The 48,108-nt window shown below is 65.8% G+C and carries 43 protein-coding genes and 1 pseudogene; 25 read left to right on the top strand and 19 right to left on the bottom strand.

The window, feature by feature from the left end; translation table 11 throughout:
- Positions 1–466 (bottom strand): annotated as a pseudogene (locus BFD71_RS36635) (hopanoid biosynthesis associated radical SAM protein HpnJ); the annotation flags it as partial.
- A gap of 689 nt (positions 467–1,155) precedes the next feature.
- Here BFD71_RS36635 and BFD71_RS36630 point away from each other — a divergent pair.
- Positions 1,156–2,346, top strand: a complete 1,191-nt coding sequence (locus BFD71_RS36630; RefSeq protein ID WP_069269081.1) for a glycosyltransferase family 4 protein — start codon at positions 1,156–1,158, stop codon at positions 2,344–2,346.
- 36 nt (positions 2,347–2,382) lie between these two features.
- Here BFD71_RS36630 and BFD71_RS36625 read toward each other — a convergent pair whose 3' ends face one another.
- Positions 2,383–3,384 carry a GNAT family N-acetyltransferase gene (locus BFD71_RS36625; protein WP_083245690.1) on the bottom strand — a complete coding sequence of 334 codons (1,002 nt, stop codon included), beginning with the start codon at positions 3,382–3,384 and terminating at the stop codon, positions 2,383–2,385.
- A 498-nt stretch (positions 3,385–3,882) separates the two neighbouring features.
- The gene (locus tag BFD71_RS36620) at positions 3,883–4,746 is read right to left on the bottom strand and encodes an IclR family transcriptional regulator (RefSeq protein ID WP_069269080.1); all 864 of its coding nucleotides are present in this window, start codon (positions 4,744–4,746) and stop codon (positions 3,883–3,885) included.
- A gap of 321 nt (positions 4,747–5,067) precedes the next feature.
- On the opposite strand from BFD71_RS36620, the gene BFD71_RS36615 reads away from it, so the two are divergent.
- From BFD71_RS36615 to BFD71_RS36575, 10 genes are all read left to right on the top strand, one after another.
- Positions 5,068–6,159, top strand: coding sequence for an ABC transporter ATP-binding protein (locus tag BFD71_RS36615; RefSeq protein WP_069269079.1), 1,092 nt, complete (start codon positions 5,068–5,070; stop codon positions 6,157–6,159).
- Positions 6,152–7,057, top strand: a complete 906-nt coding sequence (locus BFD71_RS36610; protein WP_069269078.1) for an ABC transporter permease — start codon at positions 6,152–6,154, stop codon at positions 7,055–7,057. The genes BFD71_RS36615 and BFD71_RS36610 overlap by 8 nt, the downstream gene beginning before the upstream one ends.
- 19 nt (positions 7,058–7,076) lie before the next feature.
- Positions 7,077–7,871, top strand: a complete 795-nt coding sequence (locus tag BFD71_RS36605) for an ABC transporter permease (protein WP_069269077.1) — start codon at positions 7,077–7,079, stop codon at positions 7,869–7,871.
- 47 nt (positions 7,872–7,918) lie between these two features.
- Complete coding sequence (locus tag BFD71_RS36600) at positions 7,919–8,257, top strand: (2Fe-2S)-binding protein (protein ID WP_069269076.1); 339 nt, start codon at positions 7,919–7,921, stop codon at positions 8,255–8,257.
- Positions 8,254–9,690, top strand: coding sequence for an NAD(P)/FAD-dependent oxidoreductase (locus tag BFD71_RS36595; protein WP_069269075.1), 1,437 nt, complete (start codon positions 8,254–8,256; stop codon positions 9,688–9,690). The genes BFD71_RS36600 and BFD71_RS36595 overlap by 4 nt, the downstream gene beginning before the upstream one ends.
- Positions 9,683–10,819, top strand: a complete 1,137-nt coding sequence (locus tag BFD71_RS36590) for an NAD(P)/FAD-dependent oxidoreductase (RefSeq protein ID WP_069269074.1) — start codon at positions 9,683–9,685, stop codon at positions 10,817–10,819. Before BFD71_RS36595 ends, BFD71_RS36590 begins: the two co-directional genes overlap by 8 nt.
- 12 nt (positions 10,820–10,831) lie before the next feature.
- Complete coding sequence (locus BFD71_RS36585; protein ID WP_069269073.1) at positions 10,832–11,878, top strand: ABC transporter substrate-binding protein; 1,047 nt, start codon at positions 10,832–10,834, stop codon at positions 11,876–11,878.
- Positions 11,879–11,962: 84 nt separating this feature from the next.
- On the top strand, positions 11,963–13,522 hold the full coding sequence (locus BFD71_RS36580; RefSeq protein ID WP_069269072.1) for an SH3 domain-containing C40 family peptidase: 1,560 nt from the start codon (positions 11,963–11,965) through the stop codon (positions 13,520–13,522).
- Positions 13,523–13,688: 166 nt separating this feature from the next.
- Positions 13,689–13,826, top strand: coding sequence for a hypothetical protein (locus BFD71_RS41730; protein ID WP_176733017.1), 138 nt, complete (start codon positions 13,689–13,691; stop codon positions 13,824–13,826).
- 166 nt (positions 13,827–13,992) lie between these two features.
- A complete protein-coding gene (locus BFD71_RS36575; RefSeq protein WP_370684346.1) occupies positions 13,993–15,090 on the top strand; it encodes a porin in 1,098 nt (365 codons plus the stop codon).
- 71 nt (positions 15,091–15,161) lie between these two features.
- Here the strand turns inward: BFD71_RS36575 and BFD71_RS36570 are convergent, their stop codons facing one another.
- From BFD71_RS36570 to BFD71_RS36550, 5 genes are all read right to left on the bottom strand, one after another.
- Positions 15,162–17,129 (bottom strand): beta-galactosidase, encoded by a 1,968-nt coding sequence (locus BFD71_RS36570; protein ID WP_069269071.1) that lies wholly within the window; start codon positions 17,127–17,129, stop codon positions 15,162–15,164.
- Between the two features lie 77 nt (positions 17,130–17,206).
- Positions 17,207–18,058 carry a carbohydrate ABC transporter permease gene (locus BFD71_RS36565; RefSeq protein ID WP_069269070.1) on the bottom strand — a complete coding sequence of 284 codons (852 nt, stop codon included), beginning with the start codon at positions 18,056–18,058 and terminating at the stop codon, positions 17,207–17,209.
- A gap of 43 nt (positions 18,059–18,101) precedes the next feature.
- On the bottom strand, positions 18,102–19,007 hold the full coding sequence (locus BFD71_RS36560; RefSeq protein WP_069269069.1) for a carbohydrate ABC transporter permease: 906 nt from the start codon (positions 19,005–19,007) through the stop codon (positions 18,102–18,104).
- A 67-nt stretch (positions 19,008–19,074) separates the two neighbouring features.
- Entirely contained in the window at positions 19,075–20,340 is a 1,266-nt protein-coding gene (locus BFD71_RS36555; RefSeq protein WP_069269068.1) for an ABC transporter substrate-binding protein, read from the bottom strand.
- Positions 20,341–20,452: 112 nt separating this feature from the next.
- Complete coding sequence (locus BFD71_RS36550; RefSeq protein ID WP_069269067.1) at positions 20,453–21,589, bottom strand: ABC transporter ATP-binding protein; 1,137 nt, start codon at positions 21,587–21,589, stop codon at positions 20,453–20,455.
- 206 nt (positions 21,590–21,795) lie between these two features.
- Between BFD71_RS36550 and BFD71_RS36545 the strand changes: the two genes are divergently transcribed.
- Positions 21,796–22,821, top strand: coding sequence for a LacI family DNA-binding transcriptional regulator (locus tag BFD71_RS36545; RefSeq protein ID WP_069269066.1), 1,026 nt, complete (start codon positions 21,796–21,798; stop codon positions 22,819–22,821).
- Positions 22,822–22,956: 135 nt separating this feature from the next.
- Complete coding sequence (gene solA, locus BFD71_RS36540) at positions 22,957–24,114, top strand: N-methyl-L-tryptophan oxidase (RefSeq protein ID WP_069269065.1); 1,158 nt, start codon at positions 22,957–22,959, stop codon at positions 24,112–24,114.
- Positions 24,115–24,129: 15 nt separating this feature from the next.
- Here solA and BFD71_RS36535 read toward each other — a convergent pair whose 3' ends face one another.
- The 6 genes from BFD71_RS36535 to BFD71_RS36510 all read right to left on the bottom strand — a co-directional run bounded on the left by BFD71_RS36535 (position 24,130) and on the right by BFD71_RS36510 (position 28,706).
- On the bottom strand, positions 24,130–25,200 hold the full coding sequence (locus BFD71_RS36535; RefSeq protein WP_069269064.1) for a hypothetical protein: 1,071 nt from the start codon (positions 25,198–25,200) through the stop codon (positions 24,130–24,132).
- A 112-nt stretch (positions 25,201–25,312) separates the two neighbouring features.
- A complete protein-coding gene (locus BFD71_RS36530; protein WP_069269063.1) occupies positions 25,313–26,617 on the bottom strand; it encodes an RNA polymerase sigma factor in 1,305 nt (434 codons plus the stop codon).
- Complete coding sequence (locus BFD71_RS36525; protein WP_069269062.1) at positions 26,614–27,036, bottom strand: VOC family protein; 423 nt, start codon at positions 27,034–27,036, stop codon at positions 26,614–26,616. Before BFD71_RS36525 ends, BFD71_RS36530 begins: the two co-directional genes overlap by 4 nt.
- Positions 27,037–27,067: 31 nt before the next feature.
- The gene (locus BFD71_RS36520) at positions 27,068–27,490 is read right to left on the bottom strand and encodes a YciI family protein (protein ID WP_069269061.1); all 423 of its coding nucleotides are present in this window, start codon (positions 27,488–27,490) and stop codon (positions 27,068–27,070) included.
- A 150-nt stretch (positions 27,491–27,640) separates the two neighbouring features.
- On the bottom strand, positions 27,641–27,994 hold the full coding sequence (locus tag BFD71_RS36515) for a YciI family protein (RefSeq protein WP_069269060.1): 354 nt from the start codon (positions 27,992–27,994) through the stop codon (positions 27,641–27,643).
- 94 nt (positions 27,995–28,088) lie between these two features.
- Positions 28,089–28,706, bottom strand: coding sequence for a TetR/AcrR family transcriptional regulator (locus BFD71_RS36510; protein ID WP_069269059.1), 618 nt, complete (start codon positions 28,704–28,706; stop codon positions 28,089–28,091).
- Positions 28,707–28,794: 88 nt separating this feature from the next.
- Here BFD71_RS36510 and BFD71_RS36505 point away from each other — a divergent pair, with 88 nt between their 5' ends.
- From BFD71_RS36505 to BFD71_RS36485, 5 genes are all read left to right on the top strand, one after another.
- Positions 28,795–29,922 (top strand): MBL fold metallo-hydrolase, encoded by a 1,128-nt coding sequence (locus BFD71_RS36505; protein WP_069269058.1) that lies wholly within the window; start codon positions 28,795–28,797, stop codon positions 29,920–29,922.
- A gap of 319 nt (positions 29,923–30,241) precedes the next feature.
- A complete protein-coding gene (locus BFD71_RS36500) occupies positions 30,242–31,501 on the top strand; it encodes an ROK family transcriptional regulator (RefSeq protein ID WP_069269057.1) in 1,260 nt (419 codons plus the stop codon).
- Positions 31,488–33,041, top strand: a complete 1,554-nt coding sequence (locus BFD71_RS36495; protein ID WP_069269056.1) for a sugar ABC transporter ATP-binding protein — start codon at positions 31,488–31,490, stop codon at positions 33,039–33,041. Before BFD71_RS36500 ends, BFD71_RS36495 begins: the two co-directional genes overlap by 14 nt.
- A gap of 41 nt (positions 33,042–33,082) precedes the next feature.
- A complete protein-coding gene (locus tag BFD71_RS36490; RefSeq protein ID WP_069269055.1) occupies positions 33,083–34,126 on the top strand; it encodes an ABC transporter permease subunit in 1,044 nt (347 codons plus the stop codon).
- A 104-nt stretch (positions 34,127–34,230) separates the two neighbouring features.
- On the top strand, positions 34,231–35,175 hold the full coding sequence (locus tag BFD71_RS36485; protein ID WP_069269054.1) for an ABC transporter substrate-binding protein: 945 nt from the start codon (positions 34,231–34,233) through the stop codon (positions 35,173–35,175).
- A 43-nt stretch (positions 35,176–35,218) separates the two neighbouring features.
- Here BFD71_RS36485 and BFD71_RS36480 read toward each other — a convergent pair whose 3' ends face one another.
- The 4 genes from BFD71_RS36480 to BFD71_RS36465 form a co-directional block, all read right to left on the bottom strand.
- Positions 35,219–36,190 carry a sulfonate ABC transporter substrate-binding protein gene (locus BFD71_RS36480; protein ID WP_069269083.1) on the bottom strand — a complete coding sequence of 324 codons (972 nt, stop codon included), beginning with the start codon at positions 36,188–36,190 and terminating at the stop codon, positions 35,219–35,221.
- A gap of 139 nt (positions 36,191–36,329) precedes the next feature.
- Positions 36,330–37,940, bottom strand: a complete 1,611-nt coding sequence (locus BFD71_RS36475; RefSeq protein WP_176733016.1) for an EAL domain-containing protein — start codon at positions 37,938–37,940, stop codon at positions 36,330–36,332.
- Positions 37,941–38,213: 273 nt separating this feature from the next.
- On the bottom strand, positions 38,214–39,257 hold the full coding sequence (locus tag BFD71_RS36470) for a transporter (RefSeq protein WP_069269082.1): 1,044 nt from the start codon (positions 39,255–39,257) through the stop codon (positions 38,214–38,216).
- A 102-nt stretch (positions 39,258–39,359) separates the two neighbouring features.
- On the bottom strand, positions 39,360–40,613 hold the full coding sequence (locus BFD71_RS36465) for a DUF1479 domain-containing protein (RefSeq protein ID WP_069269052.1): 1,254 nt from the start codon (positions 40,611–40,613) through the stop codon (positions 39,360–39,362).
- 188 nt (positions 40,614–40,801) lie between these two features.
- On the opposite strand from BFD71_RS36465, the gene BFD71_RS36460 reads away from it, so the two are divergent.
- Together BFD71_RS36460 and BFD71_RS36455 are read left to right on the top strand one after the other, a co-directional pair.
- Positions 40,802–41,230, top strand: coding sequence for a MarR family winged helix-turn-helix transcriptional regulator (locus BFD71_RS36460; protein ID WP_069269051.1), 429 nt, complete (start codon positions 40,802–40,804; stop codon positions 41,228–41,230).
- Positions 41,227–42,630 carry a DHA2 family efflux MFS transporter permease subunit gene (locus BFD71_RS36455; protein ID WP_069269050.1) on the top strand — a complete coding sequence of 468 codons (1,404 nt, stop codon included), beginning with the start codon at positions 41,227–41,229 and terminating at the stop codon, positions 42,628–42,630. The genes BFD71_RS36460 and BFD71_RS36455 overlap by 4 nt, the downstream gene beginning before the upstream one ends.
- Before the next feature lie 8 nt (positions 42,631–42,638).
- On the opposite strand, the gene BFD71_RS36450 is transcribed toward BFD71_RS36455, so the two are convergent.
- Positions 42,639–43,742, bottom strand: coding sequence for an extracellular catalytic domain type 1 short-chain-length polyhydroxyalkanoate depolymerase (locus tag BFD71_RS36450; RefSeq protein WP_069269049.1), 1,104 nt, complete (start codon positions 43,740–43,742; stop codon positions 42,639–42,641).
- A gap of 244 nt (positions 43,743–43,986) precedes the next feature.
- On the opposite strand from BFD71_RS36450, the gene BFD71_RS36445 reads away from it, so the two are divergent.
- The 5 genes from BFD71_RS36445 to BFD71_RS36425 all read left to right on the top strand — a co-directional run.
- The gene (locus BFD71_RS36445; RefSeq protein WP_069269048.1) at positions 43,987–44,559 is read left to right on the top strand and encodes a chromate transporter; all 573 of its coding nucleotides are present in this window, start codon (positions 43,987–43,989) and stop codon (positions 44,557–44,559) included.
- Entirely contained in the window at positions 44,556–45,125 is a 570-nt protein-coding gene (locus BFD71_RS36440; RefSeq protein ID WP_069269047.1) for a chromate transporter, read from the top strand. Before BFD71_RS36445 ends, BFD71_RS36440 begins: the two co-directional genes overlap by 4 nt.
- A gap of 130 nt (positions 45,126–45,255) precedes the next feature.
- Complete coding sequence (locus BFD71_RS36435) at positions 45,256–45,588, top strand: DUF4148 domain-containing protein (RefSeq protein WP_069269046.1); 333 nt, start codon at positions 45,256–45,258, stop codon at positions 45,586–45,588.
- Between the two features lie 316 nt (positions 45,589–45,904).
- The gene (locus BFD71_RS36430; protein WP_069269045.1) at positions 45,905–47,719 is read left to right on the top strand and encodes a trypsin-like peptidase domain-containing protein; all 1,815 of its coding nucleotides are present in this window, start codon (positions 45,905–45,907) and stop codon (positions 47,717–47,719) included.
- A 185-nt stretch (positions 47,720–47,904) separates the two neighbouring features.
- Positions 47,905–48,108 (top strand): helix-turn-helix domain-containing protein (locus BFD71_RS36425; RefSeq protein ID WP_141710898.1); only part of this gene is annotated, 204 nt, incomplete at its 3' end.

Below are 48,108 nucleotides of genomic sequence, written 5' to 3'. Positions count from 1 at the left end.
AGCCGTCCTTCGCGCGCCACGAAATGCCCTTGACCTCGGCCAGCGGCATGCCTTCGGCGATTTCCTTGCAGGTGAAGTCGAATTCCTCGCGGCAGACGAAATCGATCGCCTCGCTCGCCGTGAGCGAATTGTGCGGATCGACCTGCACCTTCGCGCCCACCAGACCGATGACGATCGACGGCTTGCGCTTCTTGAGGTCTTCGCAGAAGAGCGCGTCGGTCGGGAACGACGGCGTGCTCGTGTGGATGATGACGAGGTCGTATGCGGCTGCAATCTTCAGCGTTTCTTCCACGCCCAGGCCGTCGGCCGGCGCGTCGAGCACGCGGCTGTCCGGCACGAGGGCCGCGGGCTGCGCGAGCCAGGTGGGATACCAGAACGAGCGGATCTCGCGCTTTGCCTGGTAGCGCGAGCCCGCGCCACCGTCGAAGCCGTCATACGACGGGGCCTGCAGAAACAGCGTTTTCATATTCCTTGATTGTCCGCGCAGTATGGTGAAACCCGGTTGGCCATCTTCGATCCAGCGCCGCGCAATTCCCTCGAAATGCATTACGCAAAACCTTCGATTGCCATTCCGGTTCGCATGTTTGTTATCGAAATGAAGGACTAAGCGCCACGGGTCAACCCTAGGATATTAAGCCGAAAATCTGATGCTGACCTTAAGCGCTTTCCCTTCTTCCAACGTATTGAAACATGCCAAACCTCCAGTGTGACGCATTGATATGACAGTTTTCATCGCCCCGCACCGATTGATGTCGGTTGTGATGACAATCGGTTACAAGCCATGCGCAAACCCGCCCTCTGGCATCCGGAAATCGCTCCAATCGGCCCGACCTATGCAAGTCATGTGCCATTTCGTGCAAGCGCCTTGCGTATTCCTCGGAAGGATTGACCCGCAAGGTTTCATCTGCTTTGCATCGCCTCCGCCATATCGGACAAGTTTTCGCTGATCACCGACATCACGTAAAAACGCCTCACACAATCGGGTTACGATGCAGCAAACGGCGCGACTGCGGGTCCCCGCCGCGATTATGCGAGCGGTTTGGCGCAGCCAACGCTGCCCGGCAGGTCTGGACGACTGTCCGGGATTTCATGCAGACCAGGCACCCGTGGTGCGCTGCCTGCTCAACCAAGCGCCACCGCGAGCCGTCATTGTCCATGCGTATCCTCTTCGTCATCGGCAACCTGGGCGACTATCACGTCCCTCGCTACGAGGCACTCGTCAGCGCGGCCTCCAGTCGCGGCCACCAGGTGGCGCTGCTCGAGGTCTTTGCGCGCTCGGGCGTCTACGGCTTTCCTCAGGAACGCCGCGCGGCATTCTTCGCGAACCGCCCGCGCATGGCGGAAACGCTGGTCGAGAACGGCGCCGACAGCGACGGTCTCGGCGCGCGCGACACCGCGCGCCTGATTGCGAAGGTGCGCAACTTCGAGCCCGACGTGGTCATCACGCTCGGCTACAACACCGGCTATTCGGCGGTGCTCTGTTTCCTCAGACATCTCACGCGCCGCTTCAAGCTCATCTACATGTCGGATTCGAAGGCCGACGACGGACTGCGCCAGCGCACCAAGGAGCGGCTCAAGCGCTTTATCGTGAGCCGCTTCGACGGGGCGCTCGTCGCGGGCGAGAAGCATCGCCGTTACGCGCAATCGCTTGGCATACCGAAGGAGCGTTCCCGCATTGGTTTCGATGTGATCGACGTCGACTATTTTTCGGATCTCGCGCAGGCCGCGAGCGTCAACCCCGAGGCCGTGCGATCGCGCTTCGGCCTGCCGCAGCGCTATGTGCTGTGCGTAAGCCGCTTCGTCGCGCGCAAGAACGTCGACGTGCTGATCGACGCGTACCGCAAATCCGGGGTGTACAACGAAAATATCGGCCTCGTTCTGGTGGGTCAGGGTCCGCTCGAAGCGCAGCTGCGCGCGCGCATCGATTCGCTCGGCCTGACGTCTCATGTGACCATACTCAACTCACTCGCCAACCAGGAAATGCCGAATCTCTACGCGCTCGCGGAATTCGTCGTCCTCGCGAGCGAATTCGATCAATGGGGCCTGTGCGTGAACGAAGCGTTCGCGGCCGGGTGCCCTGCCATCGTCACGCGCACATGCGGCGTGGCTGGCGAAGTGGTGATCGACGGCGTGAACGGTTTCGTGGTCGAACCGCGCGACGTCTCGACACTAGCGCAGCGTATCGGCGAGCTGGGCGGCGAGCCCGCGCTGCGCGAACGTTTCGCTGCCGGCGCACAAAGCACGATCCGGCGCTGGACCCCGTTGCTCTTCGCCTCGAGCGCGCTGGAACTTGCCGAGGTCACGACCCGTCGCGCAAGCGATCCCGCTCGGCACGAACTCGTGTAGCGTGCGATATCGCTCGCCACACGACGCCCCCGCCGTCTATAGATTGGGGGCGAATACGCGCCCGGGCGCAATTTTCCGTTTAAGCGTACGCATCAGCAAATACACCGTGCCGTGGCGCTCGACGCCCAGCCGCTGCGTGAGCGTCGCGCCGAATCCGTTGAGGAAGTTGAATGTCGACGGGCTCGAAAAGCCGTCGAAGTCGAACGTGAGCCTGCGCTCCAGCGCGCGGCCAATGCCGCTCCACAGCAGCAGGCTGATCGAGCCGCTATGCGCGTCCTGCGCGCGCGATGACAACAGGTAATACATTGCCTGATGGTCCCAGACGAGGCCGACCGCCGCCACGAGCTTCCCGCCTTGCCCATAGGCGCCGAGCAGCATCCCGGCCTTGCGCTCGACGAACGCGTTGACGAGGTCGCGCATGACCGCATCCCCATAAGCGTTGGTACGCGAACGCGCCGCGAGATTCGCGTCGTAGAACGCGATGAACTCGGCGGGCTCGATATCCGGCACGACGGTCAATTCACGGGAGGCGCTGCGGATCACGTTGCGTGTCTTGCTGTTCAGACGCTTCCATGCTTCGTCGGCCGACGTGTTCCGGTCGATGCGAAACGTGTAGCGCGCCGTCACCGTAAAGCCATGCAGCGCGAACGCGAGGGCGTCGTCGATGCGCGGGTCGAGCACCTGAAAAAAGCTGTCGCAGTCGGGCAATTGCTCGATCAGCTGGCCGGTGACGTCGAGTTCATGATGCAGTTGGCGAGCCTCGCTGCCCGTCACGGACTTGATGACCGGCCCGAGCGTTCGCGTGAGCGGCGGCAGGTGCGAGACACGCCACAGTCGCGTGCGTTGCATCGCGTACGGCATCTCGCCAATGACCTCGTCGTCCTGCTTCACCACCGCAAGCTTCCAGTCGCCTTGCGTGGCGATGTCGAGCCACCAGCGCTCATGAAAGATCGAAGGCGCCGCGCGTACCGGCACCGGCGTAACAGTAGCAGCCGGTGCCTCGAAAACGGGCAACGTCCGGTCGTTTATGGTCGTCATCGATCACCGGTATATTCTGACTGCAAGCGCCGCGGGATCACACATGCGCTCCACCTCCCCCAGCACCCACGCTCCTCAATGACTTCTCGTCGACGTGGCAACGGCATGTACTCAATGTGACAGTTCACGTGGCGGGTGGTTTTGTCCCTTCCGGGTCCTGCAAGACATGCGAGACCACGCTTCGGGCGCTCCTGTTTTCGTTCCGGCGTCACCTGCTCGCGCCGCCATGGATTGCGACGCTCCATGGCGGCGAACCGCCATTTCGTACGTCGCCTTCAGTCTACGAATAGCCACCTGCCTATTTACGCCAAAACCAAGACGCATGCGGATAGGTTATCCCCCTGGTCAATTTTCGTCCGATCATACTGTTCGATTTCGCAATGCAGCAATGCACGAACCTGGTAAACGTTTGCACACCGATTGCTCAACGAGAACGATTCGCGATCAGGTAATTTAGTTAGGAATGCGTTCGACTAGATCAATACCCGCCGTCATCGCTCAAGCCAATGGTTGCGTCGACATCGCTCGCGTGAGCCCGTGCATGGGGCGGCGCACCGCCACATCGAACGGGTTCGTTTGCGGCCCGATGATTTCGGCCTGCCGCTTGAGCAGTTCTACGATCGTCGGCAACCGGTCTTCCGTGAGACGAGCAGCCAGCGTGCCCACGCTCAATGCGCCCACGGCACAGCCGTTCTGGTCCAGAATCGGCACAGCCACGCCCGCCATGCCCTCGAGCACGCCGGTGTTGCGCCCCGCGTAGCCGAGCTTGCGCACGCGCTCGATCTCCGTGCGCAAATACACCTCGTCCAGCACGCCGTAACTGCGCAAGCGCGGCACGTTGAACCGAATGATTTCTTCCCGCTCGGCCTCGGGCTGGAACGCGAGAATGGCGAGACTGCCCTGGCCCACGCCCAGCGCTACACGCCCGCCGATATCGCCCGTGAACGAGCGGATCGGAAACGGGCCTTCGCACATGTCGAGGCACACCGCGTCGAAGCTACTCTTCACGAGCAGGAAAATGGTGTCGCCAAGGCTTGCGCACAGGCGCAGCAATGCAGGCCGGCATAGCGTGCGCATTCCGCTGGGATTACCCGCCTGCGCCGCGAGCGCAAAAAAATCCACGCTCAGCCGATAGCGCCTCGTGCCTTCGTCCTGCTCGACCACGCCTTCGGCGATCAGCCCCTGCAGCAGTCGATGCACAGTAGCCTGGGTCAGGCCCACGGCCTTGGCGAGCGCGGTCACGCGACTGCCTTCCGCCTGACTTGCCCCCAGCGCGCGGATCACCGCAAATGCGCGCTGCAACACGCCCGCGCCACGTGCGTCGTCGGCCGGCGTTCCACTTTTCTCTTCCCCTGACGTCATAACGATCTCGGTTGATTCCATAGAGCGGAATATCCGCCAAAAGCTGACTGAATTGGCGCGCGGCCCAACAGATTGGACCACCAAACGTCATCGTGCTTGCATCCGGGCCTGTTCAGGGATTTCCCGAAGTTCACCGGACGAAACGATCGGCCAGCAAGCCGCATCCACATTCCATCAAACGGAATATAAGTCAGATTCCTATCGCTCGATGGAATTTTAAATTGACGACTAAAAATTTGGCTAGCTACAGTCGGTTCAACGCCCTGCACCTTGATTCGCCCAGCGGGTGCCGGCGCAACCCAAGCACTGGAAGGCCACACCATGTCGTTCCTCACCCTGACCGATGTATCGAAATCGTTCGGCGACCTGCAGGCGGTCGCGGGCGTCAATTTGTCGGTGGAAAAAGGCGAGTTCGTCTCACTGCTCGGCCCCTCGGGCTGCGGAAAGACCACGACGCTGCAGATGATCGCCGGCTTCGTGGAAACCACGCGCGGGCGCATCACGCTCGACGGGCGTGACATCACGCAGATGCCGCCGAACAAGCGCGGCCTCGGCATCGTATTCCAGAGCTATGCGCTCTTTCCGCACATGAGCGTGGAGCAGAACGTGAGCTTCGGCCTCGAAATGCGCGGTGTGGATAAAGCCGAGCGTCGGGACCGCACTCGCGAGGCGCTCGCGCTCGTGCGCCTCGACGCCTACGCGCAGCGTTTTCCGCGCGAGCTTTCGGGCGGCCAGCGCCAGCGCGTGGCAATTGCGCGCGCCATTGTGATCGCGCCGCCCGTGCTGCTGCTCGACGAGCCGATGTCCAATCTCGACGCCAAACTGCGCGAAGACATGCAGTTCGAACTGCGCGCCATTCAGCGCAAGATCGGCACGACCACGCTGATGGTCACGCACGATCAGTCGGAAGCACTGTCGATCAGCGACCGCGTGGTCGTGATGGAAAGCGGCCGCATCACCCAGGTCGACACGCCTTATCGCGCGTACGAGCGGCCCGAAAACGACTTCGTCTCGCAGTTCATCGGCAAGGCCAACATGCTCGCGGGCCGCATCGTCGCGCGCGAAGGCGATACGATCCGCGTGGATCTCGGCCACGATCTCGCCGAAACGGGCTCGACGGCGCAACTCCCCGAACGCGGCCGCGCGGTGGGTGTCGGCGACGCGATCACGCTGTGCATCCGCCCCGAAAAGCTCAAGCTCTGCGCGAGCGGTTCGGGCCGGCTCGCCGGGCGCGTGACGAGCCGCTTCTTCCTCGGCAGCCAGTGGCTCTACCGGCTCGACAGCCGCGCGGGCGAAATGCTCGTGTGCTGCCAGAACGAGGGCAACGAGCCGCTTGCCGAAGGCGACCAGGTGGGCATCGACTGGCATAGCGACGCGATCCGCTTCATCCATCGGGAGGGCGCCCGTGTCTAGCACGCTCCGCGCTTCGCAGCCAGCCCCGCGCGCCACGGTGCGCGCGGGCTGGCAGGCTTACGTGCCGCTCTGGCTCATGAGCGCGCCCGCGCTGCTGCTGTTCTCCGCGCTCGTGCTCGTGCCGCTCGCGATGACCTTCGCGCTCACGTTCTACCGCTTCGATCCGATGAGCGGCCCCATCGCCGCATTCGATCTGCACAACTACGTAGAAGTGCTGGGCTCGTCGTACTTTCACACGATCTTCCTGCGCACCTTCGGCATTGCCGCGCTCACCACGCTGCTGTGCGTCGTGATCGGCACGCCGGAGGCGTACATCCTCTCGCGCATGCGCGACCCATGGCGCTCGCTTTTCCTGCTCGTGATCCTCGCGCCGCTGCTGGTTTCCGTGGTGGTGCGCGCGTTCGGCTGGAGCATGCTGCTCAACATGAACGGTCTCGTGAACCAGTTCTTCGCTCTGTTCGGCGCGGGCCCCTTCAAGCTCGAATACACGACCTTCGCGATCGTCATTGCGCTCGTGCACGTGATGCTGCCGTTCATGGTGATTCCGGTGTGGACCGCGCTGCAAAGGCTCGATCCGCAAACCGGGAACGCGGCGCTGTCGCTGATGGCGTCCCCTTTCACCACCCTGCGCCGCATCGTGCTGCCGCAACTCATGCCGGGCATTCTCTCGGGCAGCCTCATGGTGTTCGGCCTGTCGGCGAGCGCCTTCGCGATTCCTGGCCTGCTGGGCGGCCGGCGCCTGAAGGTGGCGGCCACCGCCGTGTACGACCAGTTCCTCAGCTCGATGAACTGGCCGCTCGGCGCGACCATCGCCGTGCTGCTGCTCGTCGCCAATCTCGTGGTGATGCTCACCTACTACCGCGTGCTCGAACGGCGCTACGCGCGCAGCATGGGCTAAGGCCCCAGGACACAACATCATGCGCAAAAACGGACCGCTCGCCCTCACGTTCCATAGTTTCGTCATTCTGTTCGTGCTGGCGCCGCTCGTCATCGTCATTCTCGTGGCATTCACGCCCGACGAAACCTTGACGCTCCCCACGCACGGCCTGTCGCTGCGCTGGTTCCGCGCGATCCTCGACTACCCCGACTTCATCACCGCGTTCTTCAACAGCCTCAAGCTCGCGTTCGCCTCGGCCACGCTCTCGCTCGTCATCGCGATGCCCGCGGGACTCGCCATTGGCCGTGCGCGCTTTCCGGGCCGCGGCTTTCTCAACGCGCTGCTGCTTTCGCCGCTCGTGATTCCGGGGCTCGTGCTGGGCATCGCGCTGCTGCGCTTTTTCGCGCTGATCGGCGCGACCGGCTCGTTCGCGTGGCTGATCCTCGCGCATATGATCATCATCACGCCGTTCGTCATGCGGCTCGTGCTCGCCTCGGTGAGCGGCCTCGACCGCAGCATCGAGCATGCAGCCGCGTCGCTCGGCGCCAACGCGTGGACGACCTTCCGCCGCGTCACGCTGCCGATGATCGTGCCCGGCATCACGGGCGGCTGGCTGCTCGCGTTCATCAACAGCTTCGATGAACTGACGATGTCGATCTTCGTGACCTCGCCGCAAACCGTCACGCTGCCCGTGCGCATGTATATGTACGCAACCGAGTCGATCGACCCGATGATGGCCTCCGCTTCCGCGCTCGTCATTTTCATCACGGCGGGTGCGATGTTCCTGCTCGACCGCGTATACGGGCTCAACCGCATTCTGATCGGGCAGCACTGAACGCCGCCCGCCTCTTTCGATTCCTGCTGCCGCGCCACCGACCTTCCATGAGCACCGCCACGCCGCTTCCCCTTGCCCAGTTCGTCCGCGTTGCCGAAACCGCGCGCGCGAGCGTTTCCTTCGTTTTAGACGGCGTCGAAGTCAAGGCGCTCGCGGGGGATACGCTGCTCACCGCGATTCTCACGCATCAGCGGCACGTGCGCCGCAGCGAGTTCAGCGCGGAACCGCGCGCGGGCTTCTGCCTGATCGGCGCTTGCCAGGACTGCTGGGTGCGCTGTGAAGACGGCACGCGCCTGCGCGCCTGCTCCACGCCGTTGCGCGAAGGCATGCGTGTGGTGACGCGCACTGGTTCGGATACCAAAATTTATGGCGGAGGTGCGCGATGAGCGCGACCGGGCCCGAGCGCATCGTCATCGTCGGCGCAGGACCGGCCGGCATTCGCGCCGCGCAAACGCTCGTGGCCGCGGGACTGCGCCCCACCGTCATCGACGAAAACGCGCGCTGGGGCGGCCAGATTTATCGCCAGCCCGCTGACGGTGCAGGCTTTTCGCGCACGAAAACCGCGCTCTACGGCTTCGAGGCGAAGAAAGCCGATGCGGTCCATCGCACCATGGCCGACCTGCTCCCGAAAATCGACTATCGGCCCGACACGCTGGCCTGGTCGTGCGAGCCGGGCCGGCTCGACACCCTGCGCGCGGGCCGCGAATCGAGCGTGCCGTGGTCGCATCTGATCATCGCGAGCGGCGCCACCGACCGCATCGTGCCGCTGCCCGGCTGGACGTTGCCAGGCGCCTATACACTCGGCGGCGCCCAGGTCGCGCTGAAGGCGCAGGGCTGCGCAATTGGCCAGCGCACCGTGTTCGCCGGCACCGGGCCGCTGCTCTACCTCGTCGCGTATCAGTATGCGAAAGCGGGCGCGCAAGTAGCCGCCGTGCTCGACACGAGCCCGTTTGGGCGCCAGGCCGCCGCCGCGCCGAAGCTGCTCAACCAGCCGGGCACCTTCGCCAGGGGCGTTTATTACGTCGCGTGGCTCAAGGCGCATGGCGTGCGCATGGAGCATGGCGTCTCGCTCGAGGCCATCGAAGGCGACGCGGCGGTGCAATACTTCCGCTGGCGCGCGGCCGACGGCAAGGAGCACGCCATCGCCTGCGATGCGATCGGCCTCGGCTACGGCTTGCGGCCCGAAACCCAGCTCGCCGATCTCGCGGGCTGCCGCTTCGCCTTCGACGACCTCAACCGCTGCTGGCTGCCCGAACGCGATGCGGCGGGCCGCAGCTCTGTGCCGGGCGTCTATCTGGCCGGCGACGGCGCCGGTATCGCAGGCGCCGATGCCGCCGAACTCGCGGGCAGCCGCGCCGCACTCGCGATGCTCGAAGATATCGGCATCGAAGCGCCACAGCACGATGCTGCTTTGCCTGATGTGGCAACGATCGAGAAGCGTCTCGAACGGATCGCGCGCTTTCGCGTTGGCATCGAGCAGGCATTTGCCCCGCCGGCCAACTGCGCCGCCAACTGGCCCGACGACCTGACCATCTGCCGCTGCGAGGAAGTCGATGCCGGCACGCTGCGTAGTTGTATCCGCGACGGTTTCGCCAGCGAGGTCAACCGCCTGAAGGCGCTCACGCGTATCGGCATGGGGCGCTGCCAGGGGCGCATGTGCGGTGAATCCGCCATGGCGCTACTGAGCGTGGAGACCGGCAAGCCGCTGCACGAGGTGGGCCGCTTACGCAGCCAGGCGCCGATCAAGCCGATTCCCATTTCACCGATGCTGTTCGACGACGGCGTGCAAGTCATCGAAGAGGAAGCCCACGATGAGTGACACGCGCCACTTCCAGGTTGTGATCGCGGGCGGCGGGCTCGTCGGCGCATCGGCGGCGCTCGCACTCGCGCGCAAGGGGGTAAGCGTCGGCTTGTTCGAGCGGCGCTTTTGCGGCGCGCAGGCGAGCGGCGTGAACTACGGCGGCGTGCGCACCCACGGACGCAGCGCCGAGCAACTGCCGCTTGCGGTGCGCGCCCGGCGCGTATGGAGCCGCTTGCCCGAACTGATCGGCAGCGACGGCGAATTCGTCGTGTCGGGGCACTTGCGCCTCGCGCGCCGCGACAGCGATCTCGACGCGCTTCACGCGTGGTCCGACATGGCGCGCGATTTCGGCGTGGAGTCGGTCGTCATGAGCGGCGAAGCGTTTCGGCGCCGCTACCCGTGGCTCGGCAAAACCGCCATTGGCGGGGCACTTTGCGCGAGCGACGGCCAGGCGAATCCGCGTCTCGTCTCGCCCGGCTTCGCGGTGGCGGCGCGGCGCGCGGGCGCGCACGTGCAGGAGCAGACCGCGCTCGCCGACCTGAGCTTCGACGGCCGGCGTTTCCAGATGCGCGCGGGCCACGAGCGCATCAGCGCGGACTGGCTGATCAACTCGTCGGGCGCCTGGGCCAATACGGTGGCGGGCGCGTTCGGCGAAACCGTGCCGATGAAGCCGATCTACCCGAACATGTGGGTGACGGAGCCGCTGCCGCGCTTTATCCAGCACAACCTGGGCGTCTACGGCGGCGGCGTCTACGCGCGCCAGGTCGAGCGCGGCAACTGCGTGATCGGCGGCGGACGCGGGCACGGCGACGGCGAGTACGCACAGCCTTCCACCGCCACCACGCGCGCCGTCATGCGCGACGCCTGCGCGCTGCTGCCCGGCCTGCGCGACGCGCTGCTCATCCGCACGTGGAGCGGCGTGGAAGGTGAAACACCGGACAGCAACCCGATCATCGGTTTCAGCAACACCACGCCGCGCCTCGTGCACGCTTTCGGCTTTTCCGGCGGCGGCTTCCTGCTGGCGCCGGGCGTGGGCGAAGTCCTCGCCGAACTCGTCACAGAAGGCACGACGAGCACGCCCATCGAGGCGTTCGCTATCGGCCGCTTCACGCAGTCTTCCGTTCATGCCGCTCTCCCAATCAAATAAGGAGTCCCCACGATGAAACTCACACGCACCCTGGCTCCGCTGGCCGCACTCGTTGCCTTGGGCATCTCGCAAGGCGCCTGGTCGCAAACGAAGACGATCTACATCGGCATGAACGGCGGCCCGATGGAGAAAGCCTACACGAGCCAGGTCCTGCCCGACTTCGAGAAGGCCAACAACGTGAAGGTGGTGGTCGTGCCGGGCACGTCGTCCGACGTGCTCGCGAAGCTCCTCGCCAACCGCAACAGCCCGCAGATGCATGTCGCCTTTCTCGACGACGGCGTAATGGCGCGCGCGGTGAGCATGGGCGTGTGCGAGAAACTCGACGATTCGCCGGTGCTCAAGGAGCTGTATCCGTTCGCGCGCATGAAAGGCGACGTGGGCGCGGGCGTGCAGCTCGGCATGACGGGCATTGGCTACAACACGAAGGTGTTCGCCGATAAAGGCTGGGCGCCGCCCACCTCGTGGCTCGATTTCGCCAATCCGAAATACAAGGGCAAGGTAGTGTTCCAGTCGGCTTCGAGCAGCACGTTCGGGCTGCACGGCTTTCTCGCCATCAATCGCCTGATGGGCGGCAGCGAGAACAACGTCGAGCCGGGCTTCACGAAGTGGGCGAGCACGGTGGGTCCGAACGTCGTCGAATATATTCCGAATTCGGCCAAGCTCTCGGAGATGATCCAGACCGGCGAGGCCGGCATTTTCCCGCTCACGCCCACCGCCGTGGGCGACCTGAAGGACAAGGGCCTGCCCGTGGCCTACGCCAACCCGAAGGAAGGCGCCGTGCTGCTGCTCGTGGACCTGTGCGTGGTGAAGAACAATCCCGACCCGCAGCTCGCGCAAAAGCTCGCGCAGTTCCTGCTGTCTGCGCCCGCGCAGAGCAAGGCGGCCTCCGCCGGCAAGCAGATTCCGACCAACCAGAACGCGACCATGCCGCCCGACATGCAAAAGAGCCTGGGCAATCTCGACCAGCTCGTGAAGAAGGTGACGGTGGTGGACTGGGACGTGATCAACGAGCACCGCGCGCAGTGGGATTCGCGCTGGAACCGGCAGATCGAGCAGTGATCGTTTGATTTTCGCGCAATAGCGAGGGCGGCGGGCGCGGCGCGTCCTGTATCATCCACGGGTTGTCGAACCGCCCGCTCGCCCATGCGCTCCGCCCTCGATTCTTCGTTTCGCCTTTCCGCTTTTGCCCGGGCTCCGCGCGCCCGCCTCCTCGCCCTGACGCTAGCCGCCGCGTGCGTGCTGCCGGGATGCGCGACCGGCCCGGCCTCGCAGAGTGATGCCGGGCAGGCGCTCCCGCCCGATACGGTCACGCTGTTCCCGATCGAGCACTACGACCAGAACGTCGATCACTGGATCGATCCGGCCAGCGCCGGTTACGACAAGCCCTTCCTTTCGCCCGACGTCCAGCGCGCGCAATTCGATGCGCTCGTCGCGCGCTATTTCGGTGCAGGGCCGAACGATCCCTCGCCGTGGAATCGCGCGTTTGTCGAGCAGCGTGTGTATCGCGACGGCGGCAGCGACATTGCCGCGCTGCAGACGCGCCGCCTCGCATACTTCGACAACACCGGCAAGGAGGCGCGCCGTATTGGCTACGGCATGAATTTCCGCCCGCACACGAAGGCGTGGATCGACGCCATCGAGCGCAACGCCAACGTCAGCCAGTTCGAACAGTCCAGCGGCTTCGATGCCACGCGTCGCGCCATCGCCACGACGGCACTGTACGTGCGCGAGCTGCCCACCGTCGACCCGTCGTTCTATTCACATCGCATAGCAGGCGAAGGCTATCCCTTCGACAACCTGCAGGTGAGCGCCGTGCGGCCGGGCACGCCGCTCTACGTGCTCGGCACGAGCGCAGACGGCGCCTGGCGCTACGTGCAGACGCCGGACGTGCAGGGCTGGGTGCGCAGCGACGGCGTGGCGAGCGTCGATGAAGCCTTCGTTTCGACGTGGCGCGCGGCGGCGCACCACTCGCTCGGCGTCGTGGTCGTGGCCTCCGCCGCGCTGCGCGACGATGGCGGCGTGTTCCGCTTCGACGCGCCTGCCGGCACGCTGCTGCCGCTGCGCCCCGCTTCCGGCGCGAAGCCGGGCGAAGTGCTCGTGCCCGCCCGCGATGTAGACGGCCGCGCGGCGATCCGCACGGCAGTGCTCGATTCGAACGCCATCGTGCCCGCGCCGCTCGCGGCGACGCCGCGCCATCTCGCACAGTTGATGAAGGCGCTGATCGGCCGCCCCTACGGCTGGGGCAATACGAACTTCGACAACGACTGCTCGGCCGAATTGCAGAGCATTTTCGCTGCGTTCGGCGTGTGGCTGCCCCGCCATTCGTCCACGCAAATGAACGCGGGGGCGATGACCGATCTTTCGGCTTCCACGCCCGCGCAACGCCTCGACTGGCTCGTGCAGCACGGCGCGCCCATGCGCACGCTCATCTATATAGGCGGTCACGTGATGCTCTACCTTGGCAACACGGAGCGCGACGGCAAGACGGTGCCGCTCGTCTATCAGGACGTCTGGGGCCTGCGCCCCGCCGAGAACAGCCGCCGCGCCGTGATTGGCGGCTCTGTCATCTTCCCTTTGCTGCTCGCCTACCCCGAAGACCCCAACCTCGAGTCGCTTGCAGGCACGCCGGTTTTCCAGGTCAGCATCCTGGGTGCGCCCGCGGGCAGCGCGCCGCCGCAGGATGAGGAGAATCCGGCGGGGTGAGGCAGGCGCCCGTGTGTCGATTCATGCGCCGGGTGCAACAAATTGATGCGCAAATGTGATCGTTTCTCCCAGGGTGACAGATTCCGCACGGTCGTACAAAAATAGCCCCCATCGAACGTAGCATTCCGTCAACGTTGCACACCTCTCGTCAGGGGAGAAGCGATCGGTGAACGCGCATTCAATCCGGCCCATGCCTAGCCGCAAGCCCACGATGACCACGCGCTCGCCCACGCTGTTCCTGCGCACGCGAGAGGACCCCGGCCGCCGCGCCAGACCGCAGGACTACGCGAAGTACTCCGCGTAGTACGCCGAGCAGCACTCCCAGCATTCCGATTCATGGGGTTCCGCGAGGAACCCCGGCCCCCTTTTGCCTGAAGCTTTATCCGCGGCTTTGCCTGGAGCATGGCCTGAAGCGTGCGCAGCACCTGTCACATCAATCTCAATCCATAAATAACACTAAGGATGACGAAATGTTACAACGCGACAACCTCGGCATGAAATGGCTGGTCCGCTGCCTCGCGGCGGCCGGTTTGATGGGCACAGCGGGTGTCGCAAGCGCGCAGAGCAGCGTCACACTGTATGGCATCGTCGACGGGTCGATCCTCTACACGAGCCATACGCTGAACACGCGGACGGGCCAGAACGCCGGTCATCAGTTCTCGTTTACGGACAGCGGCATATCCGGCTCGAACTTCGGCATGCGCGGCGCCGAGGACCTGGGCGGCGGGATGCGTGCGGTATTCGCGCTCGAGAGCGGCATCAGCATCGCGAACGGCCAGTTCGGCAATTCCAACGGCAACTTCTTCGGGCGTCAGGCGTGGATCGGCATGGAAAGTCCCTATGGTACGGTCAAGGCTGGTTTGCAGTACTCACCGTTCTTCCTCTCGCTCTACCAGACGGACCCGCGCGGCATGTCGTATTTCGGCAGCGGTCTCGTGAGCTACGTGAACAACGTCTACGTGACCGGGCTCTTCAACAGCAACGCGATTACGTATACGTCCCCGGAAATCGCCGGCATTCAGGCGATGGGCATGTTCGCCATGGGCGGCGCGGCGGGCAACTTCCAGGCGGGACGCCAGTATTCGGCGAGCCTGCGCTATCACATCGCGGGCTTCACGATCACAGGCGCGCTGTATAGCGGCAATGCCGGAGGCAGCGCGGCCACCACGCCAGTGCCGAGCACCATCGAGTTCGTGGGCCGCACGATCGGCGCGAGCTATCGCTTCCCGAACTCGCTCACGATCTCCGCTTCGTACGCGCTTTACAAGGTTGCGCAGTCGTTCGACAACAGCGTCTACTCCGGCGGGCTCAGCTATATGATCACGCCCTACCTCGACGTCGATGCCGGCGTCTGGTACACGCGCGACGGCAACGACGGCACCAACCACTCGCTCCTCGCGTCGAGCGGCGTGCAGTTCTTCCTCTCCAAACGCACGACGCTCTATGGCCAGGTGGGCTACGTGAACAACCACGGTCGTATGGACACGGGCTTGTCGATCAACAACGCGCTCTTTGAAGTCTCCGGGTCGACCGTGGGCGCGAGCATCGGCATCCGGCATCTGTTCTGATGCGCGCGAGTGTTCCGCGGCGCGCGCGTGATGCGACGCGACGCGGAACACTCTCTCGGGTTAGCTGCGGCTCAGCGGGTTTCGCGCCACGCGCACACGTCGCCTCGCGCAAGCTCGCGCGCGCCCAGCACGAACTGGGCCCCGTCGGGGGCCGGCGCCTGAACACGTTGCTCGCCAAAGTTGAAGGCGAAGCACAATCCGCCGCGTCGGCTCACGCGCAAGCCTTCCGGCAAGCGCTGCGTTGCGAGGCCCGCGCCGTGCGCGGCTTCGTCGAGCATGGCGAGATGCAGCTCGCGCGAAAACCACGCAGCGGCGTAACGCACGCGGCCATGCGAGAGCAGCGCAGGCCAGCCGTCTTCGAATTGCGCCTGAACGCGCGTGGCGCCGTTGGCGCGCACGTGATCGCGCCAATGCAATGCCTCGCCCTGCACGCCGGCTAGCGTGACCGCAGGCGCGAGCGTGGGCCGCAGCGATTCGGCCTCGAGCACCTGCAACGGCAGCACGCGCTGCAACACGCCGGGCGGCAGGTCGCCGGGTATGGCGAAGTGCGCGGTCTTCGAGCCGCTGCGCGGCCCGAACACCCACAGGCCGTCGCTGCGCTCGATCTGATCGACGAAGGCGTCGTCGATCACGGCCAGCGACGGCACGACCACGAGCCGGTACGCCGAAAGATCCGCGTGCCGCGAGACGATTTCGACATCGAGGCCCAGTTCGCGCAGCGCGCTGTAGTAGTCGAACGCGAGCGTCTGATAGTCGAAGCTCGCGCCGTGGCGCTGGATCTCGAACATCCACTGCGTTTCGTAGTCGAATACGAGCGCCACCTGGGCACGCCCCGCCGGTGCGAGTGTACGCAACACGTCGCTCGCCGCGATCTCCCGCGCGGCCTGCTCCACCTCGCGGCCGCCGGGAGACAGCTCGTTATTCGGCAGATTGAGGCCCGAATGCATCTGCTCCTGCGCATACGGGCATTGCCGCCAGCGGAAGTACGAAACGAGTTCGGCGCCGTGCGCGAACGCTTCATAGGCCCACAGGCGCACCATGCCCGGCGCGGGCACCGGATTCCACGGCGCCCAGTTCACCGGCCCCGCCTGCTGCTCCATCACCCAGAAGCGCCCGCCGCCTATTGTGCGGTAGCGGTCGTGGTCGAACGACGAGACGTCTGGGTGCGCGGTGCGCGCGTAGCGAGCCTTCTGCGCTTCCGGCAACCCGATCACTTCGGTGCGCGCGATCGGATAGCTGTCCCACGTCGCCACGTCGATGGCCTTGTCCGCCGCGAACTGGTAGTGATCGAAGGTCGTGAAAAAACCCATGAAGTTGTGCAATACGTCGGCGTTCGGCGCGTGGCGGCGCAGCACGTCTGCCTGCTCGCGATGAAAGCTCGCGACTTCAACCGACATGTAGCGGCGAAAATCCAGATGATGCGCCGGGTTGGCGTCGGTCGGCGTGCGCACGGGCAACCCCACCGCTTCGAACGACGGGTACTCCATGCTCCAGAACACGTTGCCCCATGCCTCGTTGAGCGCCTCGATCGTGTCGTAGCGCTTCGCGAGCCACGTCTGGAAGCGGCGCTGCGCGGCACTCGACCAGCTCGGCACGGTGTCGTGGCAGCCCAGCTCGTTGTCGGTCTGCCATGCGATCACGGCCGGATGCGCGCCGTAGCGCTGTGCCATCGCCTCCGTAATGCGCACACAATGGGCGCGATAAGCCTCGCTCGCAATGTCGTAGTGGCGGCGCGAGCCGTAGTTCCAGGGCGTGCCGTCGGCGCGCACGGGAAGCATCTCGGGCGTCGCGTCGACGAGCCACTTCGGCGGCGAGGCCGTGGGCGTGCCGAGCACGATCTTCAGGCCACGGGCCGCGAGCGTTTCGATCGCATCGTCGAGCCAGGCCCACTCATACACACCGGCGCGCGGCTCCATGCGGCTCCAGGCGAATTCGCCAATGCGCACGTGGGTAATGCCGAATTCGGCCATGCGGCGCGCGTCGTCGGCCCACATCGTTTGCGGCCATTGTTCGGGGTAGTAGCAGACACCGATTTGCATGAGTGACAATCCGCCTCGGAATAACGTCGGGAATACGAATGAAATAAAAAAGGGCCTTCGGCTGCGGCCGGGCTCTCTCAGCCCTTGCTCGCGCCGAAGGTAAGCCCCGCGACAAAGTGTTTCTGCATGGCGAAGAACATCAGCACCGAAGGCAGCGCCGCAAGCACCGAGCCCGCCGCCACGAGGTTCCACGCCGTGGTCCACTGCCCCTTGAGCGCGGCTACGCCCACCGTGATCGGCGCGGCGTCGTCGCCCTGGGTGAGACACAGCGCCCAGAAGTAGTCGTTCCAGACGAACGTGAAGACGAGAATGCCGAGCGCGGCGAGCGCCGGCCGCACGAGCGGCATGACGATGCGCCAGTAAATGGCCCATTCGCTCGCGCCTTCCACGCGCGCGGCCTCGATCAGTTCGAACGGCAGTTGCTTGATGAAATTGCGCAGGAACAGCGTGCAGAATCCGGTCTGAAACGACACGTGAAAGATGATGAGCGCCCACACGGTGTTGTAGAGCCCTACGCGCAGCGCCATGTCGCGCACCGGGATCATGAGGATCTGGATCGGCACGAAATTCCCGGCGACGAAGGCGAACAGCACCGCCGTGTTGCCGCGAAAGCGATACGTGGAGAGCGCGAAGCCCGCCATCGAAGCCAGCGTAATGGCACCGATCACCGAAGGCACCGTGATCAGCACGCTGTTCGCGAAGTAATGGAGCATCGGTGTTTGCGTGAGCGCCGCCCCGTAGTTTTCCAGCAGCGCGAAGTGCTTCGGCCAGCCCCAGTAGTCGCCCTGCTGCAGTTCCTCGGTAGACCGGATCGAGGTAATGAGCACGGCGAGCATGGGCAGCAGCCAGATAACGAGCGCAATGGGCAACGAGATCTTGTAGAGCGCGCGATTCGCGGGTTTCCAGCGATCGACGGGAAGCGGATACATGGGCAGCGACTCCGTGAACAGCGACGAAAAATCGACGGGTAACTCAGCGTTCTTCGCGCAGCATGCGGCGCAAATGGAACACGATATAAACGAGCATGATGGCGAACAGCACGACGGCAATCGCCGCCGAATAGCCTTCGCGGTAGTATTTGATCGCCTGGTCGTACATGAAGTACGCGAGCACCGTGGAGCTGTCGAACGGGCCGCCGCCGCTCATCACGGCGATCAGGTCGAAGCTGCGCAGCGCGCCAATCACCGTGAGCACGATGGCCATGAACGTGGCAGGGCGCAGCTGCGGGAGCACCACGTGCCAGAAGAGCCGCCAGCCCTTCGCCCCTTCCATGCGCGCGGCTTCCACGATCTCGGGGTTGATGCCCGTGAGGCCCGTGAGATACAGGATCATGCAGAACGGTGTTTGCGGCCAGAGTGCGGCGAAGATAATGCCGAACGTCACGAGCTTCGGGTCGCCCAGCACGGGTATGCCATGGCCGACGATCATCTTGAGCAGACCGAAGGTCGGATCGTAGAACCACGAGAACACGAGACCGACCACCACGCCCGAGAGCACGAACGGCGCGAAGAACAGCGACTTCACCGCGCGTATGCCGCGCACGTGCTGGTTCAGATAGAGCGCGAACACGAGACCGAGCGGCGGCGCGAGCAGGAAGAACACAAGCCACAGCAGATTGTTCTTGAGCGCGGTATAGAACGTGTCGGTCTGGAACAGTTCGACGTAGTTCGCGAGCCCGACAAACGTTTTCGCGGTCATCCCGTCCCAGTTATAGAAGCTGAGCGTGATGCTGCTGAAAATCGGGTAGACCACGCACAGCGCAAAGAGCGCGCAGCCCGGCAGCAGGAAAAACAGCGCGGCGCGATTCTGTTGCCGCCGCACAGTAGAGACGCGACGCGGCCGCGCCGCCCCAATGGGGCGCGCCAAGGTATCGGACATGGTGAAGTCTCGCCGGTGATCGAAGAAGGTACGGCCGGCGGCGCAATGCGCCGGCCGCACCGCGGCTTTACTTGTGGTAGATGCGCTGGCGCGTCGTTTCGAGGCGCGCGAGCAGCGTATCGAGCTGCGACGGGTCGCTGTAGAACTGCTGCATGGCCTTCATGCCTTCGTCGGCCATTTCCTTCTGCATGTCGCGGTCGTAGAACTGCGCAATGCCGCCGCGCGTGCTCGCGAGCGTCTGGAAGCCCACCTTGGAGATGGGATCGTCAGGCTCGGCTGCCTTGTTGTTCGAAGGCAGCTGGCCCCAGCCGTGCGCGAGTTCGGCGTTGATCGCGGGCGTTTCCATGAAGGCGAGCAGACGGCGCGCATCGGCCTTGTTCTTGGCCTTTGCAGGAATGAGCAGTACGTTCACGGGACCGTCTTCGGCCGTCGGCACGTTGGCGTCGATGACCGGGAAGCGGAAGAAGCCCACGTTCTGTTTCATGTTCTCCGGGAAGCTCGCCGAGAAGAACGTGCCCATCAGCATCATCGCCGCCTTGCCGTTGACGAGCACCGGCGCGATCGAATCCACGTCGTAGGAAAGCGCGTTTTCCATGAAGCAATGGTTGTCCATCAGCGTCTTCCACGTCGTGTAGACCTTCTTCACGCGCGGGTCGGTATAGGGAATCTGACCGGCCATCAGCTTCTGGTGGAACTCGTTGCCGTTGATGCGCAGGTCCAGATAGTCGAACCACGCGGCGAGCGTCCAGCTGTCGCGCGCGGCCACGGCAATGGGCTGCACGCCGATGGCGTTGAGCTTCTTGCAGCTTTCCAGCAATTCGTCGAAGGTCTTCGGCTCGGATTTGATCCCGGCCTTGGCGAACAGGTCCTTGCGGTAGAAGAAGCCATAGGCGTCATATCCCAGCGGCGCGGCATACTGCTTGCCGTTCCATGTGGACGCACTCTTCACCGATGCGTACTGGTCGTTCCAGCCGTTTTTGGCCCAGTCCGGGGAGAGGTCTTCCAGCAGGCCGCGCTCGGCGTAATAGGCCATGCGCTCGCCGTCGTGCCACGACACCACATCGGGCGGATCGGTCGCGAGCCAGCCGCCCATCTGCACCTTGTAGGCTTCCTCGGTTATATAGGACACCTTGAGGTCGACGTCGGGATTGGCTTTCTTGAACTGGTCGAAGGCATCTTGCCATGTCGAGCGCTGGTTGGCGCGCGCCGAGACGTTGACGGTCAGCGTCCCGGCGTCGGCGGCCATGCTCGTGAACGCCGTCGCCGCCACGATCGCAACGGCGGCCGAGCCGCGGGCCAGCGAACCGAACGCTTTCAAGCGATTGGAAAACATCTGTTGTCTCCTGTGTCGATCCATCCAACATGCTTTTGGACTGCCTTTGTCGACTGACGGCACCCGCGCCGCCAGACCTGGTGACCCGCTCTACCGGCGGGGTATAACGAAATCAGGCCAGCGCCGGCGCATGCGCTGCCGCGAGCCGGCGCAACGCTGTGCCTTCGGCGTCGAACAGATGGCACGCCTGCGGCGGCACATGCACGCGGATGCGTTCGCCCACACCGATAAGCGAATCGCCCGGCGCTTTGGCGACCAGTGTGCCGGCCGCATGATCCGCATGCAGATAGCTATGTTCGCCCAGGCGCTCGGCGAGCACCGTTGCGCACGCAATCGATTGATCGTCGCCAGTCAGCCGCAGATGTTCGGGCCGCACGCCCAGCGTGACCGGCTGACCGCGCTTCAATGCGCGTCCGTCCACGCAGGCGAGCAGCGTCTGCCCGCCTTCGAGCGTGACGCGCACGCCCTCTTCATCCACCGAGTCGACACTCGCGTCGATGAAGTTCATGCGCGGCGAGCCGATGAACCCGGCCACGAAGCGCGACTTCGGGTGGTGATAGAGATCGAGCGGCGCGCCGCTTTGCGCCACGCTGCCGTGGCGCTCCATGTCGGCGCCCGCGTGCAGCAGCACGATGCGGTCGGCGAGCGTCATCGCCTCGACCTGGTCGTGCGTGACATACACGACGCTCGCATCCGTGAAGCGCTGGTGCAGGCGCGCGATCTCGATGCGCGTATGGCTGCGCAACGCGGCGTCGAGATTGGAGAGCGGCTCGTCGAACAGGAACACGCCCGGCTCGCGCACGATGGCGCGGCCGATGGCGACGCGCTGGCGCTGTCCGCCCGATAGCGCCTTGGGATGCCGGTCGAGCAGCGCCTCTAGTTGCAGGCTGCGCGCGGCGTCGCGCACGCGCCGCTCGATCTCGGCTTTCGGCACCTTGGCGATCTTCAGGCCGAACGCGATGTTGTCGAACACCGTCATGTGCGGAAAGAGCGCGTAGCTCTGGAACACCATCGCCACGCCGCGTTCGGCGGCGGGCACGTCCGTCACCACGCGCGACCCGATGCGCAGTTCGCCTTCGCTCAATTCCTCGAGGCCCGCGATCATGCGCAGCAGCGTGGACTTGCCGCATCCGGAAGGCCCGAGGAACACGCAAAACTCGTGATGCCCGATGTCGAGATCGACATGCCGCACCACCGGCGGATGATCGCCGTAGCGCTTGCCGACGCCCGAGAGCTGTATCGTCGCCATGTTCTCGCCTCGAAATTTAAGCGCTTAAATTTTTCTGCAGAAAACTTCCCACAGCCCTTGCGCAGCGGGCATTTAACCGCTTAAATTCGAATCCGGCACAATCGCGCATTCGTTGTCTCCGTTGATGTTGTGGGAGAAAAGTAGCAAACCCCGCCGCAGCATTGCAACATCTGAATCATCTTCCCTGAATGTGGGAAAGGTCCGACATGGTCACCCTGTCAGAAGTCGCGCGGCGCGCACGCGTCACGGCGGCTACCGTTTCGAACGTGCTGCGCAATCGCGAGAAGGTTCGTCCCGAGACGGCCGAGCGCGTGCTGCAGGCCATCGCCGAACTGGGCTACCGGCCCAACCTCAATGCGCGCGCGCTCGCGCAGGGGCGCTCGTCCACGCTCGCGCTCATGCTCTCGAACATCTCCAACCCGTTCTACCCCGAGTTCGTGCTCGCGGCGGAACGCGCCGCGCGCAAGGCGGGCCACTTCCTGATGGTCTGCAACACCGACGACGACGCGCAAATCGGCCGCGCCTACCTGAACCAGATCGCGGGCACCTTCGCGGACGGCGTGCTCGTGATGAACACCGACATCGCCATGAACGAACTGTGCATCTCGGCCATGCACAACGGCCCCATTCTGCTGGCGATGTGGGAGCACCCCGAGAATCCGCCCGTGCTGCCGTGCGTGGCCGTGGACTTCGCGCGCGCGGGCGCGCTCGCGGCGCACCATCTACTTGAGTTTGGACACCGAAATATCGCCATGCTGATCGGCGACGGCTGCGGCGGCCTGCAGGACGCCCGTTCGGAAGGATTCCGAACGGCCATGCGAGAAGGCGGCGTGAATCCGGCGAACGTGGCGCAGATGCAGGTGCGCGACTCGATCGACTCCGGCTACGCGGCCTGCCAGCAATTGCTCGCGCAGCACCCGCGCGTGAGCGCGATCTTCGCGACCAACGACCTGCTCGCGATCGGTGCGATTCAGGCGCTGGTCAGCATGGGCCGCGCCGTGCCCGACGATGTGTCCGTGATCGGCATCACCGACATTCAGCTCGCCCATCAGATGCGCCCCGCGCTCACCACCGTCGCGATCCAGACCGAGGCCGTGGCCGAGCTGTCGATCCGCAGCCTGATCCGGCTGATCGACGAACCGGACCAGCAGCCGCCCATGGTGCTCGGGCCGCCGCCCGAGCTCGTCACGCGCATGTCCACGGGGCCGCGCAAACGGCGCGCCCGGGCCTGACCCTGCACGAGTCAGACCTCGCTCGACAGGTGCGGGCGAAGCGCCGACAATGAATGCCCTTTACGGCGCGCCCGTCCGGTTCAGCGGAGCCAGGCGCACACACGTTCGCGCGCCGCGGCGCGCACGGGGCACTACATGCAGGACACAAACGCAAGTCATCGACATTTCGACACGCTGATCGTCGGTGCAGGTTCGATGGGCATGGCGGCCGGCTATTATCTGAGCCGCCTCGGCAACAAGGTGCTGCTGCTCGACGCCGGCGATCCACCGCACGATCAGGGTGCGCATCACGGAGCGACGCGCCTCATTCGCCACGCCTATGGCGAAGGCGCCGCCTACGTGCCGCTCGCCTTGCGCGCCCAGCAGCTTTGGGAAGACCTCGAGCAGCAAACGCAGACTGCCCTTTTCGTGCGCACGGGCGTCGTCAACATCGGCTCGCCCGACGAAGCGTTCATGCGCGAGGTGCAGGCGAGCGCCGCCAGCCACGGCATCCCGCTGGAAACGCTCGATGCCGCCACGGCCGGCAAACGCTGGCCCGCGTGGCGACTGCGCCCAGAGCAGATCGCGAACTTCGAACCCGGCGCGGGCGTGCTCTATTGCGAGCGCGCGATCAGCACTTACCGGCAGCTCGCGACCGCGCTCGGCGCAACACTGGGCACGAATACGCGCGTCACGCGCATCGAGTGTCATGGGCGCGAGAGTGTCAACGTCTGGACCGACAGGAACGAAAAGTTCACCGCGCGCGACCTGATCGTGTGCGCCGGCAAATCGACTCGCGATCTGCTCGCGCCGCTGGGCCTCGAGATTCCGGTCACGCGCGTGCGCAAGAGTTTCGCGTGGTTCGAAGGCGAGCCAGGCCTCTTTGGGCCGGAGCGCTTCCCGGGCTTTTTCGTCGCCTCGGAAGTGGGCGGTTATTACGGGTTTCCCGATCTCGACGGCAGCGGCCTGAAGCTGGGCCGCCACGACACCGGCGAGCCCATCGCGGCGGACGCGCCGCTCGCGCCATTCGGCGCCGAGCCGAGCGATCTCGGCGATCTGCAAGCCTTCCTGGAACGCTACTTACCGGGCGCGGGCAAGCTGCGCGTGGGCCGGGCCTGCGAATACGACATGACGCCGGACGAACATTTCATCATCGACCGCGTGCCCACCTGCCCGAACGTGCACATCGCGACCGGCTTTTCCGGGCATGGTTTCAAGTTCGCCAGCGCGATCGGCGAGGCGCTAGCGGAGCGGATCACGCAAGGCGAAAGCCGCATCGACCTTGCGATGTTCGCGCGCAAGCGCTTCGCGTAGCGAGCCAGCTCACGCCTAGTTCGCGGGAATCGTCACGACCGGCGCCTTGCTGCTCGTCTCGGCTTCCGCGAGCGCCATGAGGTTCTGCAGGACCGTGAACGCATATTTCGAGTCGAAGTCGGCGCGCTCGACCCAATAAGCCGTGCCGTCGTAGTCGATCGCGACATAAGCGTCCGCGGGCGCCTTCGGCCCCTGGTGCACGATGATGATCGGCCGCGTTTCGCCCCCAATCAGACCGACGGTCGGTTTCGTCGCGCCGCTCTGCACCTGGGCGTCCGGCACCTGCACCTGCGCGCCGATATTCGTGAGGATGCCGAGTACCGAGCGCGTCACCATGGGAATGCGATTGCCGCCCTGCGCGGAGGGTCCATAGACGATCTCGTACGTGCGCGCGTCCGCCGCAAGATGGAGCAGTTCACGCACGCGCGCCAGGTCCGCCGAAACTTGCGGCGACTGCGCGCTGTTCGTCGCGCCGAGTGCGAGGAACACCGTGTTCTTGCCGTTCTCGCTGCGCGACTCCACGTTCAGCTCGCCTGCCAGTTGCAGGCGCCGCAGCGCCTGGAGCAACTGGAAGAAACCCGCCGAGCCCGCGCTGCCCTCCCCGCCTAGCGCGCTGCCGTTCTGCAGCCCGCCGATCGATTGCGCGCCGATACGCAGCAGCAGATCGACCGGCATGCCGCCTTCGGCGAGCGGCATCATGAGTTCCGGCGCGAGCGGCCGGATGTACGCCGAAGCGAACGCTTCGCCCGTAGTTGGCGTGAACGTGAAAGTCGGGCGATTCGACCAGGAGATATTACCGGTCGCAAGCGCATAGTCCGGCTGCGCGCCTGAGCCGATATTGCCCGTGACGCCCGCCGTCGAATCGAATTGATACGCGGCGATGATCGAACTCACCGTGAGAAAGGCGGGCGCGTCGCCATAACGCAAACCGATCACGGCCGCGAGTATTCCGCGTTTATTTGCATCGCCGAGTGCTCTTGCGTAATCGACCTGGTCGGCGCGCAAGCGCGTTGGGCCGAGATGCACACACGCCGTGCCCAGCAAGGCCGAACACGAAACCGCCAGAATCGTCGCTTTTGAAATCATCGGAAGCCTGCGCGCCGGCCGCGCAAAGAGAGTGGGTCCGCGCGCACAGGTAGCAAGCGTTGTGCCCCGATATTTCAGAAGCGCAAGCGTGACCCTTCCGGAAGTGACACCCTCAGGTCCGTGGCGCGCTCGGTTGCGCTCGAGCCAGCAGCACTTCGCGGTCGCGCGCGTTCTGCGTGAGCGCGGCCGCGCGCTCGAATTCCGCTCGCGCTTCGGCATGGCGCGCCAGCTTTTCGAGCAGATCGCCGCGTGCGGCCGGCAGCCACGGATAGTGACGCAGCGAGGGTTCCGCACACAGCGCATCGACGAGATCGAGCGCCGCTTGCGGCCCTCGCGCCATACCCACCGCCACGGCGCGATTCAGACGCACGACGGGCGAGGCGTCGAGTTCGAGCAGCGCGTCGTAGATCGAGACGATCTGCGCCCAGTCGGTCTGCGCCGCGCTCGGCGCGCGCGCATGGCAAGCCGCGAGCGACGCCTGCAGCGCGTATGGCCCAGGCGCACCCGCGCAGGCCGCACCGCGCGCGATCGCGGCAAGCCCGCGCCGGATCAATAGCGCGTCCCAGCGGCTGCGGTCCTGGTCGGCGAGCAGCACGGCGCGCCCTGCCCGGTCCACGCGCGCGGGCAAGCGTGAAGCCTGCAGTTCCATCAAGGCAACGAGGCCGTGAGCCTCGCCCTCGAGCGGAACGAGTTCCGCCAGCATGCGGCCTAGCCGCAGGGCTTCTTCGCACAGCGCAGGGCGCGTCCAGTCCGGGCCCGCCGTGGCCGTATAGCCTTCGTTGAAGATCAGATAAATCACTTCGAATACCGAAGCAAGCCGCGGCTCGAGGTCGGCGAGGCGCGGCACTTCGAACGGAACTTTCGCCGCCGCGAGCGTGCGCTTGGCCCGCACGATGCGCTGCGCGACGGTTGCCTCCGGCACGAGGAACGCGCGCGCGATCTCAGCCGTAGTGAGGCCGCCGAGCAGACGCAGCGTGAGCGCGGCGCGTCCCTCCTTCGGCAACACCGGATGACACGCCACGAACACGAGCCGCAGCAAGTCGTCGCCGATCTCGTCCTCGCGCGCGGCGTCGAGCGCCTCCACGAAGTCGGGCGCGAAGTGCGCTTCGAGCGCTTCGAGGTCCGCGCCCATCGCCTCGTGCGCGCGCGCATGTGAGGCCGCGCGACGCAGCCGGTCGAGGGCGCGATGTTTCGCGGCGGTCATGAGCCACGCTCCGGGGTTCTCGGGAATGCCGCTCACAGGCCAGCTTTCCAGCGCGGCGACGAACGCGTCCTGCGCGATTTCCTCGGCCACGCCCACGTCGCGCACGATGCGCGCGGCGTGGGCGATCACCTTCGCCGACTCGATGCGCCACACGGCCTCGACCGTGCGGCGCGTCGCCGTGAATGGGTCGTGAGGGTCGCGCGCCTGCGTCACGAGCCGTGCGCGCCCTTTTCGATCGCGGCGGGCGACATGTACATCAGTTCCCAGATGTGGCCATCGGGGTCTTCGAAGCTGCGGCCGTACATGTCGGTGCCGCACTCCATCGGCGGGCGCTTCGAGGTGCCACCCGCCGCGAGCGCCTTGTCGACGAGTCCGTCCACTTCCTCGCGCGACACGCACGAGAGGCAGGTCAGCACCTCGGTGCTTTCGCGGGCGTCCACGAGCGCCTTGTCGGTGAAGCCGCGCATGAAATCGAGGGTGAGCAGCATGGCGTACATGTTCTCGCCCAACACCATGCAGGCGGCCTGGTCGTTGGTGAATTTCGGGTCGAACTTGAAGCCGAGCTGGCCGAAGAAGTCCATCGAGCGCTTGAGGTCGCGCACGCCCAGATTGACGAAGATGTGCTTATGCATGTTTGGAGCCTCACGGTGATCGAGCAAATGCTCAGGATGCCTTACGTTGTTCCTGCAGCTGGCGAAAACTCTCGACGCCCTCGCACTGCGGAAGTTCGTCGAGTTCATAGAGCTGCCGCACTTCGACCTCGCCCTCGGTGTGCTTGCCGAATGGCGACGGGAACCGGCGCGCCCATTCGAGCGCTTCGTCGCGCGAGCGGACCTGGATGAGCGTATAGCCGGCGATCAACTCCTTCGTTTCGGCGAACGGGCCGTCGAGGATCGTGGGCTTGCCGTTCGTGTAGTGCACGCGGAAGCCGCGCGAGCTGGGCTGCAGGCCCGAGGCGTCGAGCAGCACGCCGGCCTTCGCCAGTTCCTCGTGATAGCGGGCCATTTCGGCGAATACTTCGACGTCGTCGGGCGGCTCGCCCGCTTCGGTCAGCGCGTTGGCGCGCACCATGATCATGAATCGCATTGTCTACTCCTGAATGTGGCGTTCGGGTCGTTCGAGGCAAGCGGCACCCTTGGGTGCGCTCATGAACACGACGCGCGGGGCGCACGGAAATCGACAACGGACAGCGAAATCTTTTGCGTGCCTGGGGAAACTACCTGGAGAGGCACCCCTTCAGCGGAAACACGGACCAGTTTCGCGCACTTCGACGCTCGCCCATTGCGCCGCGGGACAGCGCTGCGCGATGGCCAGTGCCTCGTCGCGCGTTGCGCAATCGACAAGGAAAAAGCCGCCGATCATCTCCTTCGCCTCGGCGAACGGGCCATCGATGATGCTCGCGCGGCCTTCGCGCACCTGCACGCGTGCGCCGCCGGTGTCGGAGGTGAGCGCGTGCGCGTCGATCAGCTTGCCCTCGGCGGCGAGTTCGTCGGCGAACGCGACCATGCGCGCGTAGAGCGCCTCGCCTTCGGATGGCGCGCGCGTCTCGCGCTGGCCGCGCGGCTCGGCGATGAGCAGCATGAATGGCATGAAGGTGTCCTCTCAGTCAGCCTGCGATCCTGAAAGGCAAGAGTCTATTCCAGAAGGAGCGATGCGCGTCGCGACCGGGCGCGCTTTGAGGCGCTCACGCGTAGCGCGCGAGGAAGAGATCGGCGGACGACTCGGCGACCTGGCGCTGCTGCGCGTCGTCGAGCGGAGGCTGGCCCATTGCGACCTGCGGCCAGAACGCGAATGCCTTCACGATGCCGTGCAGTTGCTGCGAGGCGAATGCCGGATCGGTCGTTTTCAGGCGGCCATCGGCGGCGGCCGCGCGCACCCAGACCGTGAGGTCCTCTTCGCGCTCGCCGATGCGAGCCACCATGTCGCGTGCGCGCTCGGGCGAATGGATGCCCGCCGCGATCGCCACGCGCGCGAGCTTGAAGAACGCTTCGTCGCTCAGGAGCCGCAGCTTGCGCATCAGTAGCTCGACGAGCTGCGTGTGCAGCGGCTCGCCGGCGCGGTAGGCCGGCGCATCGGCGGTCGCGCTCGCGTCCCAGAGCTGGCACAGGATCGACGCGAACAGCGCCTCCTTGCTCGGGAAATGGTTGTAGACCGTGCGCTTCGAGACGTTCGCGCGCGCCGCAATACGGTCCATGCTCGTGGCGTCGAAGCCGGAGGCCAGAAATTCGTCGATGGCCGCCGCGACGATGGCGGCGCGCTTGCGGTCGGTCAGGCGTTGAGGGGTGGCGGGGATGCAATCCATTCCCAAATCTTACACCAGACAGTTTACTTTTCGCCAGAATAAACTACACTGTGCAGTCTACTTCCTGTTTCCAAAGGCAGCCGCCGACATGACCTCGCCTTTCGCATCGCTGAGCCGTACCTTGGGCCTGAGCGCCGCACAACGCGGCCGCGAGCTCTCGTCCACCTCGCCGCAACACGATGGCGAGCGCTTTCGCAACGTGCGTCCGCGCCCGGCCGAGGGCCTCGGCAAGACGCTGAAGATCATGTGGAACATGATCTTCCACAAGCCGGGCGGCACCATGCCCGCCGGCGCGCTGCCCGTTCAGGCGCTCACGCGCGAGGAGCTCGAGGCCGCGCCCGACCGCAGCGTCTACCGGCTCGGCCATTCCACGCTGCTCTTCAAGCTGCGCGGCCACTTCTGGCTCACCGACCCGGTATTCGCCGAGCGCGCCTCGCCGTTCCAGAACCTCGGGCCCAAGCGCTTTCATGCGCCGCCCATCGCGCTTGCCGACCTGCCGCCACTACGCGGCGTGATCCTCTCGCACGACCACTACGACCACCTCGACCGCGAAACCGTGCTCGCGCTCGCCGCCACGACGGGCGTATTTCTCACGCCGCTCGGCGTGGGCGACCGCTTGATCGAATGGGGCATCGACGGTGCGAAGGTGCGTCAGTTCGACTGGTGGCAAGGCGCGAATGTCGAGGGCGTCGAGTTCACCGCCACGCCTGCGCAGCACTTCTCGGGACGCAGCCTGTTCGACAGCAACAGCACGCTGTGGGCTTCGTGGGTGATCGCCGACGCCGACCTGCGCGTGTTCTTCAGCGGCGACACCGGCTACTTCGACGGCTTTCGCACGATCGGCGAGCGGCTTGGCCCCTTCGACGCGACCTTCATCGAAACCGGCGCGTACGACCCGCAATGGCCCTACGTCCACATGCAACCGGAGGAAACGGTGCAGGCGCACGTGGATTTGCGCGGCGAGTGGCTCGTGCCGATTCACAACGGCACGTTCGATCTCGCGATGCATCGCTGGCAGGACCCGTTCGAGCGCGTGACCGGCCTCGCGCTGGCGCGCGGCGTGACGCTCTCCACGCCGCGCATGGGAGAGCGGCTCGATCTCGTCGAGCCGCATCGTGGGGAGCGTTGGTGGCGTGAGGTGGCGGAAAGCGCGGAGCCGCCGCGCACGGCGCGCCGGTGGTTCGCTTGCCGCGATGCGCGCGAAGCGCAGTCCTGACACCCATCCTCACATCTCCCTCTACAGCCCGCGCGCCATACGAACGCGCGCGGGCCCACCTGCTGCTCGTTCCCCGCTTCTTCCCCTTCGCGGCAAAAGTCTCCTAAGCTTTTGCATCGGGGCCCGCATCGTACGGAGCCTCTTCATCCCGCCCCTTCACCCCTTCACGGGATTTCCCCAGGCTGACAGCCCGCGATTTCTGGCATTAAATAAATCAACTTGATTTATTTAGTCGGCGACGCAGTTCCAGGCCGACCTGCTTTGCATAGGACCGGAGCGAGCGCCAAAGCGCCCACTCCGGATCGACAGGAGGAGACACGTGAGAAGTCCGCATGTCGGTCAGGGCAGCAATTCCGCCAACGTCCGCCGCTTCAACGAACGCCTGCTGCTGCAGGCGCTGCGTCGCGCGGGCGAGGCGTCGAAGGCCGACCTCGCGCGTCTCGCGAATCTCACGAGCACGGCGGTGGGCACCATCATCACCTCGCTCACGGCCAATGGCCTGATCGAGGTGAGCGGCCGCCGCGACGGCCAACGCGGCCAGCCCGCCTCGCTGCTGCGCCTGTCGCCGCGCGGCGCGTTCGCCATCGGCGTGCGGCTCGACCGGACCAACATCGAAACCGTGCTCGTGGATTTCGCGGGCCACATGATCGAGCGCCGCTCGCGCGACATGCTGCTGCCGCAACCCTCGGTCGCGCAGGAGATCGTGCAACGCGACATCGCCGAGTTATTGGGCCACCTCACGACAGAGGAACGCAGTCGCCTCGCCGGCATCGGCGTGGCGCAGCCGTACAACCTCGGCAGCTGGCTGCGCGAACTGGGCCTGCCGGCGGACACCTTCCGCGTGTGGAACGATGTCGATTTCGCGGGCGAACTCGCGCGCGCCACGGCGCTGCCCGTGTTCAGCGAAAACGACGGCAACGCGGCCGCCATCGCCGAGATCTTCTACGGCTGCGGGCGCCAGCGCGACGACTTCCTCTACCTGTTTCTCGGCCCGGCGATCGGCGGCGGCATCGCCATCGACGGCGACTGCGTGCGTGGCCTCACCGGCAACGCGGGCGATTTCGCGGTGATGCCCGTGCCGCCGAGCCGCCTGCCCTCGGCGCACAAGCCGCCCGGTCAGTGGGACATCCTGCTGTCGCGCGCGTCGCTCATCGCGCTGCGCCGCCATCTTCAGTATTGCGGCGAGACGATCGACAGCCGCGCCGATCTGGAAGCGTGCATCGCGCGCGGCCACCCCGGCGTGCAGGAATGGCTCGACGACTGCATCGATGCGCTCGCCCCCGCGCTGCGCTCGGCGTTCTGCGTGCTCGACGTGCCCGCCGTGGTGCTCGACGCCGACGTGGACGCGGGCCTCATCGACACGCTCATGCAGCGCCTGCGCCTCGCGGTCGCGGCCACCGCGCCGGAAGCGCGCGGCACGCCCGCCCTGGTGCGCGGCACCTTCGGTCCCGATGCGGGGGCGCTCGGCGCGGCCACGCTCCCCATGTTCTTCAACTTTTCGCCGCGCGCGGGCATCCTCATGGGCGCCGGCGCACAAACTTACGCTCAAGCGCAGGAGGAGAGCCATGTCGCCCTCTGAGTCCACGCCGCCGCTGCTGGAAATGCGGGGCATCACCAAGACCTTCCCCGGCGTGCGCGCACTCGACAACGTGCGCCTCACCGTCTACCCCGGCGAGGTCCATTCGCTCATGGGCGAGAACGGCGCGGGCAAGTCCACGTTGATGAAGATCCTCTCGGGCGCCTATCAGGCCGACCCCGGCGGCGAGATCCTCATCGAAGGCAAGCCGGTCGTGATCGACGGGCCGCATGCGTCGCGCGCGCTGGGCGTGGCCGTGATCTATCAGGAGCTGAGCCTCGCGCCCAATCTCTCGGTTGCCGAGAACATTCATGCGGGCCGCGAACTGCGCAAGGGCGGCCGCCGCTTCGGCACGGTCGACCGGCGCGCCATGGAGCGCGGCTGCGAAGACGTGCTCAAGCGCCTCGGCGCGAGCTTCGGACCCACCACGCTGGTCGGCTCGCTTTCCATCGCCGAACGGCAGCTGGTGGAAATCGCGCGCGCCGTGCATAGCGACGCGCGCATCATCGTGATGGACGAGCCCACCACGCCGCTTTCCTCGCGCGAAACGGAACGCCTTTTCAAGCTCATCAACCAACTGCGCAACGAAGGACTGGCGATCATCTACATCAGCCACCGCATGGCCGAGGTGTACGAGCTGTCGGACCGCGTTTCCGTGCTGCGCGACGGCAGCTACGTGGGCACGCTCATGCGCGACGCGCTCAACGCGGAAAGCCTCGTGAGCATGATGGTGGGCCGCGATATTTCGGGCTTCTACAAAAAGGCGCACGCACCGTACGATCCGGGCAAGGTCGTGCTCACCGTGCGCGATGTGGCCGACGACAAGCGCGTGCGCGGCTGCAGCCTCGACCTGCACGCGGGCGAAGTGCTCGGCATTGCTGGCCTCGTGGGCGCGGGCCGCACCGAGCTTGCGCGCCTCATTTTCGGCGCGGAACCGCGCTTGCGCGGCCAGATCGCCATCGACGGCCAGACGCTCAACGTGCACACGCCGCGCGACGCGATCAACGCGGGCCTCGTCTACCTGACCGAAGACCGCAAGCATCAGGGCCTCTTTCTCGACATGAGCGTGCGCGACAACATCAACGTCGCCGTGGCCGGGCGCGACGCGCGCATGGGCGTGCTCGACCTCGCGCGCGGCGGCGAGCGTGCGAAGGAAGCCATCCGCTCGCTCTCCATTCGCGTGCCGAACGCGCGCGTGAACGTGGGCGCGCTCTCGGGCGGCAACCAGCAGAAGGTGCTGCTTTCGCGCCTGCTGGAAACGAAGCCGCGCGTGCTGATTCTCGACGAGCCCACGCGCGGCGTCGATATCGGCGCAAAATCCGAGATCTACCGCATCATCAACGACCTCGCCAAGACCGGCGTGGGCATTATCGTGATTTCGAGCGAGCTGCCCGAGATCATCGGCGTGGCCGACCGCGTGCTCGTCATGCGCGAAGGCGTGTTCGCCGGCGAGCTTGGCGGCTACTCCGGCAAACCCATCAGCCAGGAAGCGATCATCGAACTCGCCACCGGCTCGCAGCACCCGCTCGACGAAGCCGCTTGACCTTCACCGCATACGCAAGAAACGTCCCTCAGGAGTACGACATGAAAAGCATTCTTCCCCGGCACGGTGTCGCGGCCTCGCCCACACAGCCCGCGCAAGGCGCTCAACCCGCACGCAGCGTCGCGGTCGACGGTCATCGCCAGCGCATGAAGTCGCTCGTGCGCACCGCCGGCATGCTGCCGGTGCTGGTGCTGCTGTGCATCGGCTTCGGTCTGCTCACCGATGGCTTCTTCACGCTGGAGAATCTTTCGATCGTCACGCAGCAGGCGTCGATCAACATCGTGCTCGCCGCCGGTATGACCTTCGTGATTCTCACGGGCGGCATCGACCTCTCGGTGGGCTCGGTACTGGCCGCTGCCGCCATGGCCGCCATGATCGGCTCGAACTTCGCGGGCTGGGGCTGGGTCGGCGTGCCCATGGCGCTCGCGGTGGGCCTCGGCTTCGGCCTCATCAACGGCGCGCTCATCGCGCTGCTGCGCCTGCCGCCGTTCATCGTCACGCTCGGCTCGCTCACGGCGGTGCGCGGCATCGCGCGCCTCATGGGTCACGACACCACGATCTTCAACCCGCAGTTGTCGTTCGCCTTCATCGGCAACGGCACGGTGCTCGGCGTGCCCTGGCTCGTGATCATCGCGCTCGTGGTGGTGGCCGGCTCGTGGTTCGTGCTGCGCCGTACCGTGCTCGGCCTGCGCATCTACTCGGTGGGCGGCAACCCGGAAGCGGCGCGCCTCTCGGGCATCAAGGTGTGGGGCATCGAGATGTTCGTCTATGCCGTGTCGGGCCTGCTCGCGGGTCTCGGCGCGGTGATGTCGGCGGCCCGTCTCTACGCAGCCAACGGCCTGCAACTGGGCCAGTCCTACGAACTCGACGCGATCGCCGCGGTGATTCTGGGCGGCACGAGCTTCGTGGGCGGCGTGGGCTCGATCATCGGCACGCTGATCGGCGCGCTCATCATCGCCGTCCTGACCAATGGCCTCGTGCTGCTCGGCGTCTCGGACATCTGGCAGTACATCATCAAGGGTCTCGTGATCGTCGGCGCCGTGGCGCTCGACCGCTACCGCCAGCGCGGCTCGGCCCGTACCTAAGCGAACATTCGATACAGCATCAGCCAGAAACAGGCGCGAGCGCAGGCGGTCCTGCTGCGCTCGCCCGGAAAGCACCCAAACAGGACCCCTCAGGAGACAACCTCATGTTCAAGAAAAAAGTCGTTCTCGCCGCTGCCGCCCTCACGTTCGGTTTCGCACTGCAAGGCGCGCATGCCGCCGACAAGCAGCTCAAGTCGATTGGCATTACCGTGGGTTCGCTCGGCAACCCGTACTTCGTGACGATCGTGCAGGGTGCGGAAGCGAAGGCCAAACAGATCAACCCGAATGCCAAGGTCACGGCCGTTTCCGCCGACTACGACCTCAACAAGCAGTTCACGCAGATCGACAACTTCATTTCGGCGCACGTGGACATGATCCTCCTGAACGCGACCGATCCGAAGGCGATCTTGCCGGCGGTGAAGAAGGCGCAGGCGGCCGGTATCGTGGTGATGGCCGTGGACGTGGCCGCCGCGGGCGCCGACGCCACCGTGCAGACCGACAACGTGAAGGCCGGCGAGATCTCGTGCGAATACCTCGCGAAAAAGATCAACAACACCGGCAACGTGATCATCCAGAACGGGCCGCAGGTCTCGGCCGTGATCGACCGCGTGAACGGCTGCAAGCAGGTGCTCGCGAAGACGCCCGGCATCAAGATCCTCTCCGACGACCAGGACGCCAAGGGCTCGCGTGAAGGTGGCATGAACGTGATGCAGGGCTACCTCACGCGCTTCCCGAAGATTGCCGGCGTGTTCGCCATCAACGACCCGCAGGCCATTGGCAGCGACCTTGCCGCGAAGCAGCTGCATCGCACCAACATCGTGATCACGTCGGTGGACGGCGCGCCCGATATCGAAACGGCGCTCAAGACCGATACGCTGGTGCAGGCCTCGGCGAGCCAGGACCCGTGGAAGATGGCGCAAACGGCCGTGCAGGTGGGCTACGACATCATGAACGGCAAGAAGCCCGCCAACCCGATGATCGAAATGACGCCGCAACTCGTCACGCGCGACAACGTGGGCAGCTACAAGGGCTGGTCGTCGCAGCACTAAGCCCTGGCGTTGCATGAGCACGGGATGGCCCGTGCTCATGCAGTCAAGCAAGCACGGCGTCCTTCGTCACCACGCGGCGCGGAATGATTTTCAGGTCGTAGAACGTGTCCGCGATCTTCTGCTGCTGCGCGATCACGGCGGCGTCGATGGGCCGATATTCATGCGCGTAGTGCGTGAGGCCGGTCTGGATCGTCGCCGCATCGAGGCCCTGGATCGGTGAGAGTTTCGCGGCCGCTGCCGCCGTGTTGGCGCGCACCCATTGCCCCGTCTTGCCGAGTTCGTCCAGCGCGATCGCCAGCGCGTCCTTGCGGTTTTGCGCGAATTCGCGCTGACTCAGGAAGAACTGATGATGGCTCGCCACGCCGCTGGCGTCGGCAAGCAGGCGTGCGCCGTCCTGCGATTCGACAGCCGCGAGGAACGGGTCCCAGATCGCCCACGCATCGATGGCGCCGCTTTGCAGCGCCGCGCGCGCGTCGGCGGGCGCCAGATACACAGGCTGCACGTCGCCAATGGAAAGACCCTGCTTTTGCAGCAGCGCGACGAGAAACCAGTGCACGTCCGAGCCGCGATTCAGGCCGATCTTCCTGCCCTTCAGTCCCGTCACGTCACGGATCGGCGAGTTTTTCGCCACCACCACACCTTCCGCGTGCGGCGTGGGCAACTCATACGCCGTATAGACGAAATCCGCGCCCGCGGCCTGGGCAAACACCGGCGGGGCTTCACCGACATAGCCGAAGTCGATCGCGCCCACGTTCAAGCCTTCGAGCAATTGCGGGCCGGCCGGGAATTCGGTCCACGATACCTTGATGCCGAGCGGCGCGAGGCGCGTTTCGAGCGTGCCGTTGGCCTTGAGCAGCACGAGCGTGCTCGCGGCCTTCTGGTAGCCGATGCGGAACTGGTCCGGCTGATATTTCGCGAACGCAGTGGCGGGCAGCGCCGCGCCGGCGAGCGTTGCGCCCAGCGTGGCGAGGAAGTGGCGGCGGGTATAAAGTCTGGGCGACGTGGGGCGAGTCATCTTCAGCGCTTCCGTGTTGGCATGGGGCATGCACCCACACGGCACAGCCCTCGAAGCGTTGATGCTACCGGGCCGCACGCGTTCGCAGAACCGATGTTTCGCGCTAAGCAAATCACGCCGGCAGGAATACGCGGGCGCCCTATGTGCCGGCCGTCATGTGCGGATTGGGCGACATATGCGCCCCGTTCGCGCGATACCAGCGCACGAACGCCTCCGACGGCATGGGCCTCGCGTAGAAAAAGCCCTGGATATACGTGACGCCGCGCGCACATAGATAGTCGCGCTGCACCTGCGTTTCCACCCCCTCGGCCACGAGCCGCGCGCCAAGGCTATGCGCGAGATCGATAATGGCGTCGAGCACGGCCGCCTTGCTGCCTTGCGCATCGATGGTGAGCACGAAGCCGCGATCGATCTTCAGGATATCGAATGGAAATTTCTCGAGATAGGAGAGCGAGCAATATCCCATGCCGAAGTCGTCGATGGCGACCCTCACGCCCTCGCGCCGCAAGGTCACCAGATTGCTGCGCGCCTGCTCGGTATTGCGCACCAGCGTACGCTCGGTGATCTCCAGCGTGATCGTCGCGCCGTGCGGCGCCACGGCCGTGCGCAGCGCCTGCACGTCGCTCACGAGCTGTACGCCCGACAGATGCTCGGGCGCGAAGTTGACACCGAGGTGAAAGCCCGGCGCGACCTCCCAAGTGGCGACGTCGCGCTCGATGAGCTTCAGCAGATGCTGCGTGAGCGGCACGATCACGTGCTCTTCTTCGGCTACCTGAATGAACTCGTCTGGACGGATCGCGCCCGTGCCTGGCCGCACCCAGCGCAGCAAGGCCTCCACGCCCTCGCAGCGCCCCGTTTCGACGCCGTAGAGCGGCTGATATTCGACATGGAATTCGTTCGCGCGTATGGCTCGCAGCAGTTGTTCGCGGCGCGACTGCCCGCTTTGCTGCAAGCGGCGCACGAGCCAGACGAGCCACGCCGAGAAGGCAGCCGCCCACGGCATGTAGCGCAGCAACAGGGCACGCCAGTTCTCCAGAATGCGCTCGGGCCGCCCATAGATCTTCAGATCGATTGTGGCGCCCGACATGCGCTTTTGCACATCGACCAGCAACGGTGCGCCACGCACGTTCACGAGCGCCATGGCTTCGCGCAGCACGGCGCCCTCGCCCACCCTCAACTCGGCCTGGCGAAACACCGTGAGCGGGGCCGCGCCATGCAGCAGGTCCAGCAGGTACTGCACGTCCACCACGGCCACGACCGCGCGCCCCGCTTCGCCCGCGACGCCCACCAGCAGCGACGGGCGGTTGCGCACCATCGGCGTGTCGTCGACGATCAGCAGCCACTCGTCCTGCGAGGCCTGCGCGCTGCCATTGAGCCAGCCGCCATCGGGGACCGCCTGTTGCGAGTACGCGGACGAGCAGTCGATGCGGCCTTCGTAAAGGATGTCGAGCGTGCGCACATAGGGCACGGCGGCGGCCTTGCGCGTGAGATCCGGCGAGAGCGTATCGCACGCTTCGTTCGCACGCGGCGCGAACGTGCGCGCCGCACTCTGCGCCGTCTCGACGATCGACACCACCTGCCCGACGATAAACGCAGAAGCGAGGCTCGCCTCGCGCTGCGCAATGCGTTCGGCCTCGTAACGCCCGAGCGCGACGCACAGCAGGATCGGAATCAGCGCCACGACCAGCAGCACGAGCAAACGCGAGACTCGCGAGCGGACCGCGCCGGGGTTGGGCGAGACTTCGGGCAAGGCGTCCTCCGCACCAGGGCCGTCATGGGAGCGGCTACGGTATGACGCCAACATACACCAACGCGCCAGCAGCGGGCGCGCGCGGTGCCCCGCGCACGCAAACGTCAGCTAACGTGAACGCCCGTCATGCGCATTCGATGCGGTTGCGGCCGACCTTTTTTGCGCTAGCGCGCGAAGTCGCTGCGCTTGAGCGCAGCTTCGGCGCTCACGCGCTCCTGAATGCGCCGCGCGACGCTTTGGGCGCCTTCGAGATCGGCGGCGACCCCGCAAGCCTCAGGTGTCGCCGCGCCGGCGGAACACCCACCATCCCAGCAGCGCCGTGAAGGTCGCGACGAGCACCACCATGAGCCAGAAGCCGTGGCGGTTTTCCGCGAGCGGAATGCCGCCCACGTTCATGCCGAAAAAACCCGCGACGATGTTGATCGGCAGAGCGAGCACGGTGACGAGCGTGAGCGTGAAAAGCGTGCGGTTGTTCTGCTCTTCGAGACGCGCGGCAATTTCTTCCTGCAGGAGCTTGATGCGCTCGACGAGTCCGGCCATGTCGCCGAGCACGAGCGAGAACTCCTCGGTCGCCTCGCGCAGGTCCTGCATGTCCGGTGTCTGGAGCCAGCGCGGCGGGCGCGCGAGCAGACGGAAAATCGAGCCCGGCTCCGGCGCGAGCATGCGTTGCAGGCGCACCAGAATGCGCCGCATGGCGGCGAGTTCATGGCGGCTCGCAGAGCGGCGCGAGGCGAGAAACTGGTCCTCGGCGCGATCGACGTCGACACTCGTGCGGCGCACGATCTCCACCATGAGGTCCGCCTGGTCGCGCATCAGGTGGATCAGCAGCTCGGCCGGCGAACGGAACGTCTCGCCGTTGCGCACATAGCCGCGCAGACGGTCGATGGAGCGCAGCGGCTTCAGGCGCGCGGTGACGAGAATGCGCTCGTGCGTGTACGACCAGAGCGTCGCGATCTGCGAGGGCGTGAGTTCGAAATCGAACATCACGTCGTTGACCACGGCGAACAGCCCGTTGTCCACGTGTTCGATACGCGTGGAGTGCGAGCCTTCCACGAGCATCTCGAAGAATGCGTCGGGCAGGTCGAGATGCGCGCGCATCCACGGTTGCGCCGCGGCGTGGGCGAGATTGAAGTGCAGCCAGTAAAACGTGTCGTCGCGCGCGGCCTGCGGCTCGCCGCTTTCGTGCGTGTGCCGCAACGCCTCAAGGACGTCGTCGCACGAGACGGGCTGCCCAGGCTGGCCCGGCGTGAAGCGAAAACCGCAAATGAGGCCCGACAGGTCGGCGCCATACGTTGCGACGGACGAAGCGAAATCCATGGTCGTCATGGCCGGTTGATCGGCGCACAGCATGCCACACGCGTGCTTTGACAGGCAAGCGCGCGAATCGATGCGCCGACACGCGCGGGTCATGTGCCCATGTTAAGCCACGCCGGCCAAGCCGAGCTGGGTGCGGCCGAGCGGCGTGAGATCCGCCACGCCCGCCCGATCCGCCAGATCGGCTTCGATATGCTCGGGGGGGAAGTCGGGCGGGCTGCGGCCTTCGAGAAAGCTCGGCAACTGGCGCTGCAAATAAGCATCGTTCTTCGCGCAACCCGGCGTGGCCGGAATGTACATCACATTACTGTAGCCGGTGCCGCGGTGCTCGTCTTCCACGGAGTGAATCACGTCGCAGTGCCAGAACACGGTGTCGCCGGGCTGCATCTGAGGAATCGAAATCAGTGCGTCGATCAGCGGCGCATGCCACTCGGCGCTGATCGGCAGCCCTCGGCCCGGCTGGGCGCCGCACAAGTCGTCCTCGGCCACGTCGTCCTGCAGCGCGCGCAAGAGGACGTACGCCATGGCGTTGGCGATGGGCACGATCTGCAGCGTGCCGTCGCCGGGGCCCTGCGGCGTAAGCGCGGTCCAGCCCTGGAAAGTGCGGAACATCGAAGAGGCGATGCGCGAGGGAATCTCGCTCGCGTGCGTGCGGTACGCGCCGTCGAACGGGTCGTAGCGCCGCCAGTCGCCCGAGAACACATGGCGATAGACCTGGCGGAAATTCTCGTCGACCCAGCGCTCGACCGCACCGCCGTCACAATGCGCGGCGAGGCCGGGCGCAGCCGTTCCGGGCGGCCGGCGCCGCAGACGGTCGGCGTAGACTGGCACGACATCGGGATCGAAATGCACGCGCCCTTCGCTCTCGTGACGCCACAGGCGGTTGAGGAAGACGCGCGCGGCCGTCAGTTCGGCGGACTCGCGCGCCTGCACCTGCGGCCGCGACCAGTAGAGGCCATAGATCAACGGGCGGCTCGCCTGCGGCGGGAGGGCATTGCGCTGGGCCGCGCGTTCGGCGGCACGGGCATCTAGGTCGTTGCGCGCCACGTACTCGGCAATTTCGGCGTCCCAGCGCGTGGCCTGCTCCGGCGCGAACACGCGGCGGATCACACAGGCGCCGCGCGCCTTCACGAGCGCGATCGCCTCGGGGCTCACGCGCTGCGCCTGAATGTCGGCGAACGCGATCTCCGGAATCACACCCTCGCCCGCCTCGCGCAGCCGGGCGATGTGCCGCGCTTCTTCGCCTATGGCCTGCGCGACCTCCTCGAACACTTCGCGATAGTTCGGCAGTTGCGCGCGCAACATCCGCTTGGCCTGCCGGATCGCGGCCGGGAGATCGTCGATTTGAAGTGCCGCCATGCGTGTCTCCATCGGGGTTGAATGCCGTCGTTTGATCGCAAGCATACGCCTCAATGGCGCTCGTCTGGCGTTAGCCGATTGGCATCGCTCTCTTCAGGTGCTCGAATTTTTAACAGATAAACTTGCAAGTCTACCTGTTTATCTTCATGATTCGAGGACACACCCCAACCGAATCCGTGTGAATCGCCATGTCTGCCAGTACCCCTGAACCCGCCGTCATCGACCTCATGCAGGCGATCGGCATGCTCGTGCGTCGCACGCGCAACGAGTCTTATGCGGGCGCTCTCTCGATGACCGAGTCCGTCGTCATGTCACGGCTCGCCAACGACGGTCCCGCCACGATTGCCGCGCTCGCCCGCGCCGAAGGCATGCGGCCCCAGTCGATGGGCGCCACCGTCGCGGCGCTCGAGGAGATGGCCCTCGTCACGCGTACGCCTCATGCGACCGATGGCCGTCAGCTCCTCATCGATCTGACGCAAAAGGGCAGGCAACTGCGCAAGCAGACCCGCGACGCGAAACAACTGTGGCTCTCGCAAGCCATCGCGGACCTCGACGAAGACGAGCGCGCCACGCTTTTCAAGGCGGGCGACATCATGAGAAGGCTGGCCGAACGATGAGCGGCACGCGTGAGCCCGGCGGTGCCGGCAACCGGATTCCCGCGTCGGTCTGGAAGGTCGCCATCGTCGTCTCCATCGGCTCGTTCATGGCGCAGATGGATTCGACGCTCGTGAACGTCTCCCTCTCGGCCATCGGCGATGCGCTCCACTCGCCCGTTGCCACGACGCAGTGGATCATGAGCGGCTACCTGCTGGCCATGGCGCTCATGCTTCCGCTCAACGGCTGGCTGGTGGACCGCGTCGGCGCGAAGCGGCTCTATCTCTTCGCCTTCACGGCCTTCACGCTCGCTTCGGTACTGTGCGGCGCGGCGCAAAACATGGGGGAACTGATCGGTGCGCGCATCGTTCAGGGCCTCGTGGCCGGGCTGCTCGCACCCATGGCGCAGATGATGATCGGGCGCGTCGCGGGCAAGAACATGGAGCGCGTGATGGGCTACGCCACGCTGCCCATCCTGCTCGGGCCGATCCTCGGCCCGGTGCTCGCCGGCGCCGTACTCGCGCGGGCCGCCTGGCCCTGGCTCTTTTTGATCAACGTACCGGTCGGCATACTCGGCGTCACACTGGCCGCACGTTTGCTGGCGCCCGATGCCGCTCGACCGCAAAGGCGCCGCTTCGATTTCGCGGGCTTTGCGTTGATCTCGCCTGGTCTCGCCACGCTTGTCTATGGATTCCAGAACGCCATGCACGCCGAAGGCGCGGGGTTTCTGCTAGCCGGTGCTGCGCTGCTCGCGGGATTCGTGTGGCACTCGCTACGCCGGCCAACGACAGCGCTGATCGACGTGCGCCTCTTTGCGAACCGGACGTTCGCGGTTCCCGCCATCACGCAATTCTTCGCCAACGGCATCATGTACGGACGGCAGCTTGCCGTTCCGCTCTACCTCATAGCGGGCTGCGGCCTGAGCGCCGCGCATGCGGGCTGGCTGCTCGCGGCCACGGGCGCAGGCATGATGGCCTCATTCGCCTGCATGGGTTTTCTCACCGAGCGTCTGGGCTGCCGCGCGCTCGCGGCAGGCGGCGCGCTGCTGGCGCTCGTCGCCACGCTGCCGTTCTTGTGGATGAGCGGCCATGCGTTTTCCACGAGCCTCGCGTTGGCGAGTCTCTTTATCGCGGGCGCGGGTCAGGGAACCATTAGCATTCCTTCGATTTCCGCCGCGTATGCCCGCATACCGAAGGCGCGGCTTCCCGTGGCGAACACCGCGTTGAATATCGCGCAAAGAATTGGCGGCCCGGTCGCCACGACGCTCATCTCCATCGCGGTTTCTCTCGCCGTGCCGAGTTCCTCCGCCGCCGAACCGCGGCAATTCCTGCCGGCCTTCGCGGCGCTCTGCGGGCTGCATCTCCTGTGCTTCGCGGCGGCCATGCTGCTGCCGGCGCGAGTACGTCGCGCAAACGATGGCTGACGCCCCGCTTACGCCATTTCATCTGCCGCACTTCGGCGCTGCCGCCGGAAGAACTGCCACATCATCGCCATCGCGTCGGGGCCTCGGTCCGAATGAAACGCTTCGCGCGGATCGCCGCCGCTCCATGCATGCCCGAGGCCGCGAACCACGCATACACGCACGACGAGCCTGCCCGACTTGACGTAGTCGGTATACGCCACCGCGTCGCGGCTATAGGTCCGGATCTCGCCGACGCGTAATTCGCCCTGCGCGTCGAGCAGCCGGTTGACACGCGCGAACTGCATGCCGAGTTGCACGGCGTTGCGCTTTGCCACGACCGCGTCGATTTCGCCCTGCACGACGAAGGCCGGCATACCGGGATGGGCGGCGACATCGAGAGCGGCATCGACCAGATGCACCGGGTCTTCGCGGCTGCCGTGGCGCATGACGCTCATCGCGCTCATGGTGGAACTGGCCGCGTCGAAAACCGGGCCCGAATGCAGGCCCACTGCCGCGAACCGCCACGGATGGCGCATCGCGAGCACGGACGCAAGACCCGCTCCCGCCGAGATGCCCGCCAGGTAGATGCGCTCGTGATCGAATCCGTGCTCGCGCGCGATGGCATCGACGAGCGAGCCGACCGCTGGCGCTTCCGACTGCGCATGATCGCCGTGCCAGTGCCAGCATCGCTGTGCGTGCGCCGTTTTCGCCTGCTCGGGAAGCAGCACGCCGAAACCCGCGCGATCCGCCAGCCGACAAACCCGCGTGCCCGCGGCGAACGACTCCGCCGTCTGCTTGCAGCCGTGCAGCATGACCACGAGCGGCAGGCCCGTGGCGCTGGCCGCACCGGCGGGCAAATAGAGCGCATACGCGAGATGGTTGACGAGATGCCCGGCCCTGGGCGGCGCGGAATGATAGGAGCGGATCCACCTGCCGGCCGTGCCCGTCGGCTGCGCACGCCCCACATGCGCCTTCCCGGCGCGCCTCGCCGGTTTGGCTGCCGGCCTCGCGACCTGCGCGGCCTTGGCGGGCGCCGTTTTGCGTGCGGCGGCCCTTTTCTTCGGTCGCGGTGCGCTCATGCGGGTGAGCAATTCGAGACCTTTGAGCCAGACGCTGGTCTTTTTCCTGGGCATGAGCAATGGCGGCAGGGCGTTTTGTTCACGTCACGCCAGGCGGCACACGGCGGACAGCGCAGATACAACGATCACAGCGATCGCGCCGCTGCGAGTACGACCATCATAACGGCCCTGACCTCGCGCTGAATTTTGCGTGACCGCGCGCCCTCCGCGCCACACGTGTTGCGGCGCTATAATTTTGGCCACCACCGCACGAGACGACCGCCGAACCGTTCGGCATTACCCGCTTTGCGTCATCCCCGTGACTGCTTCCACGCCAAACCCCTCGCCGCGCCCCACGCTGTTCGGACTCTTTCTGATCTTCAGCCGCATTGGCATGACGAGCTTTGGCGGCGGCTTGAGCGGCTGGCTGTTGCGCGAATTCGTCCACGATCGCGACTGGATCAGCGAAGAGGACTTTCTCAACGGCCTCGCCCTCTCGCAGGCGCTGCCCGGCATCAACGTGAAAAACATGGCGATCTGGATCGGGCACCGGCTGCTCGGCTGGCGCGGTGCCGCCGTGGCCGTAACGGGCATCGTCGTGCCGCCCGCGTGTCTGATCGTCGTGATCGGCAGCGTGGTCGGCGCGCTCATCTTCCATCCACTCACGCAGATTCTGATCGCAGGCGCCGCCGCGGCGGCCACGGGGTTGTCGCTGTCGATGGGCGTCGTCACCGCTCGGCGCGTGAGGCGGCAGGGGCTTGCGCTGCTGCTCATGGCAGCGACCTTTCTTGCGATCGGCATTCTGCGTTTGTCGCTGGTGTGGGTGGTCGTGGCAGGCGGCACTGTGAGCGTGCTCTACGAATACGTAGCGATCCGCCGGGGTGCGCGATGAATGGACGCCTGCTCGGTCAGCTAGCCGCCATTTTCGCGCCACTTTCGCTCGTGACGATCGGCGGCGGCCAGGCGATCGTCGCCGAAATCGAGCGCCAGGTCGTGGACGTGCATCCGTGGATGACGCATTCGCAATTCGCCGCCGACTTCGCGATTTCACGCATGGCGCCGGGTCCCGGCTCGCTGCTCGTCACGTTGATCGGTTGGCAGGTCGCCGGCTTCTGGGGCGCGCTCGTGGCGACCGCCGCGCTCCTGCTGCCAACCGCGATCCTCATCTACGGCATCACGCATATCTGGGGTCGCTATCAGGGCGCGGCGTGGCAGCTGGCGCTCGAGCGCGGCCTGCGTCCCATCGCGGCCGGCATGATGCTCGCGGCGGGCTGGGTGCTGCTCAAGTCGCTCAACGGCGGCCTGCCCGCGAAGGCCATCGCCGTAATGTCCCTTTGCGTGTTGCTCAGAACGCGGGTGAGTCCGCTTGTCCTTCTATTTGCCGGCGCACTCGCGCTCTTTGGCGTCAGCCTGATCGGCGCGGAACTGCCGCATTGGCTCCAGGTACAGCTCACATAGAAAAATACCCCGCCGTTGCAACTCCACGGGAATAGCAATCCACCTTCAGCGGTATACCCATTGCAGTCTCCGTTGATTCGACCGTGCTCCAGCCGGTCGCCGAACCATGCTATTTCATCAGGAGTTCGAAATGATCATCCGCCGCCCGCTTTTCGCCTTGCTCGTCGTGACGACTTGCATCGGCGCTGTATCCACCGCGTCCGCACAAGGACTCACGCGTGCCCAGGTGCGCGAACAGTTGATCGAAGCGCAGGCCAACGGTTCGCAATTCGTGACCGATAGCTCGTATCCAGACGTGAGCCCCATCTCCGCGCAGCAAGTCGCGCGTGCGAAGGCACAGCATCAACAGCAGGAACCGGGCGGCATGGGCGCGCCCATGCAGGGCACGAGCGACGCCGGCGCACCGCACACGACGACGTGTGTCGGGCCGGTGAGCTTCTGCAACCTGTATTCGGGTAGCTGAAAGCGATCGCGATACGCACTCGCGCCGCCCCCCAGAGCCGAACGCCCCGCTCGCAACGAGCGGGGCATCTCGCGCACCTGTTCGGCGTCGCCCCCTCCCTTTCCTGAGCAGCCTGATCAGCCGCAAAGTCAGCAAAGCGTCATCTTCGATGCGCCGCGCATGCGTCGTTACGCCTGAGTGCCGATTTGCGTGCGCTACAGGACAAACCCTGCCCCCCAATTGCCTTGTGGCGTGACTACACTATGGTCGTCGGCACTCGTTTGCTATCCGCGATCGCGTGCCGCCCGCCAGCACGATGACCACTGGGAGGTGTGCTGTGCTCCGCCTGTCTTTCGCCCGCACTTCGCGCCCTGCGGCGGCGCTTGCCCTCGCGCTTGCCAGCGCTTTCTGTTACGAGGCGAACGCGGCAACGCCGCCTCCGGCCGCCACCAAACCGCCCGCCAACAAAGCCGCCGCCAACAAGGCCGCTAACGACAAGGCGGCAAGCGCTACGGCGGCTAGCGACAAAGCGGCTGGCGACAAAGCCGCCGCCCCGAAGGCTAGCGCCGAGGCCACCGCGCCGGCGGCCGTGGCCACACCCGACTTCTTCTCGCTCGCCGAGCGCTACGGCCCCGCCGTCGTGCACGTGATCGCGCGCAGCCCCGACGACCCGTCCGCGCCGCCCGAGCAGGAAGCCATCGACGACGCCGATCCTTTCTTCGCGTTCTTCAGTCGCGCGCCGAAGCCGGCGTCCGACGCCGAGGCCAGCGGACCGCGCGTGATGACGGGCGCGGGCTCCGGCTTCATCGTCAGCCCCGATGGCGTCGTGCTGACCACGGCGCATATCGTCGACAGCGCCGAGCAGGTGACCGTGCGGCTGACGGACAAGCGCGAGTTCAAGGCGGAGGTCGTTGCCGTCGACCCGCAAAGCGACGTTGCCGTGCTGCAGATCGACGGCCACGATCTGCCGTTCGTGAAGCTCGCCGATACGGCGAAGGTGCACGCCGGCGAACCGGTGCTGTCGATCGGGTCGCCGGACAGCTATCAGAACACCGTGACGACGGGCATCCTCAGCGCGACCTCGCGCACGCTGCCCGACGGCAAGGCGTTCCCGTTCCTGCAGACCGATGTGGCGGTCAACCCCGACAACTCCGGCGGCCCGATCTTCAATCGCGCGGGCGAGGTGATCGGCATCGGCGTGCAGATTTACGCGGATGGCGGCCGCTACCAGGGCCTGACCTTTGCGATTCCAATCGACGCCGCCAACCAGTTCCGCGCCCAGTTGCAGGCACGCAAGGCGGCGCCCGCCGCCAGCGCCAATGCGGCGACCGCGGCAAACGCGGGCAACGGCGGCACGATCCGCACCTTCGGCATGCAGGTCGAGGACGTGAGTCCCGGGCTTGCGGCGGCGCTCGGCTTGCCGCACGCGGGCGGCGCGCTCGTCGACGCCGTCGATCCCGGCTCGCCCATCGGCAAAGCGGGTATCCGGACCGGCGACGTGATCGTGCAGGTCGGCACCAAACCCGTCGACCGGGCCGCGACGCTCGCCGCCGCGCTGGCTGCCGTGCCGCCGGCCACGCCGGCGTCGCTGAAGGTGATCCGCAACCGCCAGCCCGCGGTGGCCGGCTTCTCGAACACGGCGTTCGAGGCGAAGGCGGCGGATGCGGATGCGGCGGCGACAGGAGCGGCCGCTGGGACTGCGGGTGCGACAGCAGCTCAAGCAACCGATGCCGCACAGGCGGTGGAGAAGACCGACGCGCCGGTCGCACCCGCAGTAGCCGATCCGGTGAGCAAGGCCCCACCGTCTGACGTGAAAGCCGTCAAAACGGTGATGGCGGACCCGAACGCGCAGGCCGCCGCCGCAACACCGGCTCCGCGCCATGCCGCCGACCGACTCGGTCTGATCGCGCATGCGCTGAGCGCCGAGGAAAAGCGCTCGACCGGGTTGCCGCTTGGTTTGATGGTGGAAGCCTCCACTGGGCCGGCTGCGAGCGCGGGTGTGCGGGCTGGAGATGTCGTGCTGTCGCTCGATGACACGCTGGTCGAATCGCAGGAGCAAGCTGTCGCGCTCGAGGCGAAGGCGACGAAGAGTATGTCGCTGCTGATTCAGCGGAATAATGCGAGGAGCTTTGTGGCTGTGAAGGTCAGGTGATTGGCGCTGCGCTCGGTTCCTGGCTGCTTGTGCGATTACCTGTTTTCGCGTCGGTGTGCATGCGTTGCCCCTGTGCGGGGCGGCACCTACTTTTCTTTGCAGCGGTGTATGGACCGGAGACATGGGTAACAGGTGTGCGGGGACATGGGTAACACTTCGGGCGAGTGATTCGCCTGGAGCCGTTCATGCCCTGGAACCCGAGAAACACCATGAACCTGCGTCTGGAATTCGTGAATCTGGCCCTGCAGGACGGCGCCAACCGGCGTGAACTATGCCGGCGTTTCGGCATCAGCCCGAAGACCGGCTACAAGTGGCTTGCCCGGCATGCACAGGATGACGGCGCCACGGCGTTGGCGGACCGCTCGCGCCGGCCCCTGCAGAGTCCGGCG

Origin of the sequence: Paraburkholderia nodosa (assembly GCF_001718195.1) — a bacterium.
GTDB classification, from domain to species: domain Bacteria; phylum Pseudomonadota; class Gammaproteobacteria; order Burkholderiales; family Burkholderiaceae; genus Paraburkholderia; species Paraburkholderia nodosa_A.
The sequence above is the reverse complement of the archived record's forward strand: the minus strand, read 5'-3'. Positions and strand labels throughout refer to the sequence as shown.

What these genes read in the sequence shown, in the direction of transcription:
- BFD71_RS36630 (WP_069269081.1), top strand. Translation starts at nt 1,156, where the DNA reads ATGCGTATCCTCTTCGTCATCGGCAACCTGGGCGACTATCACGTCCCT.
- BFD71_RS36625 (WP_083245690.1), bottom strand. Translation starts at nt 3,384, where the DNA reads ATGACGACCATAAACGACCGGACGTTGCCCGTTTTCGAGGCACCGGCT.
- BFD71_RS36620 (WP_069269080.1), bottom strand. Translation starts at nt 4,746, where the DNA reads ATGACGTCAGGGGAAGAGAAAAGTGGAACGCCGGCCGACGACGCACGT.
- BFD71_RS36615 (WP_069269079.1), top strand. Translation starts at nt 5,068, where the DNA reads ATGTCGTTCCTCACCCTGACCGATGTATCGAAATCGTTCGGCGACCTG.
- BFD71_RS36605 (WP_069269077.1), top strand. Translation starts at nt 7,077, where the DNA reads ATGCGCAAAAACGGACCGCTCGCCCTCACGTTCCATAGTTTCGTCATT.
- BFD71_RS36600 (WP_069269076.1), top strand. Translation starts at nt 7,919, where the DNA reads ATGAGCACCGCCACGCCGCTTCCCCTTGCCCAGTTCGTCCGCGTTGCC.
- BFD71_RS36595 (WP_069269075.1), top strand. Translation starts at nt 8,254, where the DNA reads ATGAGCGCGACCGGGCCCGAGCGCATCGTCATCGTCGGCGCAGGACCG.
- BFD71_RS36590 (WP_069269074.1), top strand. Translation starts at nt 9,683, where the DNA reads ATGAGTGACACGCGCCACTTCCAGGTTGTGATCGCGGGCGGCGGGCTC.
- BFD71_RS36585 (WP_069269073.1), top strand. Translation starts at nt 10,832, where the DNA reads ATGAAACTCACACGCACCCTGGCTCCGCTGGCCGCACTCGTTGCCTTG.
- BFD71_RS36580 (WP_069269072.1), top strand. Translation starts at nt 11,963, where the DNA reads ATGCGCTCCGCCCTCGATTCTTCGTTTCGCCTTTCCGCTTTTGCCCGG.
- BFD71_RS36575 (WP_370684346.1), top strand. Translation starts at nt 13,993, where the DNA reads ATGTTACAACGCGACAACCTCGGCATGAAATGGCTGGTCCGCTGCCTC.
- BFD71_RS36570 (WP_069269071.1), bottom strand. Translation starts at nt 17,129, where the DNA reads ATGCAAATCGGTGTCTGCTACTACCCCGAACAATGGCCGCAAACGATG.
- BFD71_RS36565 (WP_069269070.1), bottom strand. Translation starts at nt 18,058, where the DNA reads ATGTATCCGCTTCCCGTCGATCGCTGGAAACCCGCGAATCGCGCGCTC.
- BFD71_RS36560 (WP_069269069.1), bottom strand. Translation starts at nt 19,007, where the DNA reads ATGTCCGATACCTTGGCGCGCCCCATTGGGGCGGCGCGGCCGCGTCGC.
- BFD71_RS36555 (WP_069269068.1), bottom strand. Translation starts at nt 20,340, where the DNA reads ATGTTTTCCAATCGCTTGAAAGCGTTCGGTTCGCTGGCCCGCGGCTCG.
- BFD71_RS36550 (WP_069269067.1), bottom strand. Translation starts at nt 21,589, where the DNA reads ATGGCGACGATACAGCTCTCGGGCGTCGGCAAGCGCTACGGCGATCAT.
- BFD71_RS36545 (WP_069269066.1), top strand. Translation starts at nt 21,796, where the DNA reads ATGGTCACCCTGTCAGAAGTCGCGCGGCGCGCACGCGTCACGGCGGCT.
- solA (WP_069269065.1), top strand. Translation starts at nt 22,957, where the DNA reads ATGCAGGACACAAACGCAAGTCATCGACATTTCGACACGCTGATCGTC.
- BFD71_RS36535 (WP_069269064.1), bottom strand. Translation starts at nt 25,200, where the DNA reads ATGATTTCAAAAGCGACGATTCTGGCGGTTTCGTGTTCGGCCTTGCTG.
- BFD71_RS36525 (WP_069269062.1), bottom strand. Translation starts at nt 27,036, where the DNA reads ATGCATAAGCACATCTTCGTCAATCTGGGCGTGCGCGACCTCAAGCGC.
- BFD71_RS36520 (WP_069269061.1), bottom strand. Translation starts at nt 27,490, where the DNA reads ATGCGATTCATGATCATGGTGCGCGCCAACGCGCTGACCGAAGCGGGC.
- BFD71_RS36515 (WP_069269060.1), bottom strand. Translation starts at nt 27,994, where the DNA reads ATGCCATTCATGCTGCTCATCGCCGAGCCGCGCGGCCAGCGCGAGACG.
- BFD71_RS36510 (WP_069269059.1), bottom strand. Translation starts at nt 28,706, where the DNA reads ATGGATTGCATCCCCGCCACCCCTCAACGCCTGACCGACCGCAAGCGC.
- BFD71_RS36505 (WP_069269058.1), top strand. Translation starts at nt 28,795, where the DNA reads ATGACCTCGCCTTTCGCATCGCTGAGCCGTACCTTGGGCCTGAGCGCC.
- BFD71_RS36495 (WP_069269056.1), top strand. Translation starts at nt 31,488, where the DNA reads ATGTCGCCCTCTGAGTCCACGCCGCCGCTGCTGGAAATGCGGGGCATC.
- BFD71_RS36490 (WP_069269055.1), top strand. Translation starts at nt 33,083, where the DNA reads ATGAAAAGCATTCTTCCCCGGCACGGTGTCGCGGCCTCGCCCACACAG.
- BFD71_RS36485 (WP_069269054.1), top strand. Translation starts at nt 34,231, where the DNA reads ATGTTCAAGAAAAAAGTCGTTCTCGCCGCTGCCGCCCTCACGTTCGGT.
- BFD71_RS36480 (WP_069269083.1), bottom strand. Translation starts at nt 36,190, where the DNA reads ATGACTCGCCCCACGTCGCCCAGACTTTATACCCGCCGCCACTTCCTC.
- BFD71_RS36470 (WP_069269082.1), bottom strand. Translation starts at nt 39,257, where the DNA reads ATGGATTTCGCTTCGTCCGTCGCAACGTATGGCGCCGACCTGTCGGGC.
- BFD71_RS36465 (WP_069269052.1), bottom strand. Translation starts at nt 40,613, where the DNA reads ATGGCGGCACTTCAAATCGACGATCTCCCGGCCGCGATCCGGCAGGCC.
- BFD71_RS36460 (WP_069269051.1), top strand. Translation starts at nt 40,802, where the DNA reads ATGTCTGCCAGTACCCCTGAACCCGCCGTCATCGACCTCATGCAGGCG.
- BFD71_RS36455 (WP_069269050.1), top strand. Translation starts at nt 41,227, where the DNA reads ATGAGCGGCACGCGTGAGCCCGGCGGTGCCGGCAACCGGATTCCCGCG.
- BFD71_RS36450 (WP_069269049.1), bottom strand. Translation starts at nt 43,742, where the DNA reads ATGCCCAGGAAAAAGACCAGCGTCTGGCTCAAAGGTCTCGAATTGCTC.
- BFD71_RS36440 (WP_069269047.1), top strand. Translation starts at nt 44,556, where the DNA reads ATGAATGGACGCCTGCTCGGTCAGCTAGCCGCCATTTTCGCGCCACTT.
- BFD71_RS36435 (WP_069269046.1), top strand. Translation starts at nt 45,256, where the DNA reads ATGATCATCCGCCGCCCGCTTTTCGCCTTGCTCGTCGTGACGACTTGC.